The sequence below is a fragment of the Streptomyces sp. A18 genome, from assembly GCF_059026065.1.
On sequence record NZ_JBWLKL010000004.1, the window covers coordinates 170,149 to 226,156 of the forward strand.

General features: G+C 70.1%; 51 protein-coding genes and 1 tRNA gene (2 of these 52 running past the window's edge). 34 read left to right on the top strand and 18 right to left on the bottom strand.

From position 1 onward, the window contains the following. The 7 genes from galU to AC5P1C_RS08850 form a co-directional block, all read left to right on the top strand. Positions 1–810: the 3' portion of a UTP--glucose-1-phosphate uridylyltransferase GalU gene (galU, locus tag AC5P1C_RS08820; RefSeq protein WP_389904822.1), read on the top strand. Its footprint begins 96 nt before the window's first position; only the last 810 of its 906 coding nucleotides appear in the window; its start codon lies off the left edge, out of view; its stop codon occupies positions 808–810. A 4-nt stretch (positions 811–814) separates the two neighbouring features. Further along, a complete protein-coding gene (gene glp / locus AC5P1C_RS08825; RefSeq protein WP_493865125.1) occupies positions 815–2,146 on the top strand; it encodes a molybdotransferase-like divisome protein Glp in 1,332 nt (443 codons plus the stop codon). Positions 2,147–2,233: 87 nt separating this feature from the next. Beyond that, positions 2,234–2,737 carry a cyclic pyranopterin monophosphate synthase MoaC gene (gene moaC, locus AC5P1C_RS08830; RefSeq protein ID WP_493865126.1) on the top strand — a complete coding sequence of 168 codons (504 nt, stop codon included), beginning with the start codon at positions 2,234–2,236 and terminating at the stop codon, positions 2,735–2,737. Then, positions 2,734–3,234 carry a MogA/MoaB family molybdenum cofactor biosynthesis protein gene (locus AC5P1C_RS08835; RefSeq protein WP_493865127.1) on the top strand — a complete coding sequence of 167 codons (501 nt, stop codon included), beginning with the start codon at positions 2,734–2,736 and terminating at the stop codon, positions 3,232–3,234. Before moaC ends, AC5P1C_RS08835 begins: the two co-directional genes overlap by 4 nt. Then, on the top strand, positions 3,231–3,854 hold the full coding sequence (locus AC5P1C_RS08840; protein WP_393403523.1) for a GNAT family N-acetyltransferase: 624 nt from the start codon (positions 3,231–3,233) through the stop codon (positions 3,852–3,854). Before AC5P1C_RS08835 ends, AC5P1C_RS08840 begins: the two co-directional genes overlap by 4 nt. Before the next feature lie 197 nt (positions 3,855–4,051). After that, positions 4,052–5,329, top strand: a complete 1,278-nt coding sequence (gene sepX / locus AC5P1C_RS08845) for a divisome protein SepX/GlpR (protein WP_493865128.1) — start codon at positions 4,052–4,054, stop codon at positions 5,327–5,329. 67 nt (positions 5,330–5,396) lie between these two features. Continuing rightward, positions 5,397–5,470, top strand: a tRNA-Ala gene (locus tag AC5P1C_RS08850). A gap of 640 nt (positions 5,471–6,110) precedes the next feature. Here the strand turns inward: AC5P1C_RS08850 and AC5P1C_RS08855 are convergent. From AC5P1C_RS08855 to AC5P1C_RS08865, 3 genes are all read right to left on the bottom strand, one after another. Further along, positions 6,111–6,305 (bottom strand): helix-turn-helix domain-containing protein, encoded by a 195-nt coding sequence (locus AC5P1C_RS08855; protein WP_493865367.1) that lies wholly within the window; start codon positions 6,303–6,305, stop codon positions 6,111–6,113. A gap of 365 nt (positions 6,306–6,670) precedes the next feature. Then, positions 6,671–7,165 carry a hypothetical protein gene (locus tag AC5P1C_RS08860; RefSeq protein WP_493865129.1) on the bottom strand — a complete coding sequence of 165 codons (495 nt, stop codon included), beginning with the start codon at positions 7,163–7,165 and terminating at the stop codon, positions 6,671–6,673. A gap of 241 nt (positions 7,166–7,406) precedes the next feature. Continuing rightward, positions 7,407–7,922 (bottom strand): GNAT family N-acetyltransferase, encoded by a 516-nt coding sequence (locus tag AC5P1C_RS08865; protein WP_493865130.1) that lies wholly within the window; start codon positions 7,920–7,922, stop codon positions 7,407–7,409. Positions 7,923–8,070: 148 nt separating this feature from the next. Here AC5P1C_RS08865 and AC5P1C_RS08870 point away from each other — a divergent pair, with 148 nt between their 5' ends. Both AC5P1C_RS08870 and AC5P1C_RS08875 read left to right on the top strand, forming a co-directional pair. Continuing rightward, complete coding sequence (locus tag AC5P1C_RS08870) at positions 8,071–8,865, top strand: exodeoxyribonuclease III (RefSeq protein ID WP_493865131.1); 795 nt, start codon at positions 8,071–8,073, stop codon at positions 8,863–8,865. Positions 8,866–8,941: 76 nt separating this feature from the next. Continuing rightward, the gene (locus tag AC5P1C_RS08875) at positions 8,942–9,976 is read left to right on the top strand and encodes a DUF6528 family protein (RefSeq protein WP_493865132.1); all 1,035 of its coding nucleotides are present in this window, start codon (positions 8,942–8,944) and stop codon (positions 9,974–9,976) included. 21 nt (positions 9,977–9,997) lie between these two features. Here AC5P1C_RS08875 and AC5P1C_RS08880 read toward each other — a convergent pair whose 3' ends face one another. Further along, positions 9,998–10,648 (bottom strand): MerR family transcriptional regulator, encoded by a 651-nt coding sequence (locus AC5P1C_RS08880; RefSeq protein ID WP_493865368.1) that lies wholly within the window; start codon positions 10,646–10,648, stop codon positions 9,998–10,000. Between the two features lie 186 nt (positions 10,649–10,834). Between AC5P1C_RS08880 and AC5P1C_RS08885 the strand changes: the two genes are divergently transcribed. From AC5P1C_RS08885 to AC5P1C_RS08895, 3 genes are read left to right on the top strand one after another with little or no spacing between them, the layout of a single operon-like run. Next, positions 10,835–12,433, top strand: coding sequence for a flavin-containing monooxygenase (locus AC5P1C_RS08885; protein ID WP_493865133.1), 1,599 nt, complete (start codon positions 10,835–10,837; stop codon positions 12,431–12,433). After that, positions 12,430–13,395, top strand: coding sequence for an alpha/beta fold hydrolase (locus tag AC5P1C_RS08890; RefSeq protein WP_493865134.1), 966 nt, complete (start codon positions 12,430–12,432; stop codon positions 13,393–13,395). Before AC5P1C_RS08885 ends, AC5P1C_RS08890 begins: the two co-directional genes overlap by 4 nt. Beyond that, positions 13,392–14,270 (top strand): SDR family oxidoreductase, encoded by an 879-nt coding sequence (locus AC5P1C_RS08895; RefSeq protein WP_493865135.1) that lies wholly within the window; start codon positions 13,392–13,394, stop codon positions 14,268–14,270. The genes AC5P1C_RS08890 and AC5P1C_RS08895 overlap by 4 nt, the downstream gene beginning before the upstream one ends. A 119-nt stretch (positions 14,271–14,389) precedes the next feature. Here the strand turns inward: AC5P1C_RS08895 and AC5P1C_RS08900 are convergent, their stop codons facing one another. Together AC5P1C_RS08900 and AC5P1C_RS08905 are read right to left on the bottom strand one after the other, a co-directional pair. Continuing rightward, entirely contained in the window at positions 14,390–14,629 is a 240-nt protein-coding gene (locus AC5P1C_RS08900) for a hypothetical protein (protein ID WP_493865136.1), read from the bottom strand. Between the two features lie 112 nt (positions 14,630–14,741). Further along, the gene (locus AC5P1C_RS08905; RefSeq protein WP_493865137.1) at positions 14,742–18,230 is read right to left on the bottom strand and encodes a S41 family peptidase; all 3,489 of its coding nucleotides are present in this window, start codon (positions 18,228–18,230) and stop codon (positions 14,742–14,744) included. Here AC5P1C_RS08905 and AC5P1C_RS08910 point away from each other — a divergent pair. Together AC5P1C_RS08910 and AC5P1C_RS08915 are read left to right on the top strand one after the other, a co-directional pair. Then, a complete protein-coding gene (locus tag AC5P1C_RS08910) occupies positions 18,229–18,819 on the top strand; it encodes a TetR/AcrR family transcriptional regulator (protein ID WP_493865138.1) in 591 nt (196 codons plus the stop codon). The genes AC5P1C_RS08905 and AC5P1C_RS08910 overlap by 2 nt on opposite strands. Positions 18,820–18,953: 134 nt before the next feature. Then, on the top strand, positions 18,954–21,191 hold the full coding sequence (locus tag AC5P1C_RS08915; protein WP_493865139.1) for an MMPL family transporter: 2,238 nt from the start codon (positions 18,954–18,956) through the stop codon (positions 21,189–21,191). A gap of 193 nt (positions 21,192–21,384) precedes the next feature. Here AC5P1C_RS08915 and AC5P1C_RS08920 read toward each other — a convergent pair whose 3' ends face one another. Continuing rightward, positions 21,385–21,726, bottom strand: coding sequence for an SsgA family sporulation/cell division regulator (locus tag AC5P1C_RS08920; RefSeq protein ID WP_493865140.1), 342 nt, complete (start codon positions 21,724–21,726; stop codon positions 21,385–21,387). Positions 21,727–21,917: 191 nt separating this feature from the next. Here AC5P1C_RS08920 and AC5P1C_RS08925 point away from each other — a divergent pair, with 191 nt between their 5' ends. From AC5P1C_RS08925 to AC5P1C_RS08935, 3 genes are read left to right on the top strand one after another with little or no spacing between them, the layout of a single operon-like run. Then, positions 21,918–22,985, top strand: a complete 1,068-nt coding sequence (locus AC5P1C_RS08925; RefSeq protein ID WP_493865141.1) for an energy-coupling factor ABC transporter permease — start codon at positions 21,918–21,920, stop codon at positions 22,983–22,985. Position 22,986: 1 nt separating this feature from the next. Further along, entirely contained in the window at positions 22,987–23,748 is a 762-nt protein-coding gene (gene cbiQ / locus AC5P1C_RS08930) for a cobalt ECF transporter T component CbiQ (protein ID WP_493865142.1), read from the top strand. Further along, positions 23,736–24,512, top strand: coding sequence for an energy-coupling factor ABC transporter ATP-binding protein (locus tag AC5P1C_RS08935; RefSeq protein WP_493865143.1), 777 nt, complete (start codon positions 23,736–23,738; stop codon positions 24,510–24,512). The genes cbiQ and AC5P1C_RS08935 overlap by 13 nt, the downstream gene beginning before the upstream one ends. 316 nt (positions 24,513–24,828) lie before the next feature. On the opposite strand, the gene AC5P1C_RS08940 is transcribed toward AC5P1C_RS08935, so the two are convergent. The 5 genes from AC5P1C_RS08940 to AC5P1C_RS08960 form a co-directional block, all read right to left on the bottom strand. Then, entirely contained in the window at positions 24,829–25,680 is an 852-nt protein-coding gene (locus AC5P1C_RS08940) for an EamA family transporter (RefSeq protein WP_493865144.1), read from the bottom strand. Continuing rightward, positions 25,677–26,174, bottom strand: a complete 498-nt coding sequence (locus tag AC5P1C_RS08945) for a YbaK/EbsC family protein (RefSeq protein WP_493865145.1) — start codon at positions 26,172–26,174, stop codon at positions 25,677–25,679. Before AC5P1C_RS08945 ends, AC5P1C_RS08940 begins: the two co-directional genes overlap by 4 nt. Before the next feature lie 84 nt (positions 26,175–26,258). Further along, positions 26,259–28,016 carry a penicillin-binding transpeptidase domain-containing protein gene (locus tag AC5P1C_RS08950; RefSeq protein ID WP_493865146.1) on the bottom strand — a complete coding sequence of 586 codons (1,758 nt, stop codon included), beginning with the start codon at positions 28,014–28,016 and terminating at the stop codon, positions 26,259–26,261. Positions 28,017–28,110: 94 nt separating this feature from the next. After that, positions 28,111–29,742 (bottom strand): penicillin-binding transpeptidase domain-containing protein, encoded by a 1,632-nt coding sequence (locus AC5P1C_RS08955; protein WP_493865147.1) that lies wholly within the window; start codon positions 29,740–29,742, stop codon positions 28,111–28,113. Between the two features lie 134 nt (positions 29,743–29,876). Continuing rightward, positions 29,877–31,625: a dolichyl-phosphate-mannose--protein mannosyltransferase gene (locus AC5P1C_RS08960; protein WP_493865148.1), complete on the bottom strand. Its 1,749-nt coding sequence runs from the start codon at positions 31,623–31,625 to the stop codon at positions 29,877–29,879. 63 nt (positions 31,626–31,688) lie between these two features. On the opposite strand from AC5P1C_RS08960, the gene rsmI reads away from it, so the two are divergent. From rsmI to AC5P1C_RS08995, 7 genes are all read left to right on the top strand, one after another. Then, complete coding sequence (gene rsmI, locus AC5P1C_RS08965) at positions 31,689–32,600, top strand: 16S rRNA (cytidine(1402)-2'-O)-methyltransferase (RefSeq protein ID WP_493865149.1); 912 nt, start codon at positions 31,689–31,691, stop codon at positions 32,598–32,600. A gap of 195 nt (positions 32,601–32,795) precedes the next feature. Then, the gene (locus AC5P1C_RS08970; RefSeq protein ID WP_493865150.1) at positions 32,796–33,248 is read left to right on the top strand and encodes a hypothetical protein; all 453 of its coding nucleotides are present in this window, start codon (positions 32,796–32,798) and stop codon (positions 33,246–33,248) included. A gap of 34 nt (positions 33,249–33,282) precedes the next feature. Next, entirely contained in the window at positions 33,283–34,179 is an 897-nt protein-coding gene (locus AC5P1C_RS08975; protein WP_493865151.1) for a TatD family hydrolase, read from the top strand. Between the two features lie 156 nt (positions 34,180–34,335). Beyond that, entirely contained in the window at positions 34,336–35,640 is a 1,305-nt protein-coding gene (locus AC5P1C_RS08980) for a resuscitation-promoting factor (protein ID WP_493865152.1), read from the top strand. 275 nt (positions 35,641–35,915) lie between these two features. After that, positions 35,916–36,785 carry a 16S rRNA (adenine(1518)-N(6)/adenine(1519)-N(6))-dimethyltransferase RsmA gene (gene rsmA / locus AC5P1C_RS08985; RefSeq protein WP_493865153.1) on the top strand — a complete coding sequence of 290 codons (870 nt, stop codon included), beginning with the start codon at positions 35,916–35,918 and terminating at the stop codon, positions 36,783–36,785. After that, entirely contained in the window at positions 36,782–37,669 is an 888-nt protein-coding gene (locus tag AC5P1C_RS08990; protein WP_493865154.1) for a 4-(cytidine 5'-diphospho)-2-C-methyl-D-erythritol kinase, read from the top strand. The genes rsmA and AC5P1C_RS08990 overlap by 4 nt, the downstream gene beginning before the upstream one ends. Before the next feature lie 70 nt (positions 37,670–37,739). Next, positions 37,740–39,080, top strand: a complete 1,341-nt coding sequence (locus tag AC5P1C_RS08995; RefSeq protein WP_493865155.1) for an acyltransferase family protein — start codon at positions 37,740–37,742, stop codon at positions 39,078–39,080. Here AC5P1C_RS08995 and AC5P1C_RS09000 read toward each other — a convergent pair. Then, entirely contained in the window at positions 39,058–39,648 is a 591-nt protein-coding gene (locus AC5P1C_RS09000) for a Uma2 family endonuclease (protein ID WP_493865156.1), read from the bottom strand. The two genes, AC5P1C_RS08995 and AC5P1C_RS09000, sit on opposite strands and share 23 nt — an antisense overlap. 168 nt (positions 39,649–39,816) lie before the next feature. On the opposite strand from AC5P1C_RS09000, the gene AC5P1C_RS09005 reads away from it, so the two are divergent. The 4 genes from AC5P1C_RS09005 (at position 39,817) to AC5P1C_RS09020 (ending at position 46,485) form a co-directional block, all read left to right on the top strand. After that, positions 39,817–41,652 carry an ABC-F family ATP-binding cassette domain-containing protein gene (locus AC5P1C_RS09005; protein WP_493865157.1) on the top strand — a complete coding sequence of 612 codons (1,836 nt, stop codon included), beginning with the start codon at positions 39,817–39,819 and terminating at the stop codon, positions 41,650–41,652. Positions 41,653–41,798: 146 nt separating this feature from the next. Next, positions 41,799–43,625, top strand: coding sequence for an outer membrane protein assembly factor BamB family protein (locus tag AC5P1C_RS09010; protein WP_493865158.1), 1,827 nt, complete (start codon positions 41,799–41,801; stop codon positions 43,623–43,625). A gap of 68 nt (positions 43,626–43,693) precedes the next feature. Beyond that, positions 43,694–45,499 carry an outer membrane protein assembly factor BamB family protein gene (locus tag AC5P1C_RS09015; protein WP_493865159.1) on the top strand — a complete coding sequence of 602 codons (1,806 nt, stop codon included), beginning with the start codon at positions 43,694–43,696 and terminating at the stop codon, positions 45,497–45,499. A gap of 260 nt (positions 45,500–45,759) precedes the next feature. Next, positions 45,760–46,485, top strand: a complete 726-nt coding sequence (locus AC5P1C_RS09020; protein WP_493865160.1) for a helix-turn-helix transcriptional regulator — start codon at positions 45,760–45,762, stop codon at positions 46,483–46,485. Between the two features lie 22 nt (positions 46,486–46,507). On the opposite strand, the gene AC5P1C_RS09025 is transcribed toward AC5P1C_RS09020, so the two are convergent. Next, positions 46,508–46,813, bottom strand: coding sequence for a hypothetical protein (locus AC5P1C_RS09025; RefSeq protein ID WP_493865161.1), 306 nt, complete (start codon positions 46,811–46,813; stop codon positions 46,508–46,510). Positions 46,814–46,837: 24 nt separating this feature from the next. Next, positions 46,838–48,520, bottom strand: a complete 1,683-nt coding sequence (locus AC5P1C_RS09030; RefSeq protein WP_493865162.1) for a sodium:solute symporter family protein — start codon at positions 48,518–48,520, stop codon at positions 46,838–46,840. 240 nt (positions 48,521–48,760) lie between these two features. Between AC5P1C_RS09030 and galT the strand changes: the two genes are divergently transcribed. The 3 genes from galT to galK are packed head-to-tail and all read left to right on the top strand — an operon-like array spanning position 48,761 to position 51,977. Continuing rightward, positions 48,761–49,840 carry a galactose-1-phosphate uridylyltransferase gene (gene galT / locus AC5P1C_RS09035; RefSeq protein WP_493865163.1) on the top strand — a complete coding sequence of 360 codons (1,080 nt, stop codon included), beginning with the start codon at positions 48,761–48,763 and terminating at the stop codon, positions 49,838–49,840. Continuing rightward, the gene (gene galE, locus AC5P1C_RS09040; RefSeq protein WP_493865164.1) at positions 49,837–50,790 is read left to right on the top strand and encodes a UDP-glucose 4-epimerase GalE; all 954 of its coding nucleotides are present in this window, start codon (positions 49,837–49,839) and stop codon (positions 50,788–50,790) included. Before galT ends, galE begins: the two co-directional genes overlap by 4 nt. Positions 50,791–50,810: 20 nt before the next feature. Continuing rightward, positions 50,811–51,977, top strand: coding sequence for a galactokinase (gene galK / locus AC5P1C_RS09045; RefSeq protein ID WP_493865165.1), 1,167 nt, complete (start codon positions 50,811–50,813; stop codon positions 51,975–51,977). A gap of 57 nt (positions 51,978–52,034) precedes the next feature. Here the strand turns inward: galK and AC5P1C_RS09050 are convergent, their stop codons facing one another. Beyond that, positions 52,035–52,490, bottom strand: coding sequence for a GNAT family N-acetyltransferase (locus AC5P1C_RS09050; protein ID WP_493865166.1), 456 nt, complete (start codon positions 52,488–52,490; stop codon positions 52,035–52,037). Between the two features lie 265 nt (positions 52,491–52,755). Between AC5P1C_RS09050 and AC5P1C_RS09055 the strand changes: the two genes are divergently transcribed. Next, positions 52,756–53,532: a LuxR C-terminal-related transcriptional regulator gene (locus AC5P1C_RS09055; protein WP_453533093.1), complete on the top strand. Its 777-nt coding sequence runs from the start codon at positions 52,756–52,758 to the stop codon at positions 53,530–53,532. Here the strand turns inward: AC5P1C_RS09055 and AC5P1C_RS09060 are convergent. Continuing rightward, complete coding sequence (locus AC5P1C_RS09060) at positions 53,491–53,988, bottom strand: MarR family winged helix-turn-helix transcriptional regulator (protein ID WP_493865167.1); 498 nt, start codon at positions 53,986–53,988, stop codon at positions 53,491–53,493. The genes AC5P1C_RS09055 and AC5P1C_RS09060 overlap by 42 nt on opposite strands. 144 nt (positions 53,989–54,132) lie before the next feature. Between AC5P1C_RS09060 and AC5P1C_RS09065 the strand changes: the two genes are divergently transcribed. Both AC5P1C_RS09065 and AC5P1C_RS09070 read left to right on the top strand, forming a co-directional pair. Next, complete coding sequence (locus AC5P1C_RS09065; protein WP_493865168.1) at positions 54,133–54,963, top strand: trans-aconitate 2-methyltransferase; 831 nt, start codon at positions 54,133–54,135, stop codon at positions 54,961–54,963. 5 nt (positions 54,964–54,968) lie between these two features. Continuing rightward, positions 54,969–55,337 carry a VOC family protein gene (locus AC5P1C_RS09070; RefSeq protein ID WP_493865169.1) on the top strand — a complete coding sequence of 123 codons (369 nt, stop codon included), beginning with the start codon at positions 54,969–54,971 and terminating at the stop codon, positions 55,335–55,337. Positions 55,338–55,535: 198 nt separating this feature from the next. On the opposite strand, the gene AC5P1C_RS09075 is transcribed toward AC5P1C_RS09070, so the two are convergent. Then, positions 55,536–56,008, bottom strand: the 3' portion of a protein-coding gene (locus tag AC5P1C_RS09075) for a TetR/AcrR family transcriptional regulator (RefSeq protein ID WP_493865170.1). It continues 214 nt past the right edge of the window; 473 of the gene's 687 nt are visible here — the last part of the coding sequence; its start codon lies beyond the right edge, outside the window; its stop codon occupies positions 55,536–55,538.

A 56,008-nucleotide genomic window follows, 5' to 3' on the forward strand; every position in this document is an offset into this window, starting at 1 on the left:
GAGATGCTGCCGGTCGTCGACAAGCCGGCGATCCAGTACGTGGTCGAGGAGGCCGCCTCCGCCGGCCTGGACGACGTCCTCATGATCACGGGACGCAACAAGCGCCCCCTGGAGGACCACTTCGACCGCAACTACGAGCTGGAGTCGGCCCTCCTGAAGAAGGGCGACGAGGCGAGACTGGCGAAGGTCCAGGAGTCCAGCGACCTCGCCACCATGCACTACGTACGCCAGGGTGACCCCAAGGGACTCGGTCACGCCGTCCTGTGCGCCGCGCCTCATGTCGGCAACGAACCGTTCGCGGTGCTCCTCGGCGACGACCTGATCGACCCGCGCGACCCGCTCCTCGCCCGCATGGTCGAGGTCCAGGAGCGCCACGGCGGCAGCGTCATCGCCCTCATGGAGGTCGCCCCCGAGCAGATCCACCTCTACGGCTGCGCGGCCGTGGACGCCACGGACGAGGGCGACGTCGTCAAGGTGACCGGCCTGGTCGAGAAGCCCGATGCCGCGGACGCCCCCAGCAACTACGCCATCATCGGCCGCTATGTCCTCGACCCCCATGTCTTCGACATACTGCGCAAGACCGAGCCGGGCCGCGGCGGCGAGATCCAGCTCACCGACGCCCTCCAGCAGCTCGCCGCGGACGAGAAGGTCGGCGGTCCCGTACACGGCGTCGTCTTCAAGGGCCGCCGCTATGACACCGGCGACCGCGGAGACTATCTGCGTGCCATTGTCAGACTCGCGTGCGAACGTGAAGACCTGGGCCCGGACTTCCAGGCCTGGCTTCGCAGTTACGTGTCCGAGGAGATGTAGCACTTTGAGCAGCAGCGCGACGACCGAAGCCACCGGCCAGGAACACGTCTGGTCGGTGAGCGAGCACCTGGACGACATCCTCGGATCCGTCCGCCCCCTGGAGCCCATCGAGCTCCAACTCCTCGACGCCCAGGGCTGCGTCCTCGTCGAGGACGTCACGGTGCCCGTCTCGCTGCCGCCCTTCGACAACAGCTCCATGGACGGATACGCGGTCCGGGTCGCCGACATCGCGGGCGCCAGCGAGGAGTTCCCCGCCGTCCTCACCGTCATCGGTGACGTGGCAGCGGGCCAGGGCGAGCAGCCCACCGTCGGCGCCGGCCAAGCCGCCCGCATCATGACCGGCGCCCCCCTGCCGCCCGGCGCCGAAGCCGTCGTCCCCGTGGAGTGGACCGACGGAGGCCTCGGCGAGGGCCCCGTCTCCGGAATGCGAGCGCACAGCGCCGCTCCGGACGGAGCCTCCGGCGAAGTCCGCGTGCACCGCCCCGCCCAGGCACGCGCGCACGTGCGGGCGCGCGGCAGCGACGTCCAGGCAGGCGACCGCGCACTGAGCGCGGGCACGGTACTCGGCGCCCCGCAGATCGGCCTGCTCGCCGCGATCGGCCGCGGCACGGTCAAGGTGCGCCCGCGCCCCCGCGTCGTCGTCATGTCCACCGGCAGTGAACTGATCCAGCCCGGCGAGGAGTTGGCCGAGGGCCAGATCTACGACTCCAACAGCTTCGCCCTGACCGCCGCAGCCCGCGAGGCCGGAGCGATCGCCTACCGCGTGGGCGCGGTCGCCGACGACGCCGAGACGCTGCGCTCCACCATCGAGGACCAGCTCATCCGCGCCGACCTCATCGTCACCACGGGCGGCGTCAGCGTCGGCGCGTACGACGTCGTCAAGGAAGCCCTCTCCTCCGTGGGGGACGAGGACGAGGACGGCAGCGGAATCGAGTTCCGCAAACTCGCCATGCAGCCCGGCAAGCCGCAGGGCTTCGGCTCCATCGGCCCCGACCACACCCCGCTGCTCGCGCTGCCGGGCAACCCGGTGTCGTCGTACGTCTCCTTCGAGATCTTCGTACGCCCCGCGGTGCGCGCCCTGATGGGCCTCCCGGACGTCCACCGGCCCACGGCACGCGCGGTGCTGGCCGCCGACAAGGCGCTGGGCTCACCCGCGGGCAAGCGGCAGTTCCTGCGCGGGCAGTACGACGCCGAAGCGGGCAGCGTGCGCCCCGTGGGCGGTGCGGGCTCCCACCTCGTCGCGGCACTCGCCCACGCGAACGCGCTGATCGTCGTCCCGGAGGACACCACAGCGGCGGAGCCCGGCACCGACGTCGAAGTGGTCCTCCTCGGCTGAAAGGCGCTCCCGCGCGGTACGGTGTCGCGCACATAGGCCCCCTTGCGCCGCACCGCGAGAGGGCCCGGACCGGGAGCGCCACAGCACATGAGTAGCCAGCAGCGACTGACGCACATCGACGAAGCGGGCGCCGCCCGCATGGTCGACGTATCCGCGAAGGACGTGACCGCGCGCACCGCCCGCGCAAGTGGCCGCGTCCTGGTCTCGCCCCGCGTGATCGAGCTGTTGCGCGGGGAATCACCAGAAGAGGCTCTCCCCAAGGGCGACGCCCTGGCCACCGCGCGGATCGCGGGCATCATGGGCGCCAAACGCACGCCCGACCTGATCCCCCTCTGCCACCCGCTCGCCGTCTCCGGCGTGAAACTCGACCTCTCCGTGGCGGACGACGCCGTCGAGATCCTCGCCACGGTCAAGACCACGGACCGCACGGGCGTGGAGATGGAGGCCCTCACCGCGGTGACCGTCGCCGCCCTCACGGTGATCGACATGGTCAAGGCCGTCGACAAGGGCGCCGTCATCACGGACGTACGCGTAGAGGAGAAGACGGGCGGAAAGTCCGGGGACTGGAGCCGCGAAGGAGCCGGAGCATGACGGCTTACCGCGCGCTCGTCGTCACGGCCTCCAACCGCGCCGCCGCAGGCGTCTACGCCGACCGGGGCGGGCCGATCATCGCCGAGGCCCTTGCCGCCCTCGGCTTCGAGGTCGAAGGCCCCCAGGTCGTCCCCGACGGCGACCCCGTGGAGCAGGCCCTGCGCGCCGGAGCCGACGCCGGATACGACGTGATCCTCACCACAGGCGGCACGGGCATCTCGCCCACCGACCGCACCCCCGAGGCCACCCGCGCCGTCATCGACCACGAAGTACCCGGCATCCCGGAGTCGATTCGCGCGTACGGCAGGGAGAAGATCCCCACGGCCGTGCTGTCCCGCGGTCTCGCCGGAGTAGCCGGGCGCACGCTCATCGTGAACCTGCCGGGCTCCACCGGTGGTGTGCGGGACGGCCTTGCCGTCCTGGAGCCGCTCCTCACGCACGCCGTCGAGCAGCTCCGAGGCGGCGACCATCCCAGACCCTCGGGTGGTGCGAGCTGAACAGCCCTTCCTGGCCCGTCGAGCTGACGGACGGCGATGTCGCCCTCCGTCCGATAAAGATGCGCGACCAGCGGCCCTGGCGTGAGGTCAACCGGCGCAACCGGGACTGGCTGCGCCCCTGGGAGGCGACCATCCCGCCGCCCACGCCCAGCGGCCCGATCGTGCACCGCCCGACCTACCGTCAGATGGTCCGGCACCTGCGCGCCGAGGCGCACGCCGGGCGCATGCTGCCCTTCGTGATCGAGTACCAGGGGCGGCTCGTCGGGCAGCTGACGGTCGCCGGGATCACCTGGGGATCGATGTGCTCGGGCCATGTCGGCTACTGGGTCGACCAGTCGGTCGCGGGCCGCGGCGTGATGCCGACCGCCGTCGCCCTCGCGGTCGACCATTGCTTCCGATCGGTCGGGCTGCACCGTATCGAGGTGTGTATTCGCCCCGAGAACGGGCCGAGCCGCAGGGTCGTGGAGAAACTCGGATTCCGCGACGAGGGCCTTCGTCCACGCTATCTTCACATCGACGGTGCCTGGCGTGACCATCTTGTCTTCGCACTGACCGCGGAAGAGGTGCCGGAAGGGTTGCTGCGGCGCTGGCACCAGGCAAGACCCCGGAACACCGCGTAAATAGAATAAGTGTTTGAAATTGATCGGTGATCGACCGACTGAGGCCCGACTTGGTCCCTCTAGTGCATTAATTTCACGGTCTCGGTGGCCTGTTGATCGCATCAGTCACAAAAAAAGTTCGAGATATCAGCCAGATCGTGCGACACACCGGGTCAATTGGCAGATGGCCTCAACCAAACCCCTCTACCGTGTGAGGCGTGAGCAGCAGCGGCCTCATCTACGCAGTCATCGTCGGGGCCTGGGCCGCCTACTTGGTGCCGATGTGGCTCCGTAGGCAGGACGAGCTCAATGAAGCCCGTCCGACGGAACGCTTCAGCACCGCCATCCGGCTCCTGTCCGGACGTGCGGGGATGGAGCGCCGATACGCCAAGGACCTGCAAGCGCGCTCGCCTGAAGAGGAGGAGTCGCGCGACCCGGACAACGCCACCGGCTCGGTGGACGTCCGGGCCTTCGTCGCGCCCCCGCATCGACAGGGCGGCCAGGAAGAGCGGCCCGAGCCGCAGAGCAAGGCGCAGGTCAAACCCCAGGCGCAGCAGCCTCCGGCCCGGTCCCAGGCGCAGCCCGCGGCGAAGCCCCCGGCCAAGCCGTCCGTGAAGGCCCAGGTGAACCCGCCCGCTCACGCGCCGGCACCGACACCGGGCCCGGGGCACTCCACCGCGCGGCCCCAGCAGTCGCCGGCCCGGCGGGCCGCGTCGGCGGAAGCCGCCGCGCGCGCCCGGCGTACGAAGGCGCTCGCGCGCCGTCGGCGTACGACGGTGATGCTGTTCGCCGCGTTCACGGTCGGCGCGATCGTCGCCGCGGTGGGCGGGCTCGCGTTCCTCTGGGCGCCCGCGGCACCGGCCGCGCTCCTGAGCGCGTACATCGTGTACCTGCGGGGCCAGGAGCGGCGCCGCTTCACCTACACCATGGACCGGCGCAGGGCCGAGGTCGCCGCGCAACGGCTGCGGGAGCGTCAGCCGCGCAGGCGGGCGGCGGGCGGCGCGGAAGCGGTGGTCGACGACGCGGAGGAAGGACCGGGCCCCGAGACGGAGACCGGTCTCTCCGCGCTCGCCGCCGACCGCCGCGCCCTGGTCGAGCAGACCGACCACGCGGAGTGGGTGGACCAGCAGCGCGAGCGGCAGCGCCGCCCCGGGCACGGCGACAGCTGGGACCCGGTGCCGGTGCCCCTGCCCACGTACGTGACCGCGCCGGTCGCCCCGCGGGCCACCGGCGACGTCGACTTGGGCGCGCCCGACGCCTGGAGCTCGGCGCGGTCGAGCTCCGTCGAGCCCGCCGCCGATGAGGCGGACGAGGACGAGTACGGGGAGTACGCCGCGTACGCCGAGGGCACAGAAGGTGCCGACGGCGTGGACGGAGCCGGCGGCCGCAGCGACGCACGGCGGGCCGCGTCCGCGCGCCGGGCCCGCGAGCGCGGACGTACGCCGCTCTTCGATCAGTACGAGGACGGCGAGCGGCCGCGGGCCGCCAACGAGTGAGTCCTGACCAGCCAGGAACGGATTTCCGAGCACCCGGATCGGGATGCTAGAGTTTCACTCGTTGCAAGGGCCTGTGGCGCAGTCTGGTAGCGCACCTCGTTCGCATCGAGGGGGTCTGGGGTTCAAATCCCCACAGGTCCACCGCAGCTCAGAGCCCCAGTCGGAGAGATCCGGCTGGGGCTCTTTGGCGTCGTACAGCAGCGAAGTACAGCAACGACTACTTCCGATCTTTGCCGTCGAGATGCTTGCCGAGCTTCCGCAGTGCCTTGCGCGTCGCTTCAGATGTGCGTACCTCGGACATGGGCGTGTCACCCCCATGTCACCAGCTCTCACCTGCGGCAAGCGTGGTAGCGAAGTCGGACAGCCGGATGCTGCCGGATTCGATTCTTGATGGGATGGGCGGGGAGCCGCTGAGTAGGTGGCAGCATCACCAAGACTTCGGGGGCAAGACCGAGCTCCTGTAGTGAGGCCCGGTACAGGGCGCAGAGCAGCGGGGCGTAGAACTCGCTAGGAGCGACCTTTCCGCTCTCCCAGCGGATCAACTGACGACGTACAGAGTCCAGCTCGGGTAGGGGATGGCCCTGTGAGGCGGCCGTTTTGATCAGCTCACGGGCGGCGTCTGTGAGGGACCAGCCCAACGCAAGTCGTGCTGTCTGTAGTTCGGTCTTGGGCGTCACGGTTGAGACAATGACTGTCGATCGATTCGACACGGCTTGGAGTCCTTCGAATCGGTTGGGCCGTGTCCGCTGCAACCGGGCGCGGCCCGCTCAGTGTGTGGTCGTTACCCGCTAGGCGCCTCGGCCTTTGCCCAACGGGAGACAGTGGCCCGCGAGATGCCGGTCAGCTCAGCGATACGCCGATACGGCACCCCGGCATCGATCGCGTCGAGGACCACGGGGCGAATCACTCCGTCGATCTGCTCAAGCTCCTCGGCAAGATGGCGGCGTCGCTGTCCAGGATCAACAAGACGACGCACAGCTGCCGCGCGCCGATCTTCTGGAGTGCCTGACGGATCTTGGGCCAACGGGACGACGGGACTGGCTTCCCGAACTCGCTGCGAGGCGGGGGGCTCTTGCCTTCGGCCTCCGGTTGCGCTGTCTCTATCGGCTTCCGGCCGTCGCTGCGTAGATCACTTCCCGGGCCCGCATCGCGGGCCGGCGCGCGGCTCGGGGCTCGCGTCCGCGCCCCTGCCTACGGCGGGCGCGGCCCCGGCCCCGGCCTCGCGCCACCACATACCCCCGGGGTGATCACGCGTCACACTCTGACCCCGCCAAGGGCCGATGCACCGGACCGATCCTGATTCCCCACCCTTGACCCACACCACCGGGCCCAATACGTGCCCTAGTTCCGGAGCCTGATGACGACCGTGCGGTGCTCGAATTTGATATGCATGAGCCTGGGATGTGACCTTCGTCTGAGGCCGTTCCACAGAAGCAACGATTCGCGGTCGTAGCTGAGGAGGTCGGGATCACCATCAAGAAACGACACGTTCTTGGCTGAAGTTTCCGCAACTTGCACATAATGTCTACCTTCGCGCTCCCACAGACTGACTTCGCGGCCTGTTTGGAGGACAAACAGAGGGCGATCCGTCAAGTAGGGGTCGTCATAGCCGGTGGGCTGCGAGCGGGTCAGGCTGACGTCCACCTGGCCCAGAGAAACGTGCTCACTGTGTAAACGTCGATACTCGCGGCACACGCGGAGGCGTCCGACGGCGAACCGATGGTACGCAATGATCGGCCAACCGATAGCGACACCAGCGAACGCCAGCGCCACCCCGGCACCCCAAGTGACGCCGAGTATCGCCGCCGCACCACCCACGAGCACGAGGTAAGCCATGTTGGTGTCTTACCCCTTTGCCGCGCTTTGCAGTACAGCAGCGAAGTACAGCAACCACCATGACCACAGCCAACGGTCATCCACTCCAAGTAGCCGTCCGACCAGCCGAGGAGACCTCAGCGACCTCCATGCCCGTAGTTCGCATCGAGGGGGTCTGGGGTTCAAATCCCCACAGGTCCACTGCACATGAGATCCCGTCCGGTTCTTCGAACCGGGCGGGATCTTTGCTGTGCCGGAGGTTCTACCGCAAGGGCTTCGCGAAGCAGCGGCTCAGGTTCTCGAAGCGGTAGTGGCCGAACTTGGCGGGGGCCGGGGTGTAGCCGGTCGAGGTGTAGAGCGCTATGGCCTCCGGCTGCTTCGTGCCCGTCTCCAGGACCATGCGCGTACGTCCTGCCGCCCTCGCGTGATCCTCCAGGGCCGCCAGGATGCGGCGGGCCAGGCCGAGGCCGCGGGCCTCCGGGGTGACGTACATGCGCTTGATCTCCGCGTCGCCGTGCGCGTAGCCCTCGTCGTTCTCCTCGTGACCGCGCCAGCCGCCGGTGGCCAGTGCGGTGCCGTTCTCGTCGTACGCGACGAGGTACAGGCCGTTCGGTGCCGCGAACATCGCCGGGTCGAGGGGGGTGACGTCGCCGTCGTCGCCGTACCGCTGCGCGTACTCGAGCTGGACGCGGTCGTTGAGCTCGACCGCGTCGGGGTGGTCGAAGGGGGTGGGGCGCAGCTCGACGGCGGGCCGCTGCGGTGGTGACTGGATACTCATGCGAACCATCGTACTTCTATGCGGTGGATGTGGTGGATGTGGTGGATGCGGTGGCCAGGTGGCCAGGTGGCCAGGCGGTCTGGTGGCCAGGTGGCCTCGTGGTGTGCGGCTGTCGGTTGTCCATCAAGTGTGCCGGTATCGTTCCCGGATGCTCACTGTGACCTCTGTGAATGTGAACGGGCTGCGCGCCGCCGCCAAGAAGGGCTTCGTGCAGTGGCTCGCCGAGACCTCGGCCGACGTGCTCTGCCTCCAGGAGGTACGGGCCGAGCCGCAGCAGCTGCCGGAGGAGGTGGGGGCCCCCGAGGGGTGGCACGTCACACACGCGCCGGCCGCCGCCAAGGGGCGCGCGGGTGTCTCCCTCTATACGCGCCGTGAGCCGGACCGCGTGCAGGTCGGGTTCGGGTCGGAGGAGTTCGACGGCAGCGGGCGCTACATCGAGGCCGATCTGCCCGGCGTCACCGTCGCGAGCCTTTATCTGCCTTCCGGTGAGGTCGGCACGGAGCGGCAGGACGAGAAGATCCGCTTCATGGGGGAGTTCCTCACCTACCTGAAGGGGCTCAAGAAGCGGGCCGCCGCCGAGGGGCGCCAGGTGGTGGTCTGCGGCGACTGGAACATCGCGCACCAGGAGGCCGACCTCAAGAACTGGAAGGGCAACAAGAAGAACTCGGGCTTCCTGCCCGAGGAGCGTGCCTGGCTCAGTGAGGTCTTCGAGGGTGAGTACGTCGATGTGGTGCGGGCGCTGCATCCCGGTGTCGAGGGGCCGTACTCCTGGTGGTCCTACCGGGGGCGCGCTTTTGACAATGATTCAGGTTGGCGCATCGACTATCACGTGGCGACGTCCGGGCTCGCGGAGCGCGCGGTCAAGGGCTTCGTGGAGCGTGCGGCCAGTCATGAGGAGCGGTGGTCGGACCACGCGCCCGTCACGGTGGTCTACGAGATGTGAGGCCGCGCGGCGGCATGGCGTGTTGCGGGCACGTACCTGACAATGGCTCAACTGTCAGCCGTGTGGGGGAGACTTCATGTCCGGTATGTCATTGCCGTCTCGTCGGGGTGTGCTGCTCGGTGCTCTGGGTGCCGGGATCGGGGCGGGTCTGCCGCCGGCTGCCGCGTCACCCGCAGCCGCCTCCGGAGAGGTGCCCCGGGGTACGCCGCCCGTGCTCCTCACGGAGCAGGCGACCCGGCGGATTCTCGTACTCGACCCGCGGCGCAGGGTCTGGGACACGGATGCCGACCCGTCCGTCGTGCGGTGGGCGTTCTCGCCGCTGGATCGGCCGGGGTACAAGGACCTTCGGCCGGACGTCAGCTGGGTCTATCCGAGCGAGTCGAAGGTGCGCAGACACAGGGGGCGTACGTACGTCCTGACGGCCGCGTCCTTCGGCTTCGTCGCCGTCGTCGACTTCCCCTCGGGCAGGCGCTATTGGGGCACGGCGATCGGACCCGGCGACGACCTCTTCAATCCGCACAGCGCGGAGATCCTGCCGGACGGCAACGTCGCGGTGGCGTGCAGCACGGGCGCGCTGGTCAGGCTGTACGCGGCCTCGCAGGGTCCGCGTGCGTCGCGGTACGCCGAGGCGGAGCTCAAGGGCGCGCACGGGCTGCACTGGGACGGTGCGCGCGAGGTGCTGTGGGCCATCGGCGACGACGAGCTCGTCACGTACGCCGTGGGCGGCACACGGGCCCGGCCCACGCTGACGCGGCGGTTCTCGGTCGGCCTCCCGATCGGTACGCCGGGCAAGACCCCCGGCGGCCACGACCTCTTCCCCGTGGCCGGCCGTCCCGGGCGGCTCTGGGTGACGACGAACGCGTCCGTCTTCCAGTACGACATCGGGAGCGAGGCCTTCGTGCAGGACTTCGCCGGGGCCGCGGAGATCTCCCGGAAGTCGGTGAAGGGCGTCGGCGATGATCCGCGGACGGGGCAGGTCGTCACCACGGTGCCGGAGGGCGGGCTCGAGGAGACCTGGTGGACGACGAAGGTGAGCGTGCATCGCCCTGCCGGGGAGTACAAGCTCGTCAACGGCGGTATCTACAAGGCGCGTTGGTTCCTGCCGAGGTGAGGGGTGGCTGACGGGCCGGGTTCAGGTTCCGTCCTCGGACGCCTTCTCCGAAGCCAGGCGGCGGTCCAGCGCCATCGACAGTTCCGCCTCCACCACGCTCTTCGCCAGCGGGCGCAGGCGTTCGATGCTCACCGTGCCCGCGTCGGCGGGCGTGTGGGTGCGGATGATCGTGATGAACAACTCCGCCAGCGCGTCAGCGTGTTCGCGTACGCGCTGGCCGGCCTCCAGGACCGCGGACAGGGGGATGCCCTCGCGGACCAGTGCCGATGAGACGTCCAGGAGGCGGCGGCTCACGTGCACGATCTCCTCGCCGTCCGTGCCGAGATAGCCGAGGTCGAGGGCGGCCGCGAGGTTCTCGGGGGTGACCTCGCCCGCGAAGTGGTCGGCCAGTTCCTCGGGGGTGAGGCGGACCGGGGTCTCCTCGGTGGGTTCGCCGATGCCCAGGAGCTCGCCGACGTCGCGGCCGTTCTCGAAGGCCTCCGCCAGTTCCGCGATGCCGCTGAGGGTGTGGCCGCGGTCCAGGAGCGCGGCGATCGTGCGGAGTCTGGCCAGGTGGTGGTCGTCGTACCAGGCGATGCGGCCCTCGCGGCGGGGCGGCGGGATCAGGCCGCGCTCACGGTAGAAGCGCACGGTGCGCACCGTGATGCCGGCCGCCTTGGCCAGCTCCTCCATGCGGTACTCGCGTGTCTCTGCCACGGCAGCAGCCTATGTGCTGCCGGGTCGAGCAGGTGTTCCCCATGCACTACCGGGGGTAACTCGCGATGCCAGACCCCTACCCATCAGTACGCGGCTGTTCTACTCTCCCAATTGCGCCAGTGGTCACTGGCAGAGTCGTGAAGCAGTTCGGGAGGCGACGGCATGGCCGAGGACGAGCGCCGGCAGGAACGCGGGCAGGGGCGCGAGCAAGGGGGCGAACGCGAGCATGTGCGGGTGGCGGTGATCGGGTCCGGATTCGGTGGGCTCGGTGCCGCGGTCCGGCTGCGCCGCGAAGGCGTCACCGACTTCGTCGTCCTGGAGCGGGCGGGCGCGGTGGGCGGCACCTGGCGGGACAACAGCTATCCGGGCTGCGCGTGCGACGTGCCCTCGCACCTGTACTCGTTCTCCTTCGCGCCCAACCCGGACTGGCCGCGCACCTTCTCGGGCCAGGGGAAGATCCAGGAGTACCTGGAGCAGATCGCCGACACCTTCCGCCTCCGCTCGCACATCCGCCTCAACACCGAGGTGACACTGCTGCGTTGGGACGCGGACAACCTGTGGTGGGAGGTCGAGACCAGCAACGGCACCCTGACCGCCGACATCGTCGTCTCCGCCACCGGGCCGCTCTCCGACCCCAAGCTCCCGGACATCCCCGGCCTCGACACCTTCGAGGGCAAGGTCTTCCACTCCGCGCGCTGGGACCACGACTACGACCTGCGCGGCAAGCGCGTCGCGATGATCGGCACCGGTGCGTCCGCCATCCAGATCGTGCCCGCCATCCAGCGCGAGGTCGGCAGGCTCACGCTCTTCCAGCGCACCCCGCCCTGGGTGATGCCGCGCATGGACCGCGCCATCACCAAGGCAGAGCGCTGGCTGCACCGCCGGCTGCCGTTCACCACGCAGGCCCGGCGCGGAATCCTGTGGGGCATACGGGAGTTGCAGGTCCAGGCGTTCACCAAGCGGCCGAACGAGCTCGGCGCGGTCGAGCAGCTCGCCAAGCGGAACATCGCCCGCGCCATCAAGGACCCGTCGCTGCGGGCCAAGCTGACGCCCTCGTACCGCATCGGCTGCAAGCGGATCCTGCTCTCCAACACGTACTACCCGGCACTCGCGCAGCCCAATGTGGACGTCGTCGACAGCGGGCTCAGCGAGGTGCGCGGGAACACCGTCGTCGCCGCCGACGGCACCGAGACCGAGGTCGACGCGATCATCTTCGGTACGGGCTTCCATGTGACGGACATGCCGATCGCCGACCGCGTGGTGGGGGCCGACGGCGGGACGCTGATGGAGTCCTGGAAGGACGGGATGAAGTCCCTGCGCGGCGCGACCGCGGCGGGCTTCCCCAACTTCATGACGGTCATCGGCCCCAACACCGGTCTCGGCAACTCCTCGATGATCCTGATGATCGAGTCGCAGCTGAACTATCTCGCCGACTACGTGCGGCAGTTGGCTCTGCTCGCTCCCCCTGGGCGCGGCGACCGGGCCGCGCTCGCCGTGCGGACGAGCGCCGTGCACGCCTGGAACGACAAGGTGCAGGAGCGCATGAAGCGCACCGTGTGGAACACGGGTGGCTGCAACAGCTGGTACCTCGACGAGAACGGTGTGAACACGACGATCTGGCCGGGTACGACGACCGAGTTCCGGGGCGCCACGCGGCGGGTGGATCTCGCGGAGTACGAGGTGGTGCGGCCACCGAAGGCGAGTGCGCGGGCGGCGTCGCCGAAGTCCCGTAGGACGAAGAAGGTCGAGGCGGGCGCATGAGCAGGCTGACACACGTGACGAGCGGGCCCTTCGCCCCGCCGCCCGCCGCGCGGGAACTGACCGTCATCTCGGCGGACGGCGCGCGGCTGCACGCCGAGGTGCACGGCCCACAGGGCGCGCCCGCGGTGGTGCTCGCGCACGGGTGGACCTGCTCGACCGCCTTCTGGGCGGCGCAGATACGTGCCCTGACCGTCGACCACCGGGTGATCGCGTACGACCAGCGGGGCCACGGGCGCAGTGCCGCGCCCGCCGGGCTCGAGGGGTACAGCACGACCGCCCTCGCCGACGACCTGGAGGCGGTGCTCGCGGCGACGCTGGAGCCGGGCGAGAAGGCCGTGATCGCCGGGCACTCCATGGGCGGCATGACGATCATGGCCGCGAGTGCGCGGCCGGGGTTCCGGGAGCACGCGGCGGCGGCTTTGCTGTGCAGCACGGGGAGTTCGCGGCTCGTCGCCGAGTCGCTCGTGGTGCCGATGCGGGCCGGGTGGGTACGGACGCGGCTCACGCGATCGGTCCTTGGCGCGAAGGCGCCGCTGGGTCCCGTGACGCCCATGGCCCGCAAGGTCCTCAAGTACGCGACGATGGGTGCGGGTTCGCCCCCGGAGCGGGTCGAGGTGTGTGCGCGGATCGTGCACGGGTGCCCGAGGGTGGTGCGCTACCGCTGGTCGCACGTCCTCGACGAGCTCGAACTCGACGCGGGCGTGCTGGAGTTGACGGTGCCGACCGCGGTCATCGCGGGCACGGCGGACCGGATGACGCCCGTCGCGGGCGCGCGCCGCATCGCCGGAATGCTGCCGGACTCCCTCGGTCTCACCGAACTGCCGGGTCTGGGTCACATGACGCCGGTGGAGGCGCCGGAAGCCGTCACGGCGAGCATCAGGAATCTCGTGGCGTCGTACGTACGGATGGCCGATCAGCAGGTCCAGGATCAGGTCCAGGGGCTCGAAGGGAGCAGCGCATGAGCAGGGTCAGCCTTGAGGGTCAGGTCGCGGTCGTCACCGGGGCGGCGCGGGGCGTGGGCGAGTTGCTCGCGCGGAAGCTGTCGGCGCGGGGCGCGAAGGTCGCACTCGTGGGTCTGGAGCCGGACGAGCTGAAGCAGGTCGCGGGGCGGCTGCACACCGAGAGCGAGGCCTGGCACGCGGACGTGACGGATCACGTCGCGATGGCGCGGGTCGCCCAGGAGGTCAAGGAGCGGTTCGGGAAGGTCGACATCGTCGTCGCCAACGCGGGCGTCGCCAACGGCGGTCCTTTCGTCGAGTCCGACCCCGAGGCGTGGCGGCGGGTGATCGAGGTCAACCTCATCGGCAGCGCGGTGACGGGACGGGCGTTCCTGCCGGTCCTGATGGAGAGCCGCGGGTATCTCCTCCAGATCGCCTCGCTCGCGGCGATCACGCCGGCGCCGATGATGACGGCGTACTGCGCGTCGAAGTCGGGCGTCGAGGCGTACGCGCACTGTCTGCGGGCCGAGGTCGGCTACAAGGGCGTGAAGGTGGGCGTCGGTTACCTGTCCTGGACGGACACGGACATGGTGCGGGGCGCGGACCAGGACGACGTGATGCGGGAGCTGCGGCAGCGGCTGCCGTGGCCGTCCAACAAGACGTACCCGCTGGGCCCGGCGGTGGACCGGATCGTGGCCGGCATCGAGCGGCGCTCCAGCCACGTGTACGCGCAGTGGTGGCTGCGGGGGATGCAGGGCATCCGGGGGTATCTGCCGGGAGTGATCGGCTCGGTCGGGCAGCGCGAGATGCGGAGGTTCGGGCCTCGGCTGGGGTCGGTCTCCACGGGGCTCGTGGGGGCGGGGGGCTCCGCCGACGAGCAGGGGCGTGCGGGGCGGTAGCTGACCCCTTGGGCAGAGCGAAACCGGCGGCAGAGCGGCCGGGGGCAGAGCGGCCGGGGACAGAGCGAAGCCCACCCGGCGTCCCGGGTGGGCTTCGCTGGTCAAAGCTCGGCGCAGCGTCAGGCGTCGTAGTCCTGGTTGAACTTGTCCTGCTGCTCCTGCGCCGCCCGCTGTGCCTCATCGGGGGACTTCGCGGAACGCTCCCGCGACTCCTCCTGGGCCTGCTGGCCGCGCTCCTGCGCGTCGTCACGGGCCTGCGAGGCGCGCTCGCTCGCCTCGTCCTTCTCGCTGCCCATGGCGCCCTTCGCCTTGCCGGCGAGGTCGTTGGCCTTGTCCTGGAACTGGTCCTTGATGCCCATGCGGTTCACTCCTAGAGGGTGAGGTTGGAAGGGCCTCGACCAGACTGACATGGGGTGTCTTTCCTCGCATTTCGATCATTAACGGGCAGTCACCAGCTCCTCCAGGGGCCCGCTACTCCCGCTGCGGCAGCTTCGGCCGCCGCCTGTCCGGCACGTCCTCCAGACCCGGTGGCGTCGCCGCCGCCTGCCGTTCCAGGAGGTCCAGCGCGACGCCCACCGCGTCGTCGAGCTGCGCGTGCCGGCCCTCCGCCCAGTCCAGGGGCGTGCGCAGGACCTCCAGGTCGGGGGTCACGCCGTGGTTCTCCACGGACCAGCCGTACTCGTCGAACCACCCCGCGTTCATCGGCACCGTGATGACCGTCCCGTCGCCGAGTACGTGCCGCCCGGTCATCCCCACCACGCCGCCCCACGTCCGCTGGCCCACCACAGGGCCGAGGCCAAGGAGCTTGAAGGCCGCCGTGATCATGTCGCCGTCCGAGGACGTCGCCTCGTCGGCCAGGGCCACCACGGGGCCTCGGGGTGCGTTCGAGGCGTACGACACCGGCTGGGCGTTCCTCGTCAGGTCCCAGCCGAGGATCTTCCGTGTCAGCTTCTCGATCACCAGCTCGCTGATGTGGCCGCCCGCGTTGCCGCGCACGTCCACGATCAGGGCAGGGCGCGACACCTCCAGGCGCAGGTCCCGGTTGAACTGGGCCCAGCCGGAGCCGCCCATGTCGGGGATGTGGAGGTAGCCGCACCTGCCCCCGCTCAACTCCCGTACGACGTCGCGTCGTTTGGCGACCCAGTCCTGGTAGCGCAGGGGGCGTTCGTTGATGAGGGGGACGATCGCCACCCTCCTCGGCCCGCCTTCCCGCTCCGCGGGCTGGAACGTCAGCTCCACCGTCGTGCCGCCCGCCGCCGCGAGCAGCGGGAAGGGGCCCGTCACCGGGTCCACCGGGCGGCCGTCGATGTGCGTGAGGATCGCGCCCTCGCGGATGCCCGCACCCGCGAGCGGCGAGCGGGCCTTGGAGTCGGACGAGTCGCCGGGCAGGATCCGCTTGATCATCCAACTGCCGTCGCGGCAGACCAGGTTGGCGCCAAGGAGGCCCATCGCCCGCTGGTAGTGGGGTGGCCCCTCGTTGCGGCGAGCGGCGGAGACGTACGCATGTGAAGTGCCCAGTTCGCCCAGGACCTCGCGGAGCAGGTCCGCGAACTCGTCGGGGGACGCGACCCGTTCGACCAGCGGACGGTACTGGTCGAGGACCGCGGGCCAGTCGATGCCGCACATGTGCGGCTCCCAGAAGTAGGCGCGGATGAGGCGGCCCGCCTCGTCGTAGGCCTGGCGCCACTCGGCCGCCGGGTCGACCTCGTGCAGGATGCGGCGCAGGTCGATCCAGACGGTCGTGTCGACGTCGCCGGTCTCCGTCGACGGCACCGCGCGCAGGTCGCCCTCGTCGACCACCACGAGCCGTGAGCCGTCGCCGCTGAGCGCGAACCAGTCGAGGTGGTCGACCAGCGCGGACTTCTGCCCCTTGGTGATGTTGAAGTACTCCAGGGTGGGGCGCCCCGAGGTGTCCGACGGGTTGGCGAAGGTCTCGCCGAGCGCGCCCGAGATCGGCCAGCGCAGCCAGACGAGGCCGCCGCCGCTGACCGGCTGGAGGGCCGAGTACTTCGACGCCGAGACCGGGAACGGCGTCACCCTGCTCTCCAGGCCCTCCACCTCCACCATGACCGTGCCGTCCTCCGAACTGCCGTCGGCCGGGTCGAGTCCGCCCGCCGCCGGGCGGCCGTCGGGGGAGAGGGCGAAGGGGGAGGGGGTCGCCGACGAGAGGGGGACCAGGTAGGGGCGGCAGCCGAGCGGGAAGGACAGGTCGCCGGTGTGCACGTCGTAGACCGGGTCGAAGCCGCGCCAGGACAGGAAGGCCAGATAGCGGCCGTCGCGGGTGAAGACCGGGTTCTCGTCCTCGAAGCGGCCGTTGGTCACGTCGACGATGATGCGCAGGGTGCCGGGACCGTCGATGCGGGCCATCTTGATCTGCCGCAGTGAGCGGCCGATGCCCGGATGCGACCAGGTCAGCCAGGCCCCGTCCGGGGAGAACGCGAGGTCGCGCACCGGGCCGTTGACGGAGCGGATCAGCTCCGTCACCTCGCCGTCGGACTCCTCGGACGCGTCGACGAGGAGCAGCCGCCCGTCGTTCGACGCGATCGCGAGGCGTTCGCCTTCGGGGTCGGAGATCAGCTCCAGGACCCGGCCGAGCTCTCCCTGCGCCAGCCTGCGCGGCTCGCGCGCGCCGCTCGCGCGCGGCAGGTAGGCGATCTCGACGGCGTCCTCGCCCTCCGCGTCGGTGACGTAGGCGACCTGCCCGCCCTTGCCGAGCATCTCCGGGAGCCGCACGCGCACGCCGGGGGTGTCCGTGATGGTGCGGGCGGGCCCGTCGCGGTGCGTGAGCCAGTACAGGCTGCCGCGTACGACGACGGCGCTGGCCCGGCCCGTCGTGTCCACGGAGAGCGAGTCGACGTGCTGCGCGGCCGGCACCTGGTAGATCCGCCGTCCGGCGCGCGGGCCGCCCAGGCGTACGTCGAGGCGGCGCGGCACGGAGCCGGCGGACAGGTCGTCCACCAGCCAGACGTCGCCCGCGCACTGGTAGACGACACGCGTGCCGTCGCTGGACGCGTGCCGGGCGTAGAACGCGTCGTGATCGGTGTGCCGCCGCAGGTCGGAGCCGTCCGGCAGGCAGGAGTAGAGGTTGCCGACGCCTTCGTGGTCGGAGAGGAAGGCGATCCTGCCGTCCACGAACATCGGGGCGTCCAGATGCCCCTCGAGGTCGGGCAGGACCTGCTTGCCGTGCATCCACAGGCGGCCCATGGCGCCGCCCCGGTAGCGCTTCCAGGCGGCGGGCTCGTGCGGCGGCTTGCCGGTCAGGAGGAGGGTCTTGCGTTCGCCGTCGATGTCGTTGACCGCGATGTCGTACACCGGCCCCCAGGGCAGCTTGCCACCGGGCGAGCCGTCGGTCGGCACGCTGTAGGCCCAGCAGAAGTACGAGAAGGGCTGGCCGTGCGAGGAGACGGCGAGGATGTCGCCGTCGGGGGACCAGCCGCAGACCCGGGTGTCCGTGCTCCCCCAGTAGGTGAGGCGCCGGGCCGGGCCGCCGTCCACCGGGGCGAGGTGGATCTCCGGGTCGAGGCTGCGCCATGTCGTGTACGCGATGTGGCGGCCGTCCGGCGAGAAGCGTGGGTGGCTCACCTTGGTCCGGTCGACGGTCACCCGCCAGGCCCGGCCCGCCGGGTCGCCGGCCGGGCTCAGCGGGGCCACCCAGAGGTCGTCCTCGGCCGCGAAACAGAGGCGGTCGCCGCTGAGGTGCGGAAATCGCAGGTAGGCGTGGTCAGCATGGGCTTCATCGCGCGCGTCGGTCACTTCACCATGCTTTTCCGGTGCGCAGGGCCCGGCAACTCGTGCAGGGGGTGAAAGGAGGAGCCGGGGGCGGGGAGCGGGTGACGCAGCACACGTACGAAACGGTTTCGTTTCGTTAAGGCCGCGGGTAGAGTCATGGCGTACGGAACGGCTTCGACGAGGGTTCGGCGGGTTCGTTCGACGGGTTCGACGAGGGAGCGGAGGGATCATGGCTGAGGCGGCAACGGCGCGGCGCAGCCGGATCACGCCCGAGCGTGAGGCCGAGCTGTACGCGGCCGTGCTCGATCTGCTCCGTGAGGTCGGCTACGAGGCGCTGACGATGGACGCCATCGCGGCCCGCGCCAAATCCAGCAAGGCCACCCTCTACCGCCAGTGGGGGAGCAAGCCCGAGCTGGTCGGCAGGGCGCTGCGGCACAACAAGCCGGTGTCCATGGAGGACATCGACACCGGTTCCCTGCGGGGCGACCTGCTGGAGACCGCGAACCGTTCGGACGACTGTCAGATGGAGCGGGACGCCGCACTGATGCGGAGCCTGTTCCACGCCATCCACGACAACCCCGAACTCCACCAGGCGCTGCGGCAGTTGCTCATCGAGCCGGAGATCACCGGCCTGAACGCACTGCTGCGCAGGGCGGTGGAGCGCGGCGAAGTGGCCGCGGACAACCCGGCGTTGGGTTACGTCGTCCACATGATGGTCGGCGGCTTCATCGCCCGTGACCTGATCGAGGACCGCACGGTCGACCGTGAGTTCCTCCGTTCCTACATCGACGCCGTGATTCTCCCCGCTCTCGGCGTCTGACAGAACCCTCTCAACCCCTCAACCCCCTTACAAGACAGCCCTGTTGCACCTTTCCACCTGACGCGACCGCTCACGTCGTCGGGCTGATCCCCCCTGCCCTGTAGACACCACGACCTGACCGGGAGTACGCCCTCGTGGCCACTTTCCTCTACAAACTAGGCCGACTCGCCTTCAGGCGACGGCACTTCGTCGCCCTGATCTGGGTGGCGCTCCTGACGCTCGCCGGAGTCGGCGCCGCGTCCGCGCCCACCGCCGCCTCCAGCTCCTTCTCCATCCCGGGTACGGAGGCCCAGAAGGCCTTCGACCTGCTCGAAGAGCGCGCGCCCGAAGCCAGTGCGGACGGTGCGAGCGCCCGGGTCGTCTTCAAGGCGCCGGACGGCGAGAAGGTCACCGACCCGGCCAACAAGTCCGAGATCCAGAAGACCGTCGCCGCCCTCAAGTCCGGTTCGGACGAGGTCGCGAGGGCGGACAGCCCCTTCCAGACCAAGACGGTCAGCAAGGACGGCTCCACGGCGTACGCCTCGGTCTCGTACAAGGTCACCTCGATGGAGCTGACCGACGAGAGCCGTGACGCCCTGGAGAAGACGACCGAGCAGGCGCGCGAGTCCGGGCTCACGGTCGAGGTCGGCGGCGACGCGCTGCAGGCGATGCCCGAGACCGGGGCCACCGAGATCATCGGCATCGCGGTCGCGGCCGTCGTCCTCGTCATCACCTTCGGATCGCTGATCGCGGCGGGGCTTCCGCTCCTTACCGCACTGATCGGCGTGGGCATCGGTGTCTCCTCGATCACCGCGCTCGCCAGCGCGCTCGACCTGGGTACGACCACGTCCACGCTCGCCATGATGATCGGCCTCGCGGTCGGCATCGACTACGCGCTCTTCATCGTCTCGCGCTACCGCGGCGAACTCGCCGACGGCAGGGACCGGGAGGACGCGGCCGGGCGTGCGGTGGGGACGGCCGGTTCGGCCGTGGTCTTCGCCGGGCTCACCGTGGTCATCGCGCTGGTCGGCCTCGCCGTGGTGAACATCCCGATGCTCACCAAGATGGGCTTCGCGGCGGCCGGCACGGTGGTCATCGCCGTACTCATCGCACTCACCCTGATCCCGGCGCTGCTGGGGTACGCGGGCAAGAAGGTCAAGCCCACGGGCGAGAAGAGCAAGGTGCTTGGCGGCGGCAAGAAGAAGGCGGCTGCTGAGGAGAAGGCCCCGAAGGACAACCTCGGCACCCGCTGGGCGCGCTTCGTGGTCCGCCGTCCGCTCACCGTCCTGCTCATCGGTGTCATCGGCCTGGGCGCCGCCGCGCTGCCCGTGTCCTCTCTCGAACTGGGCCTCCCGGACGACGGCTCGCAGCCGACGTCCACGACCCAGCGCAAGGCGTACGACCTGGTCTCGGAGGGATTCGGGCCCGGCTTCAACGGCCCGCTGATGACGGTGGCCGACCTCGAAGGGACCAAGGACCCGAAGGCCGCGGCGGGCGAGATCACCAAGACGATCTCCGGCGTCGACGACGTCCTCTCGGTCGCCCCGCCGATGATCAACAAGGCGGGCGACACGGCGATCATCAGTGTCGTCCCGTCGTCCAAGCCCAGCGGCATCGAGACCGAGAACCTCGTGCACTCGATCCGTGACGCGGGCGCGGACATCAAGGCGGACACCGGCGCGAGCGTCATGGTGACCGGCACGACGGCCATGAACATCGACGTCTCCGAGAAGCTGAACGACGCCCTGCTGCCCTACCTGGCCCTGGTCGTCGGCCTCGCCTTCCTCCTCCTGATCGTCGTCTTCCGCTCGATCCTGGTCCCGCTCAAGGCGGCACTCGGCTTCCTGCTCTCGGTCCTCGCGGCCCTGGGCGCGGTCGTCGCGGTCTTCCAGTGGGGCTGGCTCGGCTCGCTCTTCGGAGTGGAGCAGACCGGCCCGATCATGAGCATGATGCCGATCTTCATGGTGGGCGTCGTCTTCGGCCTCGCGATGGACTACGAGGTGTTCCTCGTGACGCGCATGCGAGAGGCGTACGTCCACGGGGAGCGGCCAGGTCAGGCGATCGTGACCGGCTTCCGGCACGGGGCGCGGGTGGTCTCGGCGGCGGCGGTCATCATGATCGCGGTCTTCGCGGGATTCATCGGTTCGTCCGAGCAGATGGTGAAGATGATCGGCTTCGGCCTCGCGATCGCGGTCTTCTTCGACGCGTTCATCGTGCGGATGGCGCTGGTCCCGGCGGTGCTCGCGCTGCTCGGCAAGAGGGCGTGGTGGCTGCCGAGGTGGCTGGACCGTGCGCTGCCGAACGTGGATGTCGAGGGCGAGGGGCTGCGGGACGCCGATGCGGCGGACGCCGGTCAGGAGACGGACGCCGATCGGGAGCCTGTCCGGGTCTGACGGGGCGGCGCCGAGGATCGGGGGCGGGGTGAGCGCAGCAGGAATCGCGCTCGCCCCGCCCCCGTCGGGCTTCCGGTCCGCGGGGCCCCGACGGGGAGCGGGAACTCGTGCGCGTCTGACGTGCAGGTCAGCTGATCTGCACGTCAGACCACGTCAGACCACGTCAGACCACGTCAGACCACGTCAGACCACGTCAGTGCGGGACGGGGGCCGTCGCGTACGTGCGGCGCAGGAAGCGGATCAGTGCCGAGGCGTCGAACTGCACCACCGCCACCCCCTGCGCCGAGTGGAACTCCATGACCGTCTGGACCCGCCCGCAGGGCCAGATGTGCACGTCGCCGCTGGTCGTCGGGGCCCGCAGGCCCTGTTCGAGCAGCTGACGGGCGACGGTCCACTCGTGGGAACCGGGGAGGCCGATCCGCACCGACTGCGGGTCGGCCTCCGGGTCGTACCGGAGGACGGCGGGGACGGCGAGCTGGTCGTCGGGGGAGTCCGTGACCACGTGGGCGCGTGCGTACTGCTCTACTGCGGACATCGCCGAACTCCTCACCGTCACGTGCCTTCTGCCCTCTAATGTCCCATATATTCCGATTCTCGCTCCAAGTGTGACCGGGATAACTGGGTACCCACCGCTCTTGCAAGCCGTTCGCAACAAGGCACTATCATTGAACGGTTCACGAGCGATCCGCTCTGCTCTCTCTTCCTGTCCTGCCCAGGAGCGCGCGCATGCATGTCCCCGACGGATTCATCAACGCACCCGTCTCCGCCGCCACCGGGGTCATCGCCGCCGGAGCGATCGCCGTCAGCCTCCGTGGCGCGCGGCGCGAGCTGGACGAACGGACCGCGCCGCTGGCCGGCCTCGTGGCCGCGTTCATCTTCGCCGTGCAGATGCTGAACTTCCCGGTCGCCGCCGGCACCAGCGGACACCTGCTCGGCGGCGCGCTCGCCGCGATACTCGTCGGCCCCTATACCGGCGTCCTGTGCGTGTCCGTCGTCCTGCTCATGCAGGGCGTCCTCTTCGCCGACGGCGGCCTGACCGCGCTCGGCGTGAACATCACGGACATGGCGATCGTCACGACCGTCGTGGCCTACCTCATCTTCCGCGGCCTGGTGAAGGTGCTCCCGCGCACCCGCCGCTCCATCACCGCAGCCTCCTTCGTCGCCGCGCTGATCTCCGTGCCCGCCGCCGCGGTCGCCTTCACCTTCCTCTACGCCCTCGGCGGCACCACCGACGTCTCCATCGGCAAGGTCGCCACCGCCATGGTCGGCGTGCACGTCCTCATCGGCATCGGCGAGGCGGCCATCACCGCACTCACCGTCGGCGCCGTCATCGCCGTCCGCCCCGACCTCGTGTACGGGGCCCGCGGCCTGACCCAGAAGCTCAAGCTCCGGGTCGGCGGCGAACTGGTCGACGCGCCGGCTGCCGAAGAGCCCGCCCCCGTCGCCGCACGCTCCTCGCACCGCAAGGTGTGGATCGCGGGCCTGGTCACCTCCCTCGTCCTCCCGGGCTTCGTCAGCTTCTACGCCTCCGCGAACCCCGACGGCCTGGAGAAGGTCGCCGCCGACAAGGGCATCGACAAGAAGACCGAGGAACACGCCACCTCGGACTCCCCCCTCGCCGACTACGGCGTCAAGGACATCACCGACAGCCGCCTCTCCGGCGGCCTCGCGGGCGTGATCGGCGTCGGCGTCACCGTCGTCGCCGGCTCGACGGTCTTCTGGGTGCTGCGACGCCGCCGTACGACGGACGTGGACCCGGCGTCCACGGCGGTCGTCTCCTCGGAGAACACCTGACATGGGCGCGGGCCACGCCCACCGGCTCTACCGCCACGGCCACTCACCCGTCCACGCCCTGCCCCCGCACACCAAGCTGGCGGCGGTCTTCTGCTTCGTGGTCGTGGTGGTCTCCACGCCGCGCGAGGCGATGTGGGCGTTCGGTCTGTACGCGCTGCTGCTCGGCGTGGTGGCGTACGCGTCCCGCGTCCCGCTGCCCTTCCTCCTGAAGCGGCTGCTCATCGAGGTGCCTTTCGTGGCGTTCGCGGTGCTCATGCCGTTCGTGGCGGAGGGCGAGCGCGTCGACGTACTGGGCATGTCCCTGAGCGTGAACGGCCTCTGGGGCGCCTGGAACGTCCTGGCCAAGGGCACGCTGGGCGTCGCGGCCTCGGTGCTCCTCGCCTCCACCACCGAACTGCGCGCGCTGCTCCTCGGCCTCCAGCGGCTGAAGCTGCCGCCGCTGCTCGTCCAGATCGCCTCGTTCATGATCCGCTACGGCGACGTGATCACGGACGAGATGCGCCGCATGAAGATCGCGCGTGAGTCACGCGGCTTCGAGGCACGGGGCGTGAGCCAGTGGGGCGTCCTCGCGAAGTCCGCGGGCGCGCTCTTCATCCGCTCGTACGAGAGGGGCGAGCGGGTGCACCTCGCGATGGTCAGCCGGGGATACGCCGGTTCGATGCCGGTGATCGACGAGGTGACGGCGTCGCGTGCGCAGTGGACGTACGCGCTGGCACTCCCGTCCGCCGCTCTTGTCGTCTGCGTGTTGGGATGGACCCTGTGACTGCCGCACCCGCACCCGCACCCTCCCTCGAAGTGGCCGGACTGGCCTTCGCCTACCCCGACGGGCACCAGGCGCTCTTCGGCGTCGACATGACGATCGGCCGCGGCGAGCGGGTGGCGCTGCTCGGCCCGAACGGCGCGGGCAAGACGACGCTCGTCCTGCACCTGAACGGCATCCTGACCGGCGGCGCGGGCACGGTCACCGTCGCGGGCCTGCCCGTGGGCAAGCAGCACATGGCGGAGATCAGACGCCGGGTCGGCATCGTCTTCCAGGACCCGGACGACCAGCTCTTCATGCCGACGGTGCGGGAGGACGTGGCGTTCGGCCCGGCGGCGGCCGGGATGCGCGGCCCCGAACTGGAGGCCAGGGTCCACAAGGCGCTGTCACAGGTGGGCATGGCCGAGTTCGCGGACCGCCCGCCGCACCACCTCTCCTTCGGGCAGCGCAGGCGGGTCGCGGTGGCGACGGTCCTCGCGATGGAGCCGGAGATCCTGGTCCTCGACGAGCCCTCGTCGAACCTGGACCCGGCTTCGCGCCGCGAACTGGCCGACATCCTGCGGTCGTTGGACGTGACGGTCCTGATGGTGACGCACGACCTGCCGTACGCACTCGAACTGTGCCCCCGGGCCCTGATCCTGAGCGAGGGCGTGATCGCGGCGGACGGGCCGACGGGTGAACTCCTCGCGGACGAGACCTTGATGGGCGCGCACCGGCTTGAGCTGCCGTTCGGCTTCGATCCGAAGACGGTGAAGGTGAACCGGTAGGGAATCCATGCCTTCGGGCGGCTGTTGGCTCTGAACTGCCGTTCCCCTTCCCCCTGCCGAACAGTGAGATGTGCTCAGGGCGTGGGCTGTTCCTCGTCGAGGTCGTCGCCGACCGATGGGGCGTCACTCAGCGGACCGGGCCCGGAAAGGCGGTGTGGGCCGAGGTGGCGGTGCTGGGGTCCGCTGCTGGGGTGTAGGAGGCCGCCAGGCTGGGCGAGTTGCAGAAAGATTCCGCCGCCACGCCGAGCTCACGGCGTGGCGGCGGAAGTTTTCTGCAACTCGCCCCCGTCCAGCCGCATCTCGCCCCGGCCGCCCCTCAACCCGCGTGCAGCATCAACCCGATCCCCGCCACCATCAATCCCGCGGCCACCAGCCTCGGCGCCCCGAACTTCTCCTTGAAGAACACCGTCCCGATCGCCGCCCCCACAATGATCGAAGACTCCCGCAGCGCCGAGATGGGTGCCAGCTCCGCCTTCGTCTGGGCCCACAGGACCAGGCCGTACGCGGCCACGGAGAGGGCCGCGCCGAGGAGCCCCACCGCCGCGAACGGGCGCAGCCGGGCCACGAAAGCCCCGCGCCAGCGGTACGCCGCGTACACCGGAATCGCGAGGCCCTCCAGGATCATCAACCACGCGATGTAGCCCATGGAGGAACCGGAGGCCCGGACGCCGAGTCCGTCCACCACCGTGTAAGCCGCGATCGAGACACCCGTGGCCAACGCCGCGCCGATCGCCGCCCAGTCGGGCCGCCGTCCCGTTCCGCGTATGCCCCACAGGGCGAGTCCCGTCAGGCCCGCGCAGGAGACCGCGACGCCCGCCGCCTGCCAGGCGTCCGGGATCTCGCCCGCGAAGACCGCCGCGAGCACCGTCACCACCAGCGGCGCGGTCCCGCGTGCGATCGGGTACGCCTGGCCGAAGTCGCCCAGCTTGAACGACTTCATGAGCAGGGCGTAATAGCCGATGTGGATCGCCGCGGACACGATCAGGTACGGCCACGCGCCCGCGGCCGGTATCGCCGCGAACGGGGCGATGAGCAGGCCGATCAGCAACCCGCCGCCCGATATGAGCGTGAAGCCGACCAGCTTGTCCGTGATGTGGTGCGCGATCGCGTTCCAGCTCGCGTGCGTGACGGCGGCAAGCAGCACCGCCGCCGCGACCAGCGGCGTCACTTGGCGAGCTCGCGCACGTCCACCAGGGTGCCGTTCGCGTGGCCGACCAGGTCCTTGGGGGACATCGGGAAGACAGCGTAGGGAGTGCCCGCCGCCGCCCACACCACCTCGTGGTCCAGCAGGGAGCGGTCCGCGAGGACCCGCGTCCGCGTCGCGTGACCGAAGGGCGGTACGCCGCCGATCGCGTAACCCGTGGTCTCCCGCACGACGTCCGCCTTCGCGCGCGTCACCTTCTCGGCGCCGAGCTCCCGCCGTACGAGCTCCAGGTCCACCCGCGACGCGCCGTCCATCAGGACCAGGACAGGAACCCCGTCCGCCGCGAAGATCAGTGACTTGCAGATCTGGCTCAGCTCGCAGCCGATGGCCGCGGCGGCCTCCTGGGCGGTCCGCGTCGCCTCCGGGAAGCGGCGGACCTCGCCGACGAGTCCGGCGAGGCCGAGCTCGGTCAGAGCCGCGGCGAAACGGGGGTGGGCGGGGGAATCTGTAGCGCTCATGCCCGGCACGCTAGCGGTCCGTGTACCGGGCACGCGACCACGTATCCGCCTACCGGACAGCAGTCGCCGGGGAAAGGGCAGCGACTACTGGGCCGCCTGGAACATCGCCCGCACCAGCGGACCCGCCGAGTCCCCGCCGTGCCCGCCCTCCTGCACCACCGCTCCCGCGGCCAGATCACCGCGGTACGCCGTGAACCAGCCGTTGGGCTTCTTCTGGCCGTCGACCTCCGCGGAGCCCGTCTTCGCGCCCATGTCGGAGCCGAGCCCGGACATGGGCTTCGCCGCGGTTCCCGCGACAGCCGTGTAGTTCATGAGGTCACGCAGCGCCGAAGCCGTCCCGCCCGACATCTTCCGCGGCGCCGTCGCCAGCGTGCGCTCGTCGAGGTCCGGGGAGACCAGGTACGGCTGCTTGAACGTGCCCGACTTCACCGTGGCCGACACCGACGCCATGTTCAGCGGGTTCATCCGCACCCCGCCCTGACCGATCAGCGACGCCCCCATCTGCGCGTCGCTCTGCACCGGGATCGCCCCGTCGAAGGACGGGACACCGATCGACCAGTTGTCGCGGCCGAGGCCGAAGACCTCCTGCGCCTGCTTGGTCAGGGAGTCGTCCTCCAACTTCTCGGCCTGGCTGATGAAGGCCGTGTTGCAGGACCGGGCGAAACTCGCGCGGAACGTGCCGTCCTTGATCTGGAACTTGTCGTCGTTCTGGAACTTCCAGCCGCCGTACGTCACGTACTTCGGGCAGGGGTGCTTCTTGTCGACGCCCGCGAGCTTCTTCTCCAGGAGCAGGGACGACGTGACGACCTTCATCGTCGAACCGGGGGCCAGCGAGCCCTGGAACGCGATGTTGAAGCCGGTCGGCTTCGAGTTGGCCGCCGCCAGGATCTCGCCCGTGCTGGGCTTCACCAGGACCACCGACGCCTGCTTGCGCTTGCCCGTCTCCTTCTCCGCCGCCGCCTGGAGCGAGGCGTCGAAGGTCGTCTTCAGGGTGCCGGGGGTCCCGGGGGAGAGGGTGAGCAGCGTCTTGTCGGGCGTCGCCTTGGAGTCGTCCTTCGTCGTCGCCGACTTCTCGGCCGCCTTCGCGCTGTCCTTGCGCACGACGCGCAGCTCCACGCCCGCCTTGCCGCCGGCCTTGTCGCCGTACTTCTCGCGCAGGCTGTCAAGGACCGTGCCGAGCGAGGGGTACTTCTTGGCCGTCAGCTCGCCGCCGTCCCGGTCCACCGCCTTGATCGGCGGGTCCCCGGCCTCGCCGGTGACCAGGCGGTCGCCGTCCTTCAGGTCGGGGTGGACGACGGAGGGCTGCCAGCCGATCAGCGTCTCGCCGTCGTGCTTTCTTCGCACGACGGTGAGCTCGGACTCGTACGCGAAGGGCTTTTCGCTTCCCTCGTACGAGACCGTGGACGCGACCGAGAACGGCACCTTCGCGCCCGCCCGCTTGCCCGGCGTCAGCTTCACATCGGTGAGGTGGGAATCCTTGGCGTAGGCGGTGAGCGCGGTCTTCGCCGCCGCCTTGTCGTCCGTGAACGCCGCGGCCTTCGCCACGTCGCCCTTCTCCCACGCGGTGAGGAAGTCCTGCGTGGTGGCACGGACCTCGGCGGCCGTCGGCGGCCCCGCGGCCACCGGCTTCTCGTCGACCGACGGGCCTGTGTCGTCGCCGGAGGAGCCGCCGATCAGGCTGTACGCGGCGATGCCCACGCCGCACACGACCACGGCGGCAGCGCCGCCGAGCACACCGGGGTGCACCTTGGCGCTCTTCGCGCCCGGTGCGCCCGGCGCAACCGGTCTGCCCGTGATGTTCTTGATGCCCTTGCGCTCGCTGGCGCGCCCTCGCTTGCCCACTGACCCTCCGCAGATCCCAGATCACGGAGCCCCCAAGCTCCGCACCGGAAGGCCCCACCCTAGGGGGCTTTCATGAAGCCCCTGACCACATGCCTCAGCTGCCCGCGGCAAGCACCGCCGCCACGATAGGACCGGCGGCGTCGCCCCCGTGGCCGCCCTTCTGGACCACCGCCGCGGCCGCCACGTCACCGCGGTAGCCGGTGAACCAGCTGTTGGGCTTCTCCTGACCGTAGACCTCCGCCGATCCCGTCTTCGCGCCGATGCTGCCGCTCAGCCCGGACATGGCGCGGGCGCCGGTGCCGCTGACCGCCGTGCGGTTCATCATCTGGCGCAGCTGCTGCACCGTGGACGCGGGCAGGCCGCGTGCCTGGGCCAGCTGACGGTCGTCCATGCCCGGGTCCACGATGACCGGCTGCCGGAAGGCCCCCGTCATCGCGGTCGCCGTGACCGACGCCATGTTGAGCGGGTTCATCTGCACCTTGCCCTGGCCGATGACGGCCTCGGCGCGCTCGCCGCCCGCGGTCGCGGGGACGGCGCCGTCCTGCGTGGGGATGCCCACCTTCCAGTCGAGGCCGAGGCCGAAGCCGTTCTGTGCCTCCTCGGTGAGGGACTCGTCCGTGATGCCGTCCTCGTCGACCAGCTTCACGAACGCGGTGTTGCAGGACCGCGCGAAGCTGTCGGCCAGGGTCGCGTTCTCGTCCGGGGCCAGGCCTGGGAGATTGTCGATCCGTCTGCCCTGCCAGACCGCGGAGTCCGGGCAGGGAGCCGGGCCGCTCGCCTTCGTCACGCCCTTGTCGATGAGCATCGCCGCCGAGACGATCTTCATCGTCGAGCCGGGGGCCAGCTTGCCCTGGAACGCCGCGTTGAACTCGTCCTGCCGGTGGTTGGCCACCGCGAGGACCTCGCCGGAGCTCGGCTGCACGGCGACCACCGAGGAGTTCGCGTGCTGCGACACGGCCTTCTCCGCGGCTCGCTGCGCGGGCGCGCTGAGCGTCGTCCTCAGCTTGCCCGCCTTGCCCTTGGCGAGCGTGAGGAGCGTCTCGGTGCCCGCAGCCTCGTCCGCGTGCTGGACGTAGAGCTCGACGCCGGGGGTGCCGCCCGCCTTGTCGCCGTACTTCGCGCGCAGCTGGTCAAGGACCGGGCCGAGCGAGGGGTAGTCCTTCTTGTCCAGGACCTGACCGTGCCGGTCGACGGCCTGGATGGGGGGCGCGGCGGCCTCGCCGGTCGCCAGGGTGTCGCCCCTCTTCAGGTCCGGGTGGACGACCGAGGGGTCCCAGTCGACGAGCGCGCGCCCGGAGGTCTTGCCGCGGACGACGGTCAGTTCGGATTCGTACGCAAAGGGCTTGGTCTTCCCCTCGTACGACACCGTGGCCTCGACCGAGAACGGCACGGCCGCGCCGGTGGGCCTGCCCGGCGTGAGCTTCACCTTCGTCAGGTGGGCGTCCTCGCGGTAGCCGGTCAGGATCTGCGAGGCCGCTTCCGCGTTGTTCGTGTAGCGCGAGGCCTTCTCGGCGTCGCCCTCGGCCCACGCGGTGAAGAACGTCTCCGTCGTCTCGCCGATCTCGGCGCTCGTCGGCGGCCCCGTCCGCACCGCCTCGGGGCCCGACGCCGATGAACCGCCGCCCCCCGTCACGCCGTTCACCAAGTTGTACGCGCCGTACCCCGCGCCCCCGACCATGACGGCGAACACCCCACCGACCAGAGTGACCTTTACCCCTTTACGCATGCCGCGTTCCCCTCCCCAGGAGCCCTCACGAATGAATTCGGGAGGGTCGCTCGCCCGAAACCATAAGCGGCGCTGGGGACGTACGAGGCTGCCGTTATCCGAAGGTGTCCAAGGTGTGTATTACACGCACGCGGCTATACCCACGTATCCAGGAGCATCCGGGCCCGCCAGGAGTCGATCGGAATGGCCTGGCCGGTGTAGATCGGCCAGAACCAGATGAAGTTCCAGAGGATCAGGAGCACCAGGACACCCGAGGCCGCGGCACCCACCACCCGCCGTCGCTCACTGGAGCCGGCCGGACCCAGGATCGCGCCGATCATCATCGCCACGGCCAGGCACAGGAACGGCACGAAGACGACGGCGTAGAAGAAGAAGATCGTCCGCTCCTGGTACATGAACCAGGGCAGATAACCCGCCGCGATCCCGCACACGATGGCGCCCGCGCGCCAGTCCCTGCGGAACACCCACCGCCACAGCACGTACAGGAGCGCGAAGGCCCCGGCCCACCACAGCATCGGAGTGCCGAGCGCGAGGACCTCGCGGGCGCACTTCTCGGCTGTGTCGGAGGGACAGCCGTCCTTGCCGGGCAGCGGCGACTCGTAGAAGTACGAGACGGGGCGGCCGTCGACGAGCCAGCTCCACGGGTTCGACTGGTACGTGTGCGGCGACGAGAGCCCCACGTGGAAGTCGTACACCGCGTGTTCGTAATGCCACAGGCTGCGCAGCCAGTCCGGCAGGATCGTCCAGGAGCCGCCCTTGCCGTCCGTCGCCGCCCAGTTGCGGTAGTAGCCGCCCGTGCCGTCCGTCGGGGAGAGGATCCAGCCGAGCCAGGACAGGACGTACGTACCGATCGCGACCGGCACCGTCGAGACGAACGCCGGGAACACGTCCCGCTTCAACACCGCGCGGTAGGGGCGGTCGGCGCCCGCGACGCGGCGGCTGCCGACATCCCACAGGACGGTCATCAAGCAGAAGAAGACCATGATGTACAGGCCGTTCCACTTGGTCCCGAACGCGAGCCCCAGACAGAGCCCGGCCGCCCAGCGCCACGGCCGCCACCCCAGGCGCAGCGTCTGGGCGACGTACGCGTCCGGGCGGACCCGGCCGTCCTCGTCGGTCGGAAGCCCTGCCGCGAGCCGTTCCCGCGCCTTGTCACGGTCGATCAGGAAGCAGCCGAACGCGGCGAGCACGAAGAACATCAGGACCTGGTCGAGCAGCGCCGTGCGGCTCATCACGAAGTGCAGCCCGTCCACCGCGAGCAGCCCGCCCGCCAGACAGCCCAGGAACGTCGAGCGGAAGAGCCGCCGGCCGATCCGGCACAGCATCAGGACCGACAGGGTGCCGAGCACCGCCGTCATGAAGCGCCAGCCGAACGGGTCGAAGCCGAAGATCCACTCGCCGATGCCGATGATGTACTTGCCGACCGGCGGATGCACGACGTACGCCGCGTCCGTGGGGATCGTGACGCCCGACCCCTGCTGCAGGACGGTGTCGTTGATCTTCTCGGGCCAGTTGACCTCGAAGCCCCGGTGGATCAGCGCCCAGGCGTCCTTCGCGTAATACGTCTCGTCGAATATCACGGCCTTCGGGCTGCCGAGATTCCAGAACCGGGTGAGGCCCGCGACGAGCGTGATCAGCAGCGGCCCGATCCAGCCCGACCACCGGACCAGTTGATCGGCGTACCGCTCGGGCATGCCGATCGTCGCCCACACCCGCGGGCTCGGTCCGGTGTACGCGGGCACGAGCCGGGCCCGTACATCGGCCGTGGGCCCGGTGGTGCGCGCCACGTAACCGAAGCGGCGCAGCCTGTGCTGCCACGACGGCTGCTGCTCCTCGGCTGCCTGGCCCTGGCGGGTGTCCGGGGAAGACGCGGTACTGGTCACCGCGCCATCGTAGGGAACCCGACTGTGTGAGTCCCGCGCCCCGGCCCCTGCGAGGATGGAACCGTGACAGGAAGCGCTGATTCCCCCGGAAACCCGTCCCCCGGAACCCTCGTCCTCGCGGGCACGCCCATCGGCGACGTCGCGGACGCTCCGCCGCGGCTCGCCACCGAGCTGGAGTCGGCCGATGTCGTGGCCGCCGAGGACACCCGGCGGCTGCGCAGGCTCACCCAGGCACTCGGCGTGCAGGTGGGCGGCCGGGTCGTCTCGTACTTCGAGGGCAACGAGAGTGCGCGCACGCCCGAGCTGGTCGAAGCCCTGGTCGGCGGTGCGCGGGTGCTGCTCGTGACGGACGCCGGGATGCCGTCGGTGTCGGACCCCGGGTACCGGCTCGTCGCCGCCGCCGTGGAGAAGGACATCCGGGTCACGGCCGTGCCGGGCCCGTCCGCCGTGCTCACCGCGCTCGCGCTCTCCGGGCTCCCGGTGGACCGCTTCTGCTTCGAGGGCTTCCTGCCGCGCAAGGCGGGCGAGCGGCTCTCGCGGCTGCGCGAGGTGGCCGAGGACCGTCGCACCCTCGTCTACTTCGAGGCACCGCACCGTATCGACGACACCCTCGTCGCGATGGCGGAGGCCTTCGGCGACGAGCGCAGGGCGGCGGTCTGCCGCGAGCTGACGAAGACGTACGAAGAGGTCAAGCGCGGTTCACTGAAGGAACTCGCCGAGTGGGCCGCCGACGGCGTACGCGGTGAGATCACCGTCGTCGTCGAGGGCGCACCGGAGAAAAGCCCCGGTGACCTGGGCCCCGACGAGCTGGTGCGCAGGGTGCGGGTGCGCGAGGAGGCGGGGGAGCGACGCAAGGAGGCGATCGCCGCCGTCGCGGCCGATGCGGGGCTGCCCAAGCGCGACGTATTCGATGCGGTCGTGGCGGCAAAGAATGCGGCTCGGGCCGCCCCATCGGACGGCAAAGGACTATCGTAAAAGGCAAAGTGCGGGCCGTGCAGCGGGCCTGAAGGCTATGGAAAGGCCAAATCGGCTTCAACTGTCGACAGGTCTGATGCGCTCGCTCCGGGAAAGGCGTCCACTGGTCAGAGGGGACGCACCCGTCCCCACGCTTCCGGTCGGGAGGAAATCCCCGGTCCGGCAGCGCTTGTCCAGCGGACAAGAGGAGCTGGCATGAGTGATATCGCCGACACCGGTCACCACACCACGGCGTTTCGTGCGACAGACGCGACCGGCGCGACAGACGCGACTGGCGTCGTTCACGAGTCTTACGCGTTCGCCTGTATGCGCTGCGGGCACGGCTGGGAACAGGCGTACGAGATCGAGCATCACGTGGACGGCAAGGGCAAGGAATTCGTGGTGTACGTGGCGGACGGCCGACGTGTGCCGTCGCCCCTGACCCGGCCCACGTGCCTGAACTGCGGCGGCCACGTCGTGCGGATCATGCGTGCGGGGCAGGTGTCGTCGGTGCTTGATCTGATGCGGGGGCAGCGGCCTCACGCTCCGCGGGAGGAGGCCGAGGCCGACTCCGGGGCGGCGGAACCCGGTGAACCCCGTGAGCCCAAGCATCACCACTGGCATCTGTCGGCGCTGCTGCATCCCTTCCACCACCGCAAGGCGGGATGACCGGGGGATGACGCGCCCTTCGTAGGATCGGGGCATGCCTTCCACTTCCCCTTCCAAGGACGCCGACGCCAAGAACGCCGCGCCGCCGCTGCCCGAACCCCTGCGGGTTCCGGTCGCCGACTCCCACACCCACCTCGACATGCAGTCGGGGACGGTGGACGAGGGGCTCGCCAAGGCCGCGGCGGTGGGTGTGACGACGGTCGTTCAGGTGGGCTGCGATGTCGCGGGTTCGCGCTGGGCCGCGGAGACGGCCGCCGCGCACGAGAGCGTGCACGCCACCGTGGCCCTGCATCCCAACGAGGCGCCGCGCATCGTGCTCGGCGACCCCGACGGCTGGTCCCGGCAGGGCGCGCGCGAGGCGGGCGGCGATGGCGCGCTCGACGTGGCGCTCGCCGAGATCGACCGGCTCGCGGCGCTGGATCAGGTGAAGGGCGTGGGCGAGACCGGGCTCGACTACTTCCGCACCGGCCCCGAGGGCAAGGCCGCGCAGGAGCGGTCCTTCCGCGCCCACATCGAGATCGCCAAGCGGCACGGCAAGGCGCTGGTCATCCACGATCGCGAGGCGCACGAAGATGTGCTGCGGGTCCTGAAGGAGGAGGGGGCTCCGGAGCGCACCGTCTTCCACTGCTACTCGGGCGACGCGGCGATGGCCCAAGTGTGCGCGGAGAACGGGTACTTCATGTCGTTCGCCGGCAACATGACGTTCAAGAACGCGCAGGGGCTGCGGGACGCGCTGGCCGTCGCCCCCCTGGAACTGGTGCTCGTGGAGACGGACGCACCCTTCCTCACGCCCGCTCCCTACCGCGGACGGCCTAACGCTCCGTATCTCATTCCGGTCACGTTGCGGGCGATGGCCGAGGTGCGGGGGATCGGCGAGGACGCCATGGCCGAGGCGATCTCGGTCAATACGGCGCGCGCGTTTGGTTACTGACCGATAACGCCCGATGGCGCAGGCGGCCCAGTGGTTCAGGGCAACGCCGCGACACTGCGTAGTCGTGCTGCTTTGGAGAGTGACGATTGCTCCGCTAGGTTCTGGTCGCCTCGCTCGATCCGGACCAGAACAGTACGAGAACGCTGGAGCGTCGTCGTGAGTCATGCGCCGCAGTACGAGACGTCTTATGGGGGCGGCACGACCTATGAGCCGGATCTGGAGCGGGAGCCGGAGCTTGGGCTTGACCCTGGTCCGGGGGAGGAGTTCTTTCCCCGGCAGTCCGATGGCTCCGTCGGGGGCCGGGCCGAGGCCCGGCGGGCGGCTCGGCGGAAGAAGGCGAGGCCGGGGTCGAGGCCGAAGGCTCTGTCGGAGCGGCCCGAGTCGCTGCGGCGACTGCTGCCGCAGGCGCTGGTCGTCGCCTTTCTCGCGGGCGGCACGTCCGCCTTCGTCGCCAACGACAAGGCCGTGCAGCTGAGCGTCGACGGCGAGTCACGGACGCTGCACACCTTCGCGGACGACGTGGGGGAGCTGCTCGAGGACGAAGGCGTGGACTTCGGCACGCACGACATCGTGGCGCCGACCGCGAACACGGCCCTGGCCAGCGGCGACGAGATCGCCGTCCGCTACGGCCGGCCCGTCAAGCTCACCCTCGACGGGCAGCGGCGCGAGGTGTGGACGACGGCACGCACGGTGGACGGCGCGTTGCGGCAGCTGGGGGTGCGGGCCGAGGGCGCGTATCTGTCGGCGTCGCGGAGCAAGCGGATCGAGCGGGGCGGCCTTGATCTGGACGTACGGACCGAGCGTGCCGTGACGATCATGGCGGACGGGCGCGAGCGGACCATCCGTACGAACGCGGCGACGGTGCGGGAGGCGGTCGAGGAGGCCGGGATCAGCCTGAACGGCCAGGACACCACCTCCGTCGCGCCCGGCAGCTTTCCGCGCGACGGGCAGACGATCACCGTCATGCGGATCTCCGGGCGGAAGGAGGTGCGGGAGGAGCCGATCCCGTTCGACGTGCGGCGGACGGACGACCCGACGCTGTTCGCCGGTACGGAGGTCGTGGAACGGCAGGGGCACCAGGGGACCCGGCGGGTCACGTACGCGCTGCGGACGGTGAACGGCGTCAAGCAGAAGCCGCGGCGGGTGCGGTCGGAGGTGGTGCGGGAGCCGCGGACGCAGGTGGTGAAGGTGGGTACGAAGCAGCGTCCGAGCTCGGTGGCGGGGGCGGAGGGTCTGAACTGGGGCGGCCTCGCGCACTGCGAGTCGGGCGGCCGCCCTAACGCGGTGGACCCGTCGGGGACGTACGGGGGGCTGTACCAGTTCGATACGCGGACCTGGCAGGGGCTTGGCGGGTCGGGCCGCCCGCAGGACGCGTCGTCGGAGGAGCAGACGTTCCGGGCGAAGAAGTTGTATGTGCAGCGGGGGGCGAGTCCGTGGCCGCATTGTGGGGGGCGGCTGTAGCGGGGTCGCTGTCTCTTGGGTGCGGGGCCGCGCCGGTATGTCCGTCCTCGCTATCGTCCGGTGGCCGCCTGTGTGCTTCGGCTCCGGAGTCCCGCGAACCGTGCTCCGGGCGGACATACCGGCACGTCCCCTCGCGAGCGCTGCCGACTGCGGCTGCTCGCTGGTCGCTGCGGGGTGAACGGGCGGGGTGGGTGGGAGAGGCTTGTTCGGGCAGGTGGCCGCGGGGCGCCGGCAGCTGGTGGGGGCCCAGGGGCCAGGACCCGTAACCTGGTGCGGTGAGCAACACTGAGCCCGGCAGCCTTCTCGGCGCCGCCGACATCCGCGAGCTGGCAGCCGCCCTGGGCGTACGCCCGACCAAGCAGCGCGGCCAGAACTTCGTCATCGACGGCAACACCGTCCGCCGCATCGTCCGCACCGCGGACGTCGGCCCCGAGGACGTGGTCGTCGAGGTCGGGCCGGGGCTCGGCTCGCTGACCCTGGCGCTGCTCGAGACCGCGCAGAGCGTCATCGCGGTGGAGATCGACGACGTGCTCGCCGCGGCGCTGCCGGCGACCGTCGAGGCCCGGCTCCCCGCGAAGGCCGGATCATTCGCGCTCGTGCACAGCGACGCCATGCTCGTACGCGAGCTGCCGGGCCCCGCCCCGACCGCGCTGGTCGCCAACCTCCCGTACAACGTGGCCGTGCCGGTCCTGCTGCACATGCTCGACACCTTCCCCAGCATCGAGCGCACGCTCGTGATGGTGCAGGCCGAGGTCGCCGACCGCCTCGCGGCCGATCCGGGCTCGAAGGTGTACGGCGTGCCCTCCGTGAAGGCGAACTGGTACGCCGACGTGAAGCGCGCCGGGTCCATCGGGCGCAGCGTCTTCTGGCCCGCCCCGAACGTCGACTCGGGCCTGGTGTCGCTGGTGCGGCGTGCCGAGCCCGTCAAGACCACCGCGACGAAGCGTGAAGTCTTCGCCGTCGTCGATGCCGCCTTCGCCCAGCGGCGCAAGACCCTGCGGGCCGCGCTCGCCGGATGGGCGGGTTCGGCCGCTGCGGCGGAGGCGGCGCTCGTCGCCGCCGGAGTCTCGCCGCAGGCACGCGGCGAGGCGCTGACGGTGGAGGAGTTCGCGCGGATCGCCGAGCACAAGGGAGCGGGCGCGTGAGCGTGACGGTACGGGTGCCCGCGAAGGTCAACGTTCAGCTCGCCGTGGGTGCCGCTCGCGCCGACGGGTTCCATGATCTCGCCAATGTCTTTCTCGCCGTCGGGCTGTACGACGAGGTCACGGTGACCCCGGCGGAGCAGCTGCGGGTGACCTGCTCGGGGCCCGATGCCGCCCAAGTACCCCTGGATCGTACGAACTTGGCGGCGCGGGCCGCTGAGCTGCTCGCCGCGCGCCATGGGCGTACGGCCAACGTGCACATCCACATCGCCAAGGACATCCCCGTCGCGGGCGGCATGGCAGGCGGCAGCGCGGACGGTGCGGGAGCCCTCGTGGCGTGCGACGCGCTGTGGGGGACCGAGGCCTCGCGGGACGAACTCCTCGACATCTGCGCCGAGTTGGGCAGCGACGTGCCGTTCAGCCTGGTGGGCGGGGCGGCGCTCGGTACCGGACGCGGCGAGAAGCTGGAGATCCTGGAGGTCGGCGGGGACTTCCACTGGGTGTTCGCGGTGGCCGACGGAGGGCTCTCCACCCCCGCGGTCTATCGCGAGTTCGACCGGCTCACCCCCGACGCTCCCGCCCCGGAGGCGTCGGCCGGGTTGCTCGACGCCCTGCGCAAGGGGGATGCCGAGGCCCTCGCCGGCGCCGTATCCAATGACCTTCAGCCCGCGGCCCTGTCTCTCTTCCCCTCGCTCGCCGACACCCTCGCCGCAGGCACCGCGGCGGGAGCCCTGGCCGCGCTGGTCTCCGGCTCCGGGCCGACGACGGCGTTCCTGGCCGCGGACGCCGAGTCCGCGCGACGGGTCGCCGCGGCGCTGACGGCTTCCGGAACCTGCCGCACGGCCCGGGTCGCGAACTCACCGGCTCCCGGCGCGACCCTTCTGTAGAGGTACTCAGAGGCGGATCTGAGTACGTACGCGCTGACGCGGGCCCCGCAGTGCGCGCGACCGTACGTACATGGGATCAAGCGTTCGTGAACTGGCCGAGAAGACGCCCACCGGGCGCGACCGGTACATCGACCTGCTGCGGGTCGCCTCGCTCGGCACGGTCGTCGTCGGGCACTGGCTGATGGCGGCGGTGACCGTCGGGGACGACGGCCGCACCGAGGTAAGCAACCTCCTCGCCGTCGTGCCCGAACTGCAGCTGCTCACCTGGGTGTTGCAGATCATGCCGGTGTTCTTCTTCGTCGGCGGCTTCTCGCATGCGCTGTCGTACCGCTCCCTGAGCCGCAAGGACTTCGGTGGCTCCGTCTACTCGGCGTTCCTGCGGGCGCGGCTGCAGCGGCTGCTGCGGCCGACCATGGTCTTCATCGGGGTGTGGGGTCTCGCCGCGCTGCTGGTTCAACTCGTCGGCAAGGGCGGGGCGTTGCTGGATGTCACCCTGCGGCTCGTCGCCCAGCCGCTGTGGTTCATCGGCATCTACCTGGCCATGGTCGCCTTCACTCCGCTGCTGCTGAGGCTGCACGAGCGGTACGGGTGGGGCGCGTTCGGTGGTCTTGTGCTTGCCGCGGGAGCGGTGGACGTGGCGCGGTTCGCCTTCGGCGTGCCGTACGTGGAGTTCTTGAACTTCGCCTTCGTGTGGCTGGCCGTGCATCAGCTCGGCTTCCTGCGGGCGGACGGCAGGCTGGGGCTGCGGGTGCCCGTGGTCATGGCGGGGGCGGGGCTCGCGGGCGCCGCGGCCCTGGTCGCCTTCGGCCCGTATCCCCTCTCGATGGTCGGCATGCCCGGCGAGCGCGTCTCGAACATGGCCCCGCCGACCTTCGCCCTGCTCTGCCACGGGATGTGGCTGGTGGGCGCGGTCGAGCTGCTGCGCGGGCCCGCGGTGCGGTGGCTCGCTCGGCCTCGGGTGTGGCGGGGTGTGGTGGCGGCGAACGGGGTCTCGATGACGGCGTTCCTGTGGCACCTGACGGCGATGCTTGGGGTGTACGGGGTGCTGATCGCCATGGACGTGCGGTTGCCGGAGCCTGCCACCGCGGCGTGGTGGACGCAGGTGCCCTTGCGGATGGGGGCCGCGGCGGTGCTCACCGCTCTGCTGGTCGCCGCGTTCCGTCGCTTCGAAAAGCCGGTCACGGCAAGAGGGTTGACGGGGGCCCCGGGCGCGGGTCCGGCAGCCGCCGTGGGCGTCACGCTCTGCCTCTTCGGGGTGCTCGGCCTCTCGATGGTCGGCTTCGGGGGAATCCTGGAAGGGCGTACGGCGATGCTGATCGCGGTGCGGGTGACGGCGCCGGTGGCGGTGGGAATGGCGCTGGTGGGGTGGCTGCTGGTGGAGCGGGCGCCTACAGCTCGTCGATGGCGGTGAGGTCGATGTCGATGTCGAACGGGACGCTGAGCTTGAGGTGGTCGTGGTGGATTCCGGTCAGGGCGTACGTGCCGGAGGCCTGACCCAACTCATAGACCTGGATGACCGGATAGTCATCCGGACCCGCCGCCTCGACCAGCCAGTAGTGGCGAATGCCCGCGGAGGCGTACTTCTGAAACTTGGTCGTGCGATCGCGCGACTCGGACTCGGGCGACACGACTTCGATGGCCAGTACGACATCTGAGACCTGGAAGTGCGTCTGCATCCGATCAATCTTGGCGCTGGCGTTGATGACCGAGATGTCGGGTTCCGGGCCGTTGCGCTTGTCCAGCACCACCGTCATCTCGCGCGCGACCTTCAGCTCCGGCGGCACGGTGCGGCGCAGCCCCGCCACCAGCAGGTCGATCGCGGCGAAGTGCAAGTAGCGCTGGGGACTCACGAGGATCAGGCTCCCGTCGATCAACTCCGTGTGCGGCGGGAGATCGGGCAGCGTGAGCAGGTCGTCCACGGTGTAACCGTCGCGCGGGGGCAACGTCCAGCGATGCTGCTCAACGGACTCGGCGGTCATGGTTCCTCCCATGGACGGGATTCTTCTGCCTAGCGACTCCACGGTAGCCGCCGCTTCTCGACGTCGTCATCACGAAGAGTGATCGCCCCCGCACCCCGGAGCGGGCGAAGGCCGTCCCCGCCGGGCGACTACGCTGGAGGTCGATCGATCCCCTTCCCTGGAGCGTTAATGGCCGTCAACCTGGTCAATGTCGAGGCAGTCAGCAAGGTGTACGGCACCCGTGCCCTGCTCGACGGTGTCTCCCTCGGCGTGTCCGAGGGGGACCGGATCGGCGTCGTGGGGCGCAACGGAGACGGCAAGACGACCCTCATCCGCATGCTCGCCAAGCTGGAGGAGACGGACTCCGGGCGGGTCACGCACAACGGCGGTCTGCAGCTCGGCGTGCTGACCCAGCACGACTCCCTCGACCCCGGGGCCACCGTGCGGCACGAGGTCATCGGTGACCTCGCCGATCACGAGTGGGCCGGCAGCGCCAAGATCCGCGATGTACTCACCGGCCTGTTCGGCGGGCTCGACATGCCCGGCTTCCCGCAGGGGCTCGACACCGTCATCGGGCCGCTCTCCGGCGGCGAGCGGCGCCGTATCGCGCTCGCGAAGCTGCTCATCGGCGAGCCCGACCTGATCGTGCTCGACGAGCCCACCAACCACCTGGACGTCGAGGGCATCGCCTGGCTCGCCGAGCACCTGCGCACGCGCCGCTCGGCGCTCGTCTGCGTCACGCACGACCGCTGGTTCCTGGACCAGGTGTGCACGCGCATGTGGGACGTACAGAGCGGGTCCGTCTTCGAGTACGAGGGCGGGTACTCCGATTACGTCTTCGCCCGTGCCGAGCGCGAGCGCATCGCGGCCACGGAGGAGACCAAGCGCAAGAACCTGATGCGCAAGGAGCTGGCCTGGCTGCGGCGCGGCGCTCCCGCCCGCACCAGCAAGCCCCGGTACCGCATCGAGGCCGCCAACGAACTCATCGCCGACGTCCCGCCGCCCCGCGACAGCAGCGAGCTGATGAAGTTCGCGACGACACGGCTCGGCAAGACCGTCTTCGACCTGGAGGACGTGACCGTCCAGGCCGGACCCAAGGTGCTGCTGAAGCACCTGACCTGGCAGCTCGGTCCCGGCGACCGCATCGGCCTGGTCGGTGTCAACGGCGCGGGCAAGACCTCGCTCCTGCGGGCGATGGCGCAGGCGCAGCGCTCCGACGGCGACGTACAGCCCGAGGCGGGGCGCGTGGTGGTCGGCAAGACCGTGAAGCTCGCCTATCTCTCGCAGGAAGTGGCCGAACTCTCCCCGACGCTGCGGGTGTTGCAGGCCGTTCAGCAGGTGCGTGAGCGCGTCGACCTCGGCAAGGGCCGGGAGATGACCGCCGGGCAGCTCTGCGAGACGTTCGGGTTCAACAAGGAGAAGCAGTGGACGCCCGTCGGTGATCTGTCCGGTGGCGAGCGGCGGCGGCTCCAGCTGCTGCGGCTCCTGATGGACGAGCCGAACGTCCTCTTCCTCGACGAGCCGACGAACGATCTTGATATTGAGACGTTGACCCAGCTCGAAGACGTCCTCGACGGGTGGCCGGGGTCGATGGTCGTGATCTCCCACGACCGGTTCTTCCTGGAGCGCACCACCGACAAGGTCTTCGCGCTGCTCGGCGACGCCACCATGCGGATGCTGCCGCGCGGCATCGACGAGTACCTGGAGCGCCGCAAGCGGATGGCGGACGCCGGCGCCCCCGCGGCTCCCCTCGCCTCCTCCTCGTCCTCTTCCGCGTCCGCGGCACCGGCCGCCCCGCAGAAGACCGTCTCCTCCGCCGACGCCCGCGCCGCGAAGAAGGAACTCCAGAAGATCGAGCGGCAGCTGGACAAGATGTCCACGAAGGAAACCTGGCTGCACGCCCAAATCGCCGATAACGCCACCGACTTCGAAAAGGTGGCCAAACTGGACGCCGAGTTGCGTGAACTCGTCAGTGAGCGCGACGAGTTGGAGATGCGTTGGCTGGAGCTGGCGGAGAGCGCGTAGAGGTCTCGTAACAGACGCATCACAGGCCGGTCCTCCCTTGGGTACAGGGGGTGGACCGGTCAGTCGTGCTGGGCGGTCAGGGTGATAGAAAGGTCGGCCTGAGCACCACTTGGCGTGCCGAAAAATCAGTGAAGGGGGAAGCGCTGATGACTCAGCCGCCCAACCAGCCGCCGTCCGGCGGCTTCGGAGCTCCGCAGGATCCGAACCAGGGAGCCGCGCAGCAGCCACCGGGTCAGCCACCGCAGATGCCGGGTCAGCCACCGCAGACCCCGCCGTCCGGAGCCCCGCAGACGCCGCCCGCGCCCCAGCCCGGCTACGGCTACCCGCAGACTCCGCCCGCGCCCCAGCCGGGTTACGGCTACCCGCAGCAGCCCGGCCAGCCCGGACCGTACAACCAGCCCACGCAGCCCGGTCAGCCGGGCCCTTACGGCCAGCCCACGCAGCCGGGCCCCTACGCCCAGCCGCAGTACGGATACCCGCAGCAGCAGTTCCCCGGTGGTCCCGGCGTGCCCGGCACGCCGCCCGGCGCCGGCGGCAAGAACCCCTTCAAGGGCAAGCCCGGTCTGATCGTGGCGGCCGTGGCGGCCGGCGCGCTCGTCATCGGCGGTGTCACCTGGGCGGTCGTCGGCGGTGACGACGACGGCGGCGGCAAGAAGAAGCCCACCGCCGGCAAGAGCGACGACCCCAAGGCCAGCGGCTCCGCACCGGTCAACCCGGGTGACGGCGACGGTGACGGCAAGGAGCAGGAAGACCTCAACGCGGGTCGCCAGCCCGGCGAGTCGAAGGTGCTCTGGTACAAGGAGGCGCCCAAGGTGCCCGGTTCCGGCGCCGACGCCAAGGGCATGTGGATCAAGGACAACGTCGCCGCCAAGGCCGCGTACAAGGAGATCACCGCCTACAACGTCGACACGGGCGAAGAGGCCTGGCCGACGATCAAGTTCCCGCAGAAGATCTGTGGCACGACCCCGCAGATCTCGAAGGACAACAAGATCGTCGTCGCCTACAAGGACGGCCAGAAGGACAGCGCCAAGTGCAGCCAGATTCAGGTCGTCGACCTGAAGACCGGCGAGAAGGGCTGGACGAAGCCGGTCGAGGAGGAAGGTCTCTTCGACTTCTCCAGCAACTCGGACCTCTCCCTCACCGGTGACACGCTGATGGTCGGCCGCTCCCAGTCCGGCACGGCCCTGCGGATGAGCGACGGCAAGGAGCTCTTCGTCTCCGAGAAGAAGGACGAGGGCACCTGCTTCCCCAGCGGCTTCGCGGGCGGCAAGAAGATGCTCCGCGCGCTGTCGTGCGGCGCGTCCTCCCCCACGGAGCACGACGAGCTGCAGCAGATCGACCCGAAGACCGGCAAGGCCGTGTGGACGAAGAAGTTCCCCAAGGGCTGGAAGATCGGCCGGATCTACTCCGAGAGCCCGACGATCGTCTACCTCACCAATGAGGACAAGAAGCAGTGGAACATCACCACGCTGAAGCCCAACAGCAGCGCCACCCGCTCTGAGGTCGCCGTCGACGAGAAGTTCGCCCCGGAGTGCGACGGTTCGACGTTCCTCGGCGGCAGCCTCCAGGGCTGCCTGGGTGCGACGACCGACGACAAGAACCTCTACCTGCCGACCGAGGCGACGTCCGGCGCCAACGAGGTCGTGGCGATCAGCCTCGCCAACGGCAAGGAAGCCTGGCGCGTGAAGTCGCCGCTCGAGGAATCGATGCTGCCGATGAGGGTCGACGGTGGTTCGCTCGTCGCCTACGTCAACCCGTCCTACGACTCCGGCGGCCAGGTCGTCTCGATCCCGCTCTCCGGCTCGCACAAGCCCAAGACGCTCCTGAAGAACCCCGAGGGGACCTCGGAGATCGAGAGCGGCTTCTACTCGAAGGCGGTCGACTACGTGGACGGTCGCTTCTACATCTCCACCACGCGGCTCTCGGGCAGCGCAAAGGGCCAGGAGAAGCTGATGCTGGCCTACGGCAAGTGACCTTCTCCGTCGGGCAAGTCGCCCACTTCGTCGCCTAGTTCACCTCTCGTCCCCAAGGAATCGACGTCATGACCCAGCCGCCCCAGCCGCCCAACGAGCCCCCGCAGGGCGGGTTCGGCGCTCCTCAGAACCCCCCGCCGGGTGGGTTCGGCGCACCCCAGGACCCGCCGCCGGGCTTCGGCAAGGCTCCTGAGCCGACCAACCCGTCCTATGGCTACCCGCAGACCCCGCCGCCGGCCCAGCCGCCGACGCCGCCTCCGCCGCCGCAGGGGCAGCCCCAGGGCTATGGCTACCCGGGCCAGCCGACCCAGCCGTACGGCCAGCAGGCCCCGTACGGGCAGCAGCCTCCGTACGGCGCCTACCAGCAGCCCGGCACGATGCCGATGGCGCCGCAGGCGGGCGCGCCCGGGGGCGGTTCGAAGCTCAGCGGCCAGATGAAGATCATCATCGCCGCGGTGGTCGCGGTCGCCGTGATCGTCGGCGGCGGCGTCATCTACGCCACGACGTCCAAGGACGACACCCAGGCGAGCTCCGAGGGCTCGTCCGGCGGCACGGACGCCAAGGGCGGCAAGGGCGGCGAGGAGAAGGGCGGCAGCGAGCAGGGTCCGAGCGGCCCCGGCACGGAGAAGGTGCCGGCCAACACCAGCGCCACCGTCTCCATGCAGCTCCCGCAGCCCGAGGTCCCCAAGGACGCCGTCTGGAGCATCAAGGGCTCCTGGCTCACCGAGGACGTCTACGCCAAGGCGGGCGTCAACGAGATCGTCGGATACGACCCCAAGGACGGCAAGGAGCAGTGGACGCTGCCCCTCGCCGGCCAGACCTGTGCCGGAACGCGCGAGGTCACCAAGGACGGCATCGTGGCCGTCGCATACGAAGAGGGCAAGCGCAAGAAGGAGGGTGACCACGAGACCTGCTCGCAGATCTCCGCGGTCGACCTCAAGAGCGGCAAGAAGCTCTGGACGGAGACCGTCGACGAGGGCAGCATGGCGGCCCGCGTCCAGGAGCTCACCATCAGCGGCAGCACCGTCGCGGTCGGTACCAGCGCGGGCGGCGCGGCCTTCGACATCGCCAAGGGCGACCTGCTGTGGGAGCCCACCGCGGGCGACGACTGCCAGGACGAGGGTTACGCGGGCGGCGAGCAGCTCGTCGCCGTCCAGAAGTGCGGTGACTACGGCGACGAGAAGCTCAAGATCCAGCTCCTCGACCCCAAGTCCGGCAAGTCCAAGTGGACCTACCCGGTGACGCCGGGCGTCGACAACGCCAAGATCATCTCGACCCGCCCGATCGTGTTCGGCCAGGACACCCAGGAGATCACCGCGAGCGGCGTCACGGACGCCTTCTCGCTCGACGACCAGGGCAAGCTCCGCGCCAAGATCTCGCTGCCCGACGGCAAGTACGACCACGACTGCGAGGTCAACGTCGTCTACGCCTGCACCGCGCTGGCCGTCGGCAACGACAAGCTCTACGTACCCACCCGCCAGCACGACGGCGGCGGTGACGGCTACAGCCAGACGAACGAGATCATCGCGTTCTCGCTGAAGACGGGCAAGACCACCGGTGACCGTGCCGACGCGGGCGAGGACGGCGAGATGTTCCCGATCCGCATGGACGGCGGCAACATCCTGGCGTACAAGGACGCGGGCTACGACAAGGGCGCCCAGGTCGTCTCCATCAACGGCAAGACGATGAAGGAGACCAAGCTCCTGGAGACCCCCGCGGCCGAGTCCGTCGGCAGCGCGATCAGCGGCATGGTCCCGAAGTCGAACGAACTCCTTTACGGGGACGGCAAGCTGTACCTCGGCAAGGAGCTGATCAGCAAGCCGTACTCGAAGGACGAGAAGGAGTACACGGCCCTGGGCTTCGTCGCCCAGTAGGCCCGCGACCTCCGCGTACGCACCGGACGGCCCCGTTCCCGAAGAGGAGCGGGGCCGTCCGCATGCCGTGCGAGCCCTTCCGCACGCACGTACCGCCCCTCACCCCTCCACGGCCGGGCTTTCGCCAATCCGGGCCGCTTATCGCCGGTAGGGGGCGCGCGACGTCGAACAAGCGTGTAGCTTCCGGGGAATGAGTGGGCGCGGGGCCGGGGGGCCCTCGATCCGTGGGGGATCAGTGGGGACAAGTGGGGGGTTGCTCTATGGGTGTGCGGCTCATGGTGGTCGACGACCACCGACTGCTCGCCGAGGCGCTCGCCTCGGCGTTGAAACTGCGCGGGCACCGGGTGCTCGCCGCGGCGGCGCCCGCGGCCGGGGCGGCGGAGCTCGTCATCAGCCGGGCCCCCGAGGTCTGTCTGCTCGGTACGGCGACGCCCGCGGAGGCCGGGATGTTCGATCCGGTCGTGAAGATCAAACGGGAGCGTCCGCAGGTCGCCGTGGTGGTGCTCGGCCCGGTGCCCAGCCCGCGCGGCATCGCGGCGGCCTTCGCCGCGGGGGCCTCCGGATACGTACGCCATGACGAGCGCATCGAAGGTGTCGAGCGCGCCATCGTGAAGGCGAGAGCGGGCGAGGCGGCCGTCGCGCCGCAGCTGCTCCAGGGTGCGTTCAGCGAGCTGCTCAATCCGGCGGCACAGCCCGACGACGAGGGGCAGCGGCTGCTCCAGATGCTGACGCCGCGCGAGGTCGAGGTCCTGGTGCGGGTCGCGGACGGCGAGGACACCCGGCTCATCGCCGCCGGAATGGGCATCGCGCCCAGCACCGCGCGCACGCACGTGCAGCGCGTCCTGATGAAGCTGGGCGTCGGCTCCCGCCTCGAGGCTGCGGCGCTCGCCGCCCGTACGGGACTGCTCGACCGTGCGGAACGGCCGGCGGCGGCCTACGCGAACGACACGCAGACGCCGACGGGGCCCGAGTCACCGACGCAGTGAACTCGGGCCCCGGCCAGGGGTGTTACTTGTCTTCCGGTGCCTCGGTGGGCGTATCGGCGGTCGCGTCGGCGGGCGGCACCGTGGGGCGCAGCCACAGCCAGCCGAGGAAGAAGAGCCCGAGCGCCAGCATGGCGAGGCCCGTCCACAGGTTGATGTTGATGTCCTCCGCCTTCTGCATGTCGGCGTCGGACGGTGAGATTCCGGCGATCGTCACGATGATTCCGTAGACGACGAACAGTCCGCCGATGATCCGCCGGATGTCGAAGAGGCGGGCAGCCGTCGCGGACTTGCGCTCCAGCTCGGAGACTTCGTTCTGCAGTTCAGACATGTTCTTCAAGACCTCCGATCGGGATTAGAGCGAGTACGGCAGGTAGCAGGCCGCGGCGAGCACGATGGCACCCCAGCCGAGCAGCGCGGGCTTGCGGTACCAGGCGTCGTCGCCCTCGGCGGGTGGCTCCTCGATGCCCGGCGCGGTCGTCCCGTACACCAGGCCGGCCAGTTCGGCTTCCGGCTTGGGCGCGGTGAAGAGCGTGACCACGACCATCACCACGGCGCCGGCGACGAAGCCGACGATCGCCGAGACGAAGTTGGCGCCCTGGTCCGTCGGGATGTCGATGACGCCCTGCTTGTAGATCCAGAAGTAGTTGACCATCGCGGCGGTCGTGCCCGCGAGCAGACCCCACACGCCGGACTTCATGGAGGCGCGCTTCCAGAACATGCCGATGATGAAGACCACGAACATCGGGACGTTGAAGAAGGAGAACAGTGTCTGCAGGTACCCCATGATGTTCGAGAACGACGAGGCGATGAAGGCCGTCCCGATGGAGGCGAGGACGCCTATCGCGGTGATCAGTCGGCCGAAGTTCAGGTAGTAGCCGTCCTCGCGGTCCTTGACCACGTACTTCGCCCAGATGTCGTACGTGAAGACGGTGTTGAAGGACGACACGTTCGCCGCCATGCCCGCCATGAACGCCGCGAGCAGACCGGTCACCGCGATGCCGAGCACGCCGTTGGGCAGCAACTCCTGCATCAGGTACGGGATCGCGTCGTTGTACGTCAGGTCCGAACCGGCCGTGCCGATCTTCGGGACGAGTACGGCCGCGACCAGGCCCGGGATCATCACCAGGAAGACGATGAAGATCTTCGGGAAGGCGGCGATGAGCGGGGTGCGCTTGGCGGCGGAGAGGTTCTTTGCGGACAGGGCGCGCTGCACCTCGGCGAAGTTGGTCGTCCAGTAACCGAAGGAGAGCACGAAGCCGAGGCCGAGGATGATCGTCAGCCAGTTCGCGCCCAGCGGGTTGGCGTCACCGATGCCGGTGCCGCCCCAGGCGGTCATGAAGTTCTCGCCGTGCTGCTTCTCGATCGAGCCGCTGAGCCCGTCCCAGCCGCCGACCTTCTTCATGCCGATGACGCAGATCGGGATGAGCGCGGCCAGGATCACGAAGAACTGCAGGACTTCGTTGTAGATCGCCGAGGAGAGCCCGCCGATCGTGATGTACGCCAGGACGAAGAAGCCGGCGACCACGATCGCCACCCACTGCGGCCAGCCCAGGAGCGCCTCGACCACGATCGACAAGGCGTAGAGGTTCACGCCCGCGATGAGGATGGCGGCGAAGGCGAAGAGCACCGAGCTCAGCAGGTGCGCCGACTTGTCGAAGCGCTGGAGCAGGAACTCGGGGACCGAGCGGACCTTGCTGCGGTAGTAGAACGGCATCATCACGAGGCCGAGGAAGACCATCGCGGGGATGGCTCCGATCCAGTACCAGTGGACGACGGCGACGCCGTACTGCGCGCCGGTCGCGGCCATGCCCAGGATCTCGGTGGCGCCGAGGTTCGCGGCGACGAACGCGAGGCCGGTGACCCAGGCGGGCAGGGAGCGGCCGGAGAGGAAGAAGTCGAGGCTCGTCTTCACGGAGCGTCGGGCGGCGAAGCCGATGCCGAGGACCACCGCGAAGTAGATCGCGAGGATCGCGTAGTCGAGGCCGTTGGTGGGCAGCCGAAGCCCCTCGGCCAGGGTCTGTGTGGGGGACTGCATGCGTGAACTCGCTTCGTTGCGCGAACTGATCAGACCGGAACCTACGCTTCTCACTTCAATAACTGAAGACTTCTGTTGGTGTTCTTTGTTGGATTGTGATCGGACGCATAGGTGGCGCCCAGGTCGCGGCCTTCGCTCCCTGGTTCCCGCCGGGTTCCAGGCGGGGCATTGACGATGCTGTTGCCTTGTGATTTGTTATGTTCGGTTATGTTGGGTGGGTGTTGGTGAGGAGCCCCGGACGTGAAGAAGACCTCGACCCGTCTCGCAGACGGTCGTGAGCTCATCTACTACGACTCGCGCGACGACGCGGTGCGCGACGCCATCGACCAAAGGCCCCTGGACCCCATCTCCACCACGTCGGAGATCCGCAGGGACCCGCTCCTGGGCGACGCGGTCGCCATCGCCTCGCACCGCCAGGGACGCACCTACCACCCGCCGGCCGACGAGTGCCCGCTCTGCCCCTCCGAGGGAGAGCGGCTGAGCGAGGTCCCCGACTCCTCGTTCGACGTGGTGGTCTTCGAGAACCGCTTCCCCTCGCTGGCCGGTGACGCCGGGCGGTGCGAGGTCGTCTGCTTCACCTCCGACCACGACTCGTCCTTCGCCGACCTCACCGAGGCACAGGCGGGCCTGGTCCTCGACGCGTGGACGGACAGGACCGCGGAGCTCTCGCACCTGCCCTCCGTGCGGCAGGTCTTCTGCTTCGAGAACCGCGGGGCCGAGATCGGCGTGACCCTGGGTCACCCGCACGGGCAGATCTACGCCTATCCCTTCGTCACCCCGCGTACGTCCCTGATGCTGAGGTCGCTCGCCGCGCACAAGGAGGCGACCGGACGCAACCTCTTCGACGACGTCATGGAAGAGGAGCGGGCGGGCGAGCGTGTGGTCCTGGAGGCCGAGCACTGGGTGGCGTTCGTCCCCTACGCCGCGCACTGGCCCTACGAGGTGCACCTCTACCCCAAGCGGCGGGTGCCGGACCTGCTCGGTCTTGACGAGGCCGCGCGCACAGAATTCCCCCAGGTCTATCTGGAACTGTTGAGGCGCTTCGACCGGATCTTCGGCGAAGGTGGGACCGAGGGAGAACAGCTCACGCCGTACATCGCCGCCTGGCACCAGGCGCCCTTCGGTGCGCTGGAGGAGGCCGACGGACATTCAGCGGTCAACCGGGACGACTTCGCGCTCCACCTCGAGCTTTTCACCATTCGCCGCACTTCGGGCAAGCTGAAGTTCCTCGCGGGTTCCGAATCCGGCATGAGCGTGTTCATCAACGACGTGCCGCCGGAAGCCGCGGCCCAGCGACTGCGAGAGGTAGCGAGTTCATGAGCGGTAAGTACCTGGTCACCGGCGGGGCGGGCTATGTGGGAAGCGTGGTGGCCCAGCATCTGATCGAGGCCGGGCACGAGGTGACCGTCCTCGACAACCTCTCGACCGGCTTCCGCGAGGGCGTCCCGGCCGGCGCGACGTTCGTCGAGGGCGACATCCGCGATGCCGCCAAGTGGCTGGACTCCTCCTTCGACGCCGTGTTGCACTTCGCCGCCTTCTCGCAGGTCGGCGAGTCCGTCGTGAAGCCCGAGAAGTACTGGGACAACAACGTCGGCGGCACGATGGCGCTGCTCGCCGCGATGCGCGACGCGGGCGTGCGCAAGCTCGTCTTCTCGTCCACGGCGGCGACGTACGGCGAACCGGTCAGCACCCCCATCACGGAGACCGACCCGACGGCTCCCACGTCTCCGTACGGTGCGTCGAAGCTCGCCGTCGACCACATGATCAGCGGCGAGGCCGCCGCGCACGGCCTGGGCGCGGTGTCGCTGCGCTACTTCAACGTGGCGGGGGCGTACGGGGAGTACGGCGAGCGGCACGACCCCGAATCGCACCTGATCCCCCTCGTCCTCCAGGTCGCCCAGGGCAGGCGCGAGGCGATCAACGTCTTCGGGGACGACTACCCGACCCCGGACGGCACCTGCGTCCGCGACTACATCCACGTCGCGGACCTGGCACAGGCCCACCTCCTCGCCGTCGAGGCCGCCACCTCCGGCGAGCACCTGATCTGCAACCTCGGCAACGGCAACGGCTTCTCCGTGCGCGAGGTCATCGAAACCGTCCGCCAGGTCACCGGGCACCCGATCCCCGAGGTCATGGCCCCGCGCCGCGGCGGCGACCCGGCGGTCCTCGTCGCGTCCGCGGCCACCGCGCGGGAGCGGCTCGGCTGGAATCCGACCCGCGCGGACCTCGCGGGCATCGTCGCCGACGCGTGGGCGTTCGCCCAGCGGTAAATGTGGTTGAGGGGTAACTGATGGACGTAGCAGGGCAGTTCACGGAGCTGTACGGGTACGAGGCGGACGGGGTCTGGTCGGCGCCGGGCCGGGTCAACCTCATCGGCGAGTACACGGACTTCAACGAGGGCTTCGTGATGCCGCTCGCCCTGCCGCACACCGCGGTGGCGGCGGTGGCGCGCCGCACCGACGGGGTCCTGCGGCTGCACTCGGCGGACATCGACGCCCCGGTCGCGGAACTGCGCGTCGACGACCTGACGCCCCTGTCGCTGACTGCCCGGGGGGCCGGCCAGGGCGGCTGGGCCGCCTACCCGGCGGGCGTGGTGTGGGCGTTGCGGGACGCGGGCCACGCGGTCTCCGGGGGCGCGGACATCCACCTCGCCTCTACCGTGCCGACGGGGGCGGGCCTGTCCTCGTCGGCGGCCCTGGAGGTCGTCACGGCACTCGCCCTGAACGACCTGTACGAACTCGGCCTGAGTGGACCGGAGTTGGCGGTCCTCGCCCAGCGCGCCGAGAACGTCTTCGTGGGCGTGCCGTGCGGCGTGATGGACCAGATGGCGTCCGCGTGCGCCACGGAGGGCCACGCCCTGCACCTGGACTGCCGGGACCTGACGACACGCCAGGTCCCCTTCGACCTGGCGGCGCACGGCCTGCGGCTACTGGTCGTCGACACACGCGTCAAGCACGAACTGGGCGACGGGGCGTACGCGGAGAGGCGGGCGGGCTGCGAAGAGGGCGCACGCATCCTGGGCGTCTCCCACCTGAGGGACGTGGTGTACGCGGAACTCCCCGACGCCCTGCGGAAACTGACGGACGAGAAGATTCGCCGCTACGTACGCCACATCGTCTCGGACGACCACCGCGTGGAGCAGGTCATCGGCCTCCTCGACGCGGGGGACGTGCGCGCGATCGGCCCGGTCCTGACCGAGGGCCACGCCTCGCTCCGTGACGACCTGCGCATCTCCTGCGACGAGTTGGACCTGGTGGTGTCCGCCGCGAACGCGGCAGGCGCGATCGGCGCCCGGATGACGGGCGGCGGCTTCGGCGGCTCGGCGATCGTCCTGGTGGAGGAGGTGGACGCGGACCCGGTGACGAAGTCGATCCTGGAGGCGTTCAGCACGGCGGGCTGCACGACACCACGGGTGTTCCCGGCGGTTCCTTCGGCGGGGGCGCGACGGGTGGCGTGAGACGCTTCGGCGAGATGATCCCGGGGGCGCCCCACTTGCCGCGGCCACGGTGCGGTGTCACGGCAGGCGCTTCGTCAGGGTGAACTCCTTGGCGCCCTCCGGGTAGTCCGGGATCACCGAGACCACCTCGTAGCCCTGGCCCCGGTAGAAGCCCGGAGCCTGGAAGTCCCACGTCTCCACGCGGGAGTTGAGACAGTCCCGCTCCTCCCGCGCGATGCGTTCCGCCTCGGCGAGGAGTTGGGCGCCCAGGCCCGCGCCCCGGTGGTTCTCGCTGACCCAGAGGTGGTTCACGTGGAGCCAGCGTCCCCACGTGTGTCCGGCCAGACCGCCGACGAGGCCCTCCGTGCGCTCCATCAGCCAGACGGCCAGCGGTATTTCACGGTCCTGCGGGGTGCCGCGCAGGGCGCGGAGCACGGGGGAAGCGGCGTTGTTCGCGTCCTGGAGGCGGGCGAGGAGCAGAGCGGACCGCTCTTTGTCGACTCCTGTCTCAATACGAAACATACGGCTCACCATAAACGCGCTGGCCAGTCAGTTCTGTAAATTACCTTCCGCTCCTGCCGTCCGGGCCTACTCTGAGTGGCAGTGCCGGTGGGGGCCGGCACTGATCAGGGGGCGAGACAGTCGGGTACGACGCCCGGCGGTGGGGGCAGCAGTCACAGCTCGGCGGCGGCCGTGCGACTGCGACGACCCCCGTCCCGGGTGTCGTACCCGCACCGTACGTCCTCCGACGTCGGGGTATCCCCTGCTCTCCGAGGAGAGCTTGGGGAAGGGGGTTTCAGTGGTCCGTATCCGAGTCCTGGTCGTCGACGACCACCGCATCTTCGCCGAGTCGCTGGCAGCGGCGCTGGCGGCGGAGCCCGACGTCGACGTGTCCGCGGCGGGCAGCGGCCCGGCCGCGCTGCGCTGCCTGGAGCGGGCGATAGCCGAGGGGCGCAGATACGACGTGCTGCTCGTCGACGCCGACCTGGGCGCGTCCGCGAACGCCATGCAGGGCGTCCGCCCCGCGCCATCGGTGCAGGAGGGCAACGCGGACGGTCTGGTGGACGGCATATCCCTGGTGGCCGGGGTCCGTTCGGGCCAGCCGATGGTCCGCACGGTCGTGCTCGCCGAGAAGGACGACCCGCGCAGGGCCGCCCTCGCGCTGCAGGCCGGCGCCTCGGGCTGGGTCGCCAAGGACTGCTCGCTCTCCCGGCTCCTGACGGTCATACGGGGCGTGCTGCGGGAAGAGACCCATCTGCCGCCCGCCCTGCTCACCGGCGTGCTGCGCGAGCTCACCGCCGCGCGCAAGCACCGCACGGAATCCGAGCGCCTGGTGGAGTCCCTGACCCCGCGCGAGCGCGAGGTCCTTCGCTGCATGGTGGCGGGCCTGGGCAGGAAGGCCGTGGCCGAGCGGCTCTTCCTCTCCCCGCACACGGTGCGTACGCACATGCAGAACGTGCTGGGAAAGCTGGGCGTCCACTCCACGCTCGCGGCCGTCGCGCTCGCCCGCAGGGCAGGGGTGGGGCCGGTCGACCTAGCCGGGGATGTTGTCGAACGGGGCGGTCAACTGGCGTAGCAGCCCGGCCAGTTCGCCCCGCTGCCCGCGCGAGAGCTCGGCGAGGATCGCCCGCTCCTGCCTGAGGAGCCCGGCGAGGGCCTGGTCGGCGCGGTCCTGCCCTTCCTCGGTCAGCCGCACGAGCACGCCACGCCGGTCGCTCGGATCCGGAAGCCGCTCGACGAGGCCCTTCTTCGCGAGCCGGTCGATGCGGTTGGTCATCGTGCCGGAGGTCACCAGGGTCTGGGTGAGGAGCTGTCCGGGGGAGAGCTGATAGGGGGCGCCCGCGCGCCGCAGCGACGTCAGTACGTCGAACTCCCACGGCTCCAGATTGTGCTCGGAGAACGCGAGCCGACGAGCCCTGTCGAGGTGCCGCGCGAGCCTGCTGACACGGCTGAGCACCTCGAGTGGTTCCACGTCGAGGTCGGGGCGCTCCCGGCGCCATGCTGCGACCAGACGGTCGACCTCGTCCTCCATGACGATCAGTGTAGGGGGTCTGTCGACGTGAAGTCTCTTGACATCAAGATACTTCCGGGTTGAAAGTAGCGGTACGGCGTCCGAACGAAGTCCTACGAAGTCGTTACGGCGCCGAGGTCCGCGATTCGAGGAGGTCCCTGCTCCATGTCCGCAGCCCCCGCTCCCGCCTGGGACCCCGGCCAGTACCTGCGCCACTCCGGCCACCGCGCCCGGCCCTTCGTCGACCTGCTGGCCCGCGTCCCCGAACTCCCCGTAGCCGAGGGCCGTCCGCCGCGCATCGCGGACCTCGGCTGCGGCCCCGGCAACGTCACGCGGCTCCTCGCCGAGCGCTGGCCCGCGGCGCACATCACGGGGTTCGACAACTCCCCTCAGATGCTGGAACAGGCACAGCGCATCGCGGGCCCCACGGCCGGGGGTGGCCGCCTGGACTTCGCCGAGGCGGACGCGGGGGGCTGGGCGCCGCCCGAGGGGACGTACGACCTGATCCTGTCCAACGCGACGCTCCAGTGGGTGCCGGGCCACCCCGACTCCTTCCCCGCATGGACCGCGGCGCTGACCCCCGGCGGCACGTTCGCCTTCCAGGTCCCCGGCAACTTCGACGCCCCCAGCCACGTCCTGATGCGCGAGCTGAGCGAGTCGGAGCGATGGCGGGACCGGCTCGGCGGCCGTCTGCGCCACGCGGACGCGGTGCTCTCGCCGACGGCCTATCTGGAGCGGCTCGTCTCGCTGGGGTGCGAGGTGGACGCGTGGGAGACGACGTATCTCCATCTGCTGGAGGGGGAGGACCCGGTCCTGGACTGGGTAAAGGGGACGGGCCTGCGGCCGGTCCTGACGGCCCTGGAGGGGGACGCGGAGGCACGGGAGAAGTTCCTGTCCGAGTACGGGGAGCTGCTGAGGAAGGCGTACCCGGCGGGGGCCGGGGGGACGGTCTTCCCCTTCCGCAGGGTCTTCGGGGTGGCCCGGCGGGAGGGCTGAGCCCCATGCTGACCGGCATCGACCACGTCCAGCTTGCCGCGCCACCGGGCAGCGAGCCGGAGCTCCGGGCCTTCTACTGCGGGGTGCTGGGCATGAGGGAGGTGCCCAAGCCGCCGGTGCTCGCCGCGCGGGGCGGGTGCTGGTTCGTCTCGGGGGCCGCGCAGCTGCACCTCGGGGTCGAGGACGGCTTCCGCCCGGCGCGCAAGGCCCACCCGGGGCTACGGGTGCGGGACATCTCCGCGTACGCCGAACGGCTGGTCTCGCGGGGTGCCTCCGTTGCCTGGGACGACACGCTTCCGGGGCACCGGCGCTTCTACTCCGATGATCCGGTGGGCAACCGCTTGGAGTTCCTGGAGCCCAAGCCGCCGGCCTGAGCTCGCACTTTCGAGTGATCGGGGCATGTTCGCGATCGTCCGGATGCCCTGCGCTACGACTACGAGCGCCGCGTCCCGTACGGCACCGCTGCGGTGATCCCGAGTGGCCCGGCCAAGGGGTTCGCCGGCGGTGAGGCAATCACCAAGAAGTGAGCCCTCTGTTGTCCCCGCCGGTGGACCGGCGGGGACGCGGGGGCGTCAGCTCTTCCTGTGCCCTATCAACCGCGGCTTCGGTTCAAGCCCGTCCAGGCCGTGCCACGCCAGGTTCACCAGGTGTGCCGCCACCTCCGCCTTCTTCGGCTTGCGGACGTCCAGCCACCACTGCCCCGTCAGCGCGACCATGCCAACCAGCGCCTGCGCGTACAGCGGCGCCAGCTTCTGGTCGAAGCCCCGCGTCTTGAACTCGTGGCCCAGGATGTCCTCCACCTGCGTCGCGATGTCCGAGATCAGCGAGGCGAACGTGCCCGTCGACTGCGCCACCGGCGAGTCGCGGACCAGGATGCGGAAGCCGTCCGTGTACGTCTCGATGTAGTCGAGGAGGGCGAAGGCCGCCTGCTCCAACAACTCCCTCGGATGCCCCGCCGTCAGCGCTCCCGTCACACCGTCGAGCAGCGCCCGCATCTCGCGGTCCACCACCACCGCGTAAAGACCCTCCTTGCCGCCGAAGTGCT

What these genes read in the sequence shown, in the direction of transcription:
- moaC (WP_493865126.1), top strand. Translation starts at nt 2,234, where the DNA reads ATGAGTAGCCAGCAGCGACTGACGCACATCGACGAAGCGGGCGCCGCC.
- AC5P1C_RS08835 (WP_493865127.1), top strand. Translation starts at nt 2,734, where the DNA reads ATGACGGCTTACCGCGCGCTCGTCGTCACGGCCTCCAACCGCGCCGCC.
- AC5P1C_RS08860 (WP_493865129.1), bottom strand. Translation starts at nt 7,165, where the DNA reads ATGGCTTACCTCGTGCTCGTGGGTGGTGCGGCGGCGATACTCGGCGTC.
- AC5P1C_RS08865 (WP_493865130.1), bottom strand. Translation starts at nt 7,922, where the DNA reads ATGAGTATCCAGTCACCACCGCAGCGGCCCGCCGTCGAGCTGCGCCCC.
- AC5P1C_RS08870 (WP_493865131.1), top strand. Translation starts at nt 8,071, where the DNA reads ATGCTCACTGTGACCTCTGTGAATGTGAACGGGCTGCGCGCCGCCGCC.
- AC5P1C_RS08875 (WP_493865132.1), top strand. Translation starts at nt 8,942, where the DNA reads ATGTCCGGTATGTCATTGCCGTCTCGTCGGGGTGTGCTGCTCGGTGCT.
- AC5P1C_RS08880 (WP_493865368.1), bottom strand. Translation starts at nt 10,648, where the DNA reads ATGGAGGAGCTGGCCAAGGCGGCCGGCATCACGGTGCGCACCGTGCGC.
- AC5P1C_RS08885 (WP_493865133.1), top strand. Translation starts at nt 10,835, where the DNA reads ATGGCCGAGGACGAGCGCCGGCAGGAACGCGGGCAGGGGCGCGAGCAA.
- AC5P1C_RS08890 (WP_493865134.1), top strand. Translation starts at nt 12,430, where the DNA reads ATGAGCAGGCTGACACACGTGACGAGCGGGCCCTTCGCCCCGCCGCCC.
- AC5P1C_RS08895 (WP_493865135.1), top strand. Translation starts at nt 13,392, where the DNA reads ATGAGCAGGGTCAGCCTTGAGGGTCAGGTCGCGGTCGTCACCGGGGCG.
- AC5P1C_RS08900 (WP_493865136.1), bottom strand. Translation starts at nt 14,629, where the DNA reads ATGGGCATCAAGGACCAGTTCCAGGACAAGGCCAACGACCTCGCCGGC.
- AC5P1C_RS08910 (WP_493865138.1), top strand. Translation starts at nt 18,229, where the DNA reads ATGGCTGAGGCGGCAACGGCGCGGCGCAGCCGGATCACGCCCGAGCGT.
- AC5P1C_RS08905 (WP_493865137.1), bottom strand. Translation starts at nt 18,230, where the DNA reads ATGATCCCTCCGCTCCCTCGTCGAACCCGTCGAACGAACCCGCCGAAC.
- AC5P1C_RS08920 (WP_493865140.1), bottom strand. Translation starts at nt 21,726, where the DNA reads ATGTCCGCAGTAGAGCAGTACGCACGCGCCCACGTGGTCACGGACTCC.
- AC5P1C_RS08925 (WP_493865141.1), top strand. Translation starts at nt 21,918, where the DNA reads ATGCATGTCCCCGACGGATTCATCAACGCACCCGTCTCCGCCGCCACC.
- cbiQ (WP_493865142.1), top strand. Translation starts at nt 22,987, where the DNA reads ATGGGCGCGGGCCACGCCCACCGGCTCTACCGCCACGGCCACTCACCC.
- AC5P1C_RS08935 (WP_493865143.1), top strand. Translation starts at nt 23,736, where the DNA reads ATGGACCCTGTGACTGCCGCACCCGCACCCGCACCCTCCCTCGAAGTG.
- AC5P1C_RS08945 (WP_493865145.1), bottom strand. Translation starts at nt 26,174, where the DNA reads ATGAGCGCTACAGATTCCCCCGCCCACCCCCGTTTCGCCGCGGCTCTG.
- AC5P1C_RS08955 (WP_493865147.1), bottom strand. Translation starts at nt 29,742, where the DNA reads ATGCGTAAAGGGGTAAAGGTCACTCTGGTCGGTGGGGTGTTCGCCGTC.
- AC5P1C_RS08970 (WP_493865150.1), top strand. Translation starts at nt 32,796, where the DNA reads ATGAGTGATATCGCCGACACCGGTCACCACACCACGGCGTTTCGTGCG.
- AC5P1C_RS08975 (WP_493865151.1), top strand. Translation starts at nt 33,283, where the DNA reads ATGCCTTCCACTTCCCCTTCCAAGGACGCCGACGCCAAGAACGCCGCG.
- AC5P1C_RS08995 (WP_493865155.1), top strand. Translation starts at nt 37,740, where the DNA reads ATGGGATCAAGCGTTCGTGAACTGGCCGAGAAGACGCCCACCGGGCGC.
- AC5P1C_RS09000 (WP_493865156.1), bottom strand. Translation starts at nt 39,648, where the DNA reads ATGACCGCCGAGTCCGTTGAGCAGCATCGCTGGACGTTGCCCCCGCGC.
- AC5P1C_RS09005 (WP_493865157.1), top strand. Translation starts at nt 39,817, where the DNA reads ATGGCCGTCAACCTGGTCAATGTCGAGGCAGTCAGCAAGGTGTACGGC.
- AC5P1C_RS09010 (WP_493865158.1), top strand. Translation starts at nt 41,799, where the DNA reads ATGACTCAGCCGCCCAACCAGCCGCCGTCCGGCGGCTTCGGAGCTCCG.
- AC5P1C_RS09015 (WP_493865159.1), top strand. Translation starts at nt 43,694, where the DNA reads ATGACCCAGCCGCCCCAGCCGCCCAACGAGCCCCCGCAGGGCGGGTTC.
- AC5P1C_RS09020 (WP_493865160.1), top strand. Translation starts at nt 45,760, where the DNA reads ATGGGTGTGCGGCTCATGGTGGTCGACGACCACCGACTGCTCGCCGAG.
- AC5P1C_RS09025 (WP_493865161.1), bottom strand. Translation starts at nt 46,813, where the DNA reads ATGTCTGAACTGCAGAACGAAGTCTCCGAGCTGGAGCGCAAGTCCGCG.
- AC5P1C_RS09030 (WP_493865162.1), bottom strand. Translation starts at nt 48,520, where the DNA reads ATGCAGTCCCCCACACAGACCCTGGCCGAGGGGCTTCGGCTGCCCACC.
- galE (WP_493865164.1), top strand. Translation starts at nt 49,837, where the DNA reads ATGAGCGGTAAGTACCTGGTCACCGGCGGGGCGGGCTATGTGGGAAGC.
- galK (WP_493865165.1), top strand. Translation starts at nt 50,811, where the DNA reads ATGGACGTAGCAGGGCAGTTCACGGAGCTGTACGGGTACGAGGCGGAC.
- AC5P1C_RS09050 (WP_493865166.1), bottom strand. Translation starts at nt 52,490, where the DNA reads ATGGTGAGCCGTATGTTTCGTATTGAGACAGGAGTCGACAAAGAGCGG.
- AC5P1C_RS09060 (WP_493865167.1), bottom strand. Translation starts at nt 53,988, where the DNA reads ATGGAGGACGAGGTCGACCGTCTGGTCGCAGCATGGCGCCGGGAGCGC.
- AC5P1C_RS09065 (WP_493865168.1), top strand. Translation starts at nt 54,133, where the DNA reads ATGTCCGCAGCCCCCGCTCCCGCCTGGGACCCCGGCCAGTACCTGCGC.
- AC5P1C_RS09070 (WP_493865169.1), top strand. Translation starts at nt 54,969, where the DNA reads ATGCTGACCGGCATCGACCACGTCCAGCTTGCCGCGCCACCGGGCAGC.